Here is a 56,258-nt window from a genome sequence, read left to right as displayed (position 1 = left end):
CCGCACCATCCGCGCCGCGCTCGACGCCCTGAACGACATCGGCCGGCCCCGCGCCGTCCAGCTCGCCGTCCTGGTCGACCGGGGCCACCGCGAGCTGCCGATCCGCGCGGACTACGTGGGCAAGAACCTCCCCACCTCGCTGCGCGAGGCCGTGCAGGTGCGCCTCTCCGACAGCGACGGCGTGGACGCCGTCCTGGTCGGCGACCGCGACTTCGCCCAGCGCTCCTCGCAGGCCATGGCAGCCAAGCCCACCGAACCGCACCTCCCGGAGTAACCCGCGTGAAGCGCCACCTCGTCTCCGCCGCCGATCTCAGCCGCGACGACGCGCTGCTGATCCTGGACACCGCCGAGGAGCTGGCCCAGCTCTCCGGCCGGGCCGTCAAGAAGCTGCCCACGCTGCGCGGCCGCACCGTCGTCAACCTCTTCTTCGAGGACTCCACCCGGACGAAGACCTCCTTCGAGGTCGCCGAGAAGCGCCTCTCGGCCGACGTCATCAACTTCTCCGCCAAGGGCTCCTCGGTCTCCAAGGGCGAGAGCCTCAAGGACACCGCGCTGACCCTGCAGGCCATGGGCGCCGACGCGGTGGTCATCCGCCACCACGCCTCGGGCGCGCCCGCCCGGCTGGCCCAGTCCGACTGGCTGCACGGCAGTGTGATCAACGCCGGTGACGGCACCCACGAGCACCCCACCCAGGCGCTGCTCGACGCCTTCACGATGCGTCGCCACCTCAACCCCGGCTCGGGCCACGACCTGGCCGGCCGCCGGGTGACGATCGTCGGTGACGTCCTGCACAGCCGGGTCGCCCGCTCCAACGTCCACCTGCTGAACACCCTCGGTGCCCAGGTCACCTTCGTCGCGCCGCCGACGCTGCTGCCGATCGGCATCGAGAACTGGCCCTGCGAGATCAGCTACGACCTGGACAGCGTGCTCCCCAAGACGGACGCGCTGATGATGCTGCGGGTGCAGCGCGAGCGGATGAACGCGGCGTTCTTCCCGACCGAGCGCGAGTACAGCCGCCGCTACGGCATGAACGGCCTGCGGCTGTCCCGGCTGCCGGAACACGCGATCGTGATGCACCCCGGCCCGATGGTCCGCGGCATGGAGATCACCGCCGAGGTCGCCGACTCGCCGCGCTGCACCGCGGTCGAGCAGGTCGCCAACGGCGTCTCCGTCCGGATGGCCGTGCTCTACCTGCTGCTCGGCGGAGCCACCCCCGCCGACGCCCCCGCCGACGCCCCCCGCACCGAGACCGTGGAGACCGCTCAGTGACCACCTACCTGATCCGCAACGCCAAGATCCTCGGCGGCGCCCCGCAGGACCTCCTCCTCGCCGACGGTGTGATCAAGGAGATCGGCACCGGCCTGACGGCCGAGGCGGACATCGAGATCGACGCCACCGGGCTGATCGCGCTCCCCGGCCTGGTCGACCTGCACACCCACCTGCGCGAGCCCGGCCGCGAGGACGCCGAGACCGTGCTCACCGGCACCCAGGCCGCCGCGATGGGCGGCTTCACCGCCGTGCACGCGATGGCCAACACCACCCCGGTGGCCGACACCGCCGGCGTGGTCGAGCAGGTCTGGCGCCTCGGCCAGGAAGCCGGCTACTGCGACGTCCGCCCAGTCGGCGCCGTCACCGTCGGCCTGGAGGGCAAGAAGCTCGCCGAGCTCGGCGCGATGCACGAGTCCGCCGCGGACGTCCGGGTCTTCTCCGACGACGGCAAGTGCGTCGACGACGCGGTGCTGATGCGCCGCGCCCTGGAGTACGTCAAGGCCTTCGACGGCGTCGTGGCCCAGCACGCCCAGGAGCCGCGGCTCACCGAGGGCGCACAGATGAACGAGGGCCAGGTCTCCGGCGAGCTCGGGCTCGGCGGCTGGCCGGCCGTCGCCGAGGAGTCGATCATCGCCCGCGACGTGCTGCTCGCCGCGCACGTCGGCTCCCGGCTGCACGTCTGCCACGTCTCCACGGCCGGCTCGGTCGAGATCATCCGCTGGGCCAAGGCCAAGGGCTGGGACGTCACCGCCGAGGTGACCCCGCACCACCTGCTGCTCACCGACGAGCTGGTCCGCTCCTACGACCCGGTGTACAAGGTGAACCCGCCGCTGCGCACCGCCGAGGACGTCCAGGCGCTGCGCAAGGCGCTCGCCGACGGCACCATCGACGCCGTCGCCACCGACCACGCGCCGCACCCGGACGAGGACAAGGACTGCGAGTGGGCCGTCGCCGCGATGGGCATGGTCGGCCTGGAGACCGCGCTGTCGGTCGTCCAGCAGACCATGGTCGAGACCGGCCTGCTGAACTGGGAGGGCGTCGCCGACCGGATGTCGCGCCGCCCGGCCCGGATCGGCCGTCTCACCGGACACGGCCGGCCGATCTCGGTGGGTGAGCCCGCCAACCTGGTGCTGTTCGATCCCGCGTACCGTGGTGCCGTGAACCCGGACAGCTTCGCCACCCGCAGCCGCAACACCCCCTACAAGGGCCTGGACCTGCCCGGACGGGTGCACGCCACCTTCCTGCGCGGCCGCGCCACCGTGCTGGCCGGCGAGCTCGCCGAGCAGGACGGCGCGCAGTGATGGACTACGCCACGCTCGCCAAGGAGCAGGCGAAGGTCACCAACTGGCCCGGGTACATCGGCTGGTCCGTCGGCCTGCTGATCCTGATCGGCCTCGTCTACTGGCTGATGCGCCAGGGCTGGAACTGGCGGCGCACCCTGCAGTCCGGCATCCCGCCGCTGCCCGCCGTGCCGGACGGCGCCGGGCGCACCATCCTGGAGACCAGCGGCCGGTACCACGGCACGACCACCGCCGGGAACTGGCTCGACCGGGTCGTCGCGCACGGCCTGGGCACCCGCAGCCGGGCCGACCTCACCCTCGGCGAGGACGGCCTGCTGGTCCGGCGTCCCGGTGACGTCGACCTGTGGATCCCGGCCGCGCACCTGACCGGCGCCCGCACGGACTCCGGGATCGCCGGCAAGGTCGTCCCGTCCGGGCTGCTCGTCGTCACCTGGACGCACGAGGGCTCCGAGCTGGACTCCGGCTTCCGGGCCGACCACCCCGACGAGCACGCCGCCTGGGTCGAGGCGATCGCTCACCTTGCCACACGTACGCAGACGAAGAAGACGGAAGAGGCCGCGCAATGACCGCACCTGCCCCCACCACGCAGCGCCAACGGCGGGAACGCGTCCCCGCCGTGCTCGTCCTGGAGGACGGCCGGACGTTCCGCGGCCAGGCCTACGGCGCGATCGGCGAGACCTTCGGCGAGGCGGTCTTCAACACCGGCATGTCCGGCTACCAGGAGACCCTGACCGACCCGTCGTACCACCGCCAGGTGGTCGTGATGACCGCCCCGCAGATCGGCAACACCGGCTGGAACGACGAGGACGACGAGTCCGCGCGGATCTGGGTCGCCGGCTACGTCGTGCGCGACCCCGCCCGCGTCGCCTCCAACTGGCGCTCGCGCCGGTCGCTCGACGAGGAGCTGGTCGACCAGGGCATCGTCGGCATCAGCGGCATCGACACCCGCGCGCTGACCCGCCACCTGCGCGAGCGCGGCGCGATGCGCTGCGGCATCTTCTCCGGCGAGGCGCTGGCCGACCCGGCCGCCCTGCTCGCCCGGGTGCAGCAGTCGCCCGAGATGAAGGGCGCCGACCTGTGCGCCGAGGTGGCCACCACCGAGGCGTACGTCGTCCCCGCGATCGGCGAGAAGAAGTTCACCGTCGCCGCGCTGGACCTCGGCATCAAGGGGATGACCCCGCAGCGGATGGCCGAGCGCGGCATCGAGGTGCACGTGCTGCCGGCCAACTCCACCCTGGAGGACCTCTACGCGGTCCAGCCGGACGGCGTGTTCTTCTCCAACGGCCCGGGTGACCCGGCCACCGCCGACCACCAGGTCGCCGTGGCGCAGGGCGTGCTGGAGCGCAAGACCCCGTTCTTCGGGATCTGCTTCGGCAACCAGATCCTCGGCCGCGCCCTGGGCTTCGGCACCTACAAGCTCAAGTACGGCCACCGCGGCATCAACCAGCCGGTGCAGGACCGCACCACCGGCAAGGTCGAGGTGACCGCCCACAACCACGGCTTCGCCGTGAACGCCCCGCTGGACAAGGCGAGCGACACCCCGTACGGGCGGGTCGAGGTCTCCCACGTCTGCCTGAACGACGACGTGGTCGAGGGCCTGCAGGCGCTCGACGTCCCCGCCTTCAGCGTGCAGTACCACCCCGAAGCTGCTGCCGGCCCGCACGACGCGGCCTACCTCTTCGACCGTTTCGTGAAGCTCATGGAGGGCCAGCGTGCCTAAGCGCACTGACATCAAGTCCGTCCTGGTGATCGGCTCCGGCCCGATCGTGATCGGTCAGGCCGCCGAGTTCGACTACTCGGGTACGCAGGCCTGCCGGGTCCTCAAGGCCGAGGGCCTGCGGGTCGTGCTGGTCAACTCCAACCCGGCCACGATCATGACCGACCCGGAGATCGCCGACGCCACCTACGTCGAGCCGATCACCCCGGAGTTCGTCGAGAAGATCATCGCCAAGGAGCGCCCCGACGCGCTGCTGCCCACCCTGGGCGGGCAGACCGCGCTCAACACCGCGATCTCGCTGCACGCGGCCGGCACGCTGGAGAAGTACGGCGTCGAGCTGATCGGCGCGGACGTCGAGGCGATCAACAAGGGCGAGGACCGCGACCTCTTCAAGGGCGTCGTCGAGGCCGTCAACGCCAAGATCGGCTACGGCGAGTCCGCCCGCTCGGTCATCTGCCACACCATGGACGAGGTGCTGGCCGGCGTCGACACGCTCGGCGGCTACCCGGTCGTGGTCCGTCCCTCCTTCACCATGGGCGGCGCCGGCTCCGGCTTCGCCCACAACGAGGAGGACCTGCGCCGCATCGCCGGCCAGGGTCTGACCCTCTCGCCGACCACCGAGGTGCTCCTGGAGGAGTCCATCCTCGGCTGGAAGGAGTACGAGCTGGAGCTGATGCGCGACAAGCACGACAACGTCGTGGTCGTCTGCTCCATCGAGAACTTCGACCCGATGGGCGTGCACACCGGTGACTCGATCACCGTCGCCCCGGCGATGACCCTCACCGACCGCGAGTACCAGATCCTGCGCGACATCGGCATCGCCGTCATCCGCGAGGTCGGCGTCGACACCGGCGGCTGCAACATCCAGTTCGCGGTGAACCCCGAGGACGGCCGGGTCATCGTCATCGAGATGAACCCGCGCGTGTCCCGCTCCTCGGCGCTCGCCTCCAAGGCCACCGGCTTCCCGATCGCCAAGATCGCCGCCAAGCTGGCCGTCGGCTACACCCTGGACGAGATCCCCAACGACATCACCGAGGAGACCCCGGCCTCCTTCGAGCCGACCCTCGACTACGTCGTGGTCAAGGTGCCGCGGTTCGCGTTCGAGAAGTTCCCGAGCGCCGACGCCACGCTGACCACCACCATGAAGTCGGTCGGCGAGGCCATGGCGCTGGGCCGCAACTTCCCCGAGGCGCTGCAGAAGGCGCTGCGCTCGCTGGAGAAGAAGGGCTCCCAGTTCTCCTGGATCGGCCCGGTCGGCGACAAGACCGAGCTGCTGGCCAAGGCGGTCGTGCCGACCGACGGCCGGATCAACACCGTGATGCAGGCGATCCGGGCCGGCGCCACCCCGGAGGAGGTGTTCGAGGCCACCAAGATCGACCCGTGGTTCGTCGACCAGCTCTTCCTGCTGGACGAGATCGCCGGCGAGCTGGCCGCGGCCGCCGAGCTGACCCCCGACCTGCTGCGCCACGCCAAGCGGCACGGCTTCTCCGACACGCAGATCGGCGAGATCCGCGGCCTGAAGCCGGACGTCGTCCGCGAGGTGCGCCACGCCCTCGGCATCCGCCCGGTGTTCAAGACCGTCGACACCTGCGCCGCCGAGTTCGCCGCCAAGACCCCGTACTTCTACTCGTCCTACGACGAGGAGAACGAGGTCGCCCCGCGCTCCAAGCCCGCCGTGATCATCCTGGGCTCCGGCCCGAACCGCATCGGCCAGGGCATCGAGTTCGACTACTCCTGCGTGCACGCCTCCTTCGCGCTCGCCGAGGCCGGGTACGAGACCGTCATGGTCAACTGCAACCCGGAGACCGTCTCCACCGACTACGACACCTCCGACCGGCTCTACTTCGAGCCGCTCACCCTGGAGGACGTGCTGGAGATCGTCCACGCCGAGCAGCAGGCCGGACCGCTGGCCGGCGTGATCGTCCAGCTCGGCGGCCAGACCCCGCTCGGCCTGGCCCAGGCGCTCAAGGACAACGGCGTGCCGATCGTCGGCACCCAGCCCGAGGCGATCGACCTCGCCGAGGAGCGCGGCGCCTTCGGCCGCGTCCTGCGCGACGCCGGCCTGCCCGCGCCCAAGCACGGCACCGCCTTCTCCTTCGAGGAGGCCAAGGCGATCGCGGACGAGATCGGCTACCCGGTCCTCGCCCGCCCGTCCTACGTGCTCGGCGGCCGCGGCATGGAGATCGTCTACGACGAGGCCTCGCTCGCCTCCTACCTGGAGCGGCACGCCGGTCTGATCTCCGAGCACCCGGTGCTCATCGACCGCTTCCTCGACGACGCGGTGGAGATCGACGTCGACGCGCTCTACGACGGCACCGAGCTCTACCTCGGCGGCGTCATGGAGCACATCGAGGAGGCCGGCATCCACTCCGGCGACTCCGCCTGCGCGCTGCCCCCGATCACCCTCGGCGGCCACGACATCAAGCGCCTGCGCGCCTCCACCGAGGCCATCGCACGCGGCGTCGGGGTGCGCGGTCTGATCAACATCCAGTTCGCCCTCTCCGGCGACATCCTGTACGTCCTGGAGGCCAACCCGCGCGCCTCCCGGACCGTCCCGTTCACCTCCAAGGCGACCGCCGTGCCGCTGGCCAAGGCCGCCGCCCGGGTCTCGCTCGGCGCCACCATCGCCGAGCTGCGCGCCGAGGGCATGCTCCCGGCCGAGGGCGACGGCGGCACGCTGCCCGCCGACGCGCCGATCGCGGTCAAGGAGGCCGTGATGCCGTGGAGCCGCTTCCGCGACGTGCACGGCCGCGGCGTGGACACCGTGCTCGGCCCGGAGATGCGCTCGACCGGTGAGGTCATGGGCATCGACAAGGTCTTCGGCACGGCCTACGCCAAGTCCCAGACCGGCGCCTACGGCGCGCTGCCGACCAAGGGCAAGGTCTTCGTCTCGGTCGCCAACCGCGACAAGCGCAACCTGGTCTTCCCGGCCCGGGCGCTGGTCGGCCTCGGCTTCGAGCTGCTCGCCACCGCCGGCACCGCCGAGGTGCTGCAGCGCGGCGGCATCCCCGCCACCGTGGTGCGCAAGCACAGCGAGGGCGAGGGCCCGAACGGCGAGAAGACCATCGTCCAGCTGATCCACGACGGCGAGGTCGACCTCATCATCAACACGCCGTACGGCACCGGCGGCCGCCTCGACGGCTACGAGATCCGCACCGCGGCCGTGGCCCGCGCGGTGCCCTGCCTGACCACCGTCCAGGCGATGGGCGCGGCCGTCCAGGGCATCGACCGGCTGCTGCGCGACGAGGTCGGGGTCATGTCGCTCCAGGAGCACGCCGAGCTGATCAACGCCGGCCGCAAGTAGCACCACCGCAGTGGGGGGCACCGAAAGCGAGTCGGGTGCCCCCCACTGCCATGCCCACCCGCCGCCCTCCGCCGGGCTGTTCCCGCCCGTCGCCCTCCGCCGGGCCCGTGCCTCGAATCCCGCTATCCGCTCCGGGAGTTGAACCACCCTTGTACAAGCTTCTGTTCGACCTGGTCTTCAAGAAGATGGACCCCGAGAAGGCCCACCACCTGGCCTTCTTCTGGATCCGGCTGGCCTCCTCGGTGCCGGGCCTGCGCACCCTGGTGCGCCTGGTGCTCGCCCCGCGCGACCGCGCCCTGCACACCCGCGCCCTCGGCCTCGACCTGCCCGGCCCGTTCGGCCTCGCGGCCGGTTTCGACAAGAACGGCGTCGGCATCGACGGCCTGGCCATGCTCGGCTTCGACTACGTCGAGATCGGCACCATCACCGGCGAGCCCCAGCCCGGCAACCCGGCGCCGCGGCTGTTCCGCCTGGTCGAGGACCGCGCGCTGATCAACCGGATGGGCTTCAACAACCAGGGCTCGGCCCGGGTCGCCGCCCGCCTGGCCGCCCGCCCGCACACCAGCTCCACCCCGGTCATCGGCGTCAACATCGGCAAGACGAAGGTCGTCGAGGAGGCCGACGCGGTCGCCGACTACGTCAAGTCCACCGAGCGCCTGGCCAAGTACGCCGACTACCTGGTGGTCAACGTCAGCTCGCCGAACACCCCCGGGCTGCGCAACCTGCAGGCCGTCGACCACCTGCGCCCGCTGCTCGCCGCCGTCCGCGAGGCCGCCGACCGCACCACCGCGCACCACGTGCCGCTGCTGGTCAAGATCGCCCCCGACCTGGCCGACGAGGACGTCGACGCGGTCGCCGACCTCGCCCTGGAGCTGGGCCTGGACGGCATCATCGCCACCAACACCACGATCGGCCGCGAGGGCCTGCGCACCGACGCCGGGCGGATCGAGGAGATCGGCATGGGCGGCCTGTCCGGCGCCCCGCTCAAGGCCCGCGCCCTGGAGGTGCTGCAGCGGCTGCGCGCCCGTACCGAGGGCCGGCTGACCCTGGTCTCGGTCGGCGGCATCGAGACCGCCGAGGACGCCTGGCAGCGGATTCTCCACGGCGCCGACCTGGTCCAGGGCTACAGCGCCTTCATCTACGAGGGCCCGTTCTGGTGCCGGAAGATCCACAAGGGCCTGTCCGCCCGGATCCGGGCCGCGGGCTTCCGCGACCTGGCCTCGGCGGTCGGCAGCGCCGTGCGCAGCTCGTGAGCGACCCGGCTCCCGTCAAGACCCGTACGGCCCCCGCACCCCCCGCACCCCTCGGAAAGGACGACATGACCCTCGCCCCGTTCGGCACCCGGCTGCGCCACGCGCTCGACACCCGCGGCCAGCTCTGCGTCGGCATCGACCCGCACGCCTCCCTGCTCGCCGCCTGGGGGCTCGGCGACGACCTCGCCGGGCTGGAGACCTTCAGCCGCACCGTGGTCGAGGCGCTGGCCGACCGGGTGGCCGTGCTCAAGCCGCAGGCCGCCTTCTTCGAGCGCTTCGGCAGCAAGGGCGTCGCCGTGCTGGAGAAGACCGTCGAGGAGGCCCGGGCGGCCGGCGCGCTGGTGCTGATGGACGCCAAGCGCGGCGACATCGGCTCCACCATGGCCGCCTACGCGGAGGCCTTCCTGTCGCCCGCGAGCCCGCTGTTCTCGGACGCCGTGACGGTCAGCCCGTACCTGGGCTTCGGCTCGCTGCGCCCGGCCCTGGACCTGGCCCGGGAGCAGGGTTGCGGCGTGTTCGCGCTGGCGCTCACCTCCAACCCCGAGGGCGCCGAGGTGCAGCGCGCGGTGGGCGCGGACGGCGAGCCGGTCGCCGCCTCGGTGCTGCGGCAGCTGGCGGCCGAGAACGAGGGCGCGGCGCCGCTGGGCTCCTTCGGCGCGGTGGTCGGTGCGACGCTGGCCGACGCGGGCGTCGAGCTGGCCATCAACGGGCCGCTGCTGGCCCCGGGGATCGGTGCCCAGGGCGCGACCATGGCGGACCTGCCGCGGGTGTTCGGCGCTGCGGTGATCAACGTGGTGCCGAGCGTCAGCCGGGACGTGCTGAAGCACGGTCCCTCGGTGGCGGCGCTGCGGGAGGCGTCGGACCGCTTCGTCGGCGAGTTCGCGGACGCGGTCAAGTAGGCCGGGCGGACGCGGTCGGGCGGGCCGGGGCGGACCCGGTCGCACCGGCCGGGCGGACCCGGTCACGCGGGCCGGACGGGCCCGTCACGGAGCGGGAGGCTACCCATCGGTAGCCGGTCGGTGACCCTGTGGAGTGTCCGCAGGACGGCGGCGGCGTCGCGGAGTGTACGTGAGCGCCGTCACATCGAGCCCGTCAAAGTTTCGCAATCGCGGTCATTTTGCCCGGGAAAGTCCTGGTCGGCCTTGGCTGACCAGGACTTTTCGTGTTCTTTTCCTGACGTGGCGCCGCAATGCGGGTAGTGTCCGGCGATAGGTCATCGGCGAGCCGCGAATTCCGTGGCTCCCGCAGGTCAGGGCCTTGTGGTTCCTCTTGCGGACGGTGTCCTGGGTACGAAACCAGTCATAGCTCAATCCCATCCATCCACACCCTGAGGTGAACGGCGTGGCTCTTCCGCCCCTTACCCCTGAACAGCGCACCGCCGCGCTCGCCAAGGCCGCCGAGGCTCGCCGGGAGCGCGCCGAGGTCAAGAACCGGCTCAAGCACTCCGGCGCCTCCCTGCACGAGGTGATCAAGGCCGGCAAGGCCGACAACGACGTGATCGGCAAGATGAAGGTCTCGGCCCTGCTGGAGTCCCTTCCGGGCGTCGGCAAGGTCCGTGCCAAGCAGATCATGGAGCGCCTCGGCATCAGCGAGAGCCGGCGCGTCCGTGGCCTCGGCACGAACCAGATCGCCTCCCTGGAGCGGGAGTTCGGCGGGGGTGCCGCCTGACCCTGCCCCGGTGGTCCCGTCATCCTCCGCGATCCGGGATAATCGGTGCATGAGTGAGCGTCCGCGGCTGACCGTGCTCTCCGGCCCTTCGGGGGTCGGCAAGAGCACGGTCGTCGCTCATATGAGGAAGATGCACCCCGAGGTCTGGCTCTCGGTGTCGGCGACGACCCGCCACCCGAGGCCCGGCGAGAAGAACGGGGTCCAGTACCACTTCGTCGACAACGACGAGATGGACAAGCTGATCGCCAACGGCGAGCTGCTGGAGTGGGCCGAGTTCGCCGGGAACCGCTACGGGACCCCGCGTGCGGCCGTGCTGGAGAAGCTGGAGCGCGGCGAGCCCGTGCTGCTGGAGATCGACCTGCAGGGTGCCCGGCAGGTGCGCGAGTCGATGCCCGAGGCGCAGCTGGTCTTCCTGGCCCCGCCGAGCTGGGACGAGCTGGTCCGTCGGCTGACCGGGCGCGGCACCGAGTCGCAGGACGTGATCGAGAAGCGTCTCGACGCCGCCCGGATCGAGCTCGCCGCCGAGCCCGAGTTCGACACGACCCTTGTCAACACCTCGGTCGAGCAGGTAGCGGCCGAACTGCTAGCCTTGCTCGGTGTAGCCTGACCTGTCTGTCTTTTCCACCCTTTCGGAAGGTTTTCGCGTGTCCTCTTCCATGACCGCGCCCGAGGGCATCATCAACCCGCCGATCGACGAGCTGCTTGAGGCCACCGACTCCAAGTACAGCCTCGTGATCTACGCCGCCAAGCGCGCGCGCCAGATCAACGCGTACTACTCCCAGCTCGGTGAGGGTCTGCTGGAGTACGTCGGCCCGCTGGTCGACACCCACGTGCACGAGAAGCCGCTGTCGATCGCGCTGCGCGAGATCAACGCGGGCATGCTGACCGCCGAGGCGGTCGAGGCTGCCTGAGGCGGTCGCTGATTTTCCGGGAGGGCCCGGCGGACTCGATTCCGCCGGGCCCTCCCGTCGTCTGCGGGCGCGGGGTGGGGCGCTGCGCGGGCGGCGGCTGAGGGGCCGTAGGGTGGGCGGGTTCCCGATGCGTAGAGAGGCCGGTTCATGACGACTGCGGACGCCCCGCGCGTGGTCCTCGGTGTGAGCGGCGGGATCGCCGCGTACAAGGCGTGCGAGCTGCTGCGCCGGTTCACCGAGTCCGGCCACCAGGTCACCGTGGTGCCCACCGAGGCCGCCCTGCACTTCGTCGGCGAGGCGACCTGGGCCGCGCTGTCCGGCCGGCCGGCCGCCACCGAGACCTGGGAACGCGTGCACGAGGTGCCGCACGTGCGGATCGGGCAGCAGGCCGACCTGGTCGTGGTCGCCCCGGCCACCGCCGACCTGATCGCCAAGGCCGCCCACGGCCTCGCCGACGACCTGCTGACCAACACCCTGCTCACCGCCCGCTGTCCGGTCGTCGTGGCGCCCGCCATGCACACCGAGATGTGGGAGCACCCGGCCACCCGGGACAACGTCGCCACGCTGCGCCGCCGGGGCGTGATCGTGCTGGAGCCGGCCGTCGGGCGGCTGACCGGCAAGGACACCGGCAAGGGGCGGCTGCCCGAGCCCTCGGCGATCTTCGACGCCTGCCGGGCCGTGCTGCGCCGCGGCGGGGCGGTGCCGACCGACCTCGCGGGCCGGCACGTGGTGGTCTCGGCGGGCGGCACCCGGGAGCCGCTGGACCCGGTGCGCTTCCTGGGCAACCGCTCCTCCGGCAAGCAGGGCTACGCGCTGGCCGTCACGGCCGCGGCGCGCGGGGCCCGGGTGACCCTGCTCTCGGCCAACGCCGAGCTGCCGGACCCGGCGGGGGTGGACGTGGTGCACGTCTCGACCGCGCTGGAGCTGCGCGAGGCGGCGGTGAAGGCGGTCGCGGACGCGGACGCCGTGGTGATGGCCGCGGCGGTGGCCGACTTCCGGCCCGCCGAGTACGCGACCGGCAAGATCAAGAAGGTCGAGGGGGTCGAGCCGGCGCCGGTCGCGCTGGTCCGCAATCCCGACATCCTGGCCGAGCTCTCGGCCCACCGGACCCGTTCGGGTCAACTGGTCGTGGGTTTCGCGGCGGAGACCGACGACGTGCTCGCCAACGGCCGCGCGAAGCTCGCCCGCAAGGGCTGCGACCTGCTCGTGGTCAACGAGGTGGGCAACGGCAAGGCCTTCGGCACGGACGTCAACGAGGCCGTGGTTCTGGGCTCGGACGGCAGTGAGACGCCCGTCCCGGTGGGTCCGAAGGAGGCGCTCGCGGACGTCGTCTGGGACCTGGTCGCAAAGCGGCTGGAAACGGGCGGCAACTGATCGGAAAGGGCTGCGGGACGCTCAAGAATTCCTGGAGTGGGTGACGTTCGGCGGAAGCAGCCCGTTAGACTCCAGGAATCAAGTCTTTCCGGAGTTACCGGGCCCACCGGGAACTTCAGTCAGCAGCCGCTGCAACCCCAGGGAGCGCTGTGTCTCGCCGCCTGTTCACCTCGGAGTCCGTCACCGAGGGCCACCCCGACAAGATCGCTGACCAGATCAGCGACACCATCCTTGACGCTCTCCTGCGCGAGGACCCGACCTCCCGGGTCGCCGTGGAGACGCTGATCACCACCGGCCAGGTGCACGTGGCCGGCGAGGTGACCACCAAGGCGTACGCCCCGATCGCCCAGCTCGTCCGGGACAAGATCCTGGAGATCGGCTACGACAGCTCCAAGAAGGGCTTCGACGGCGCCTCCTGCGGCGTGTCGGTGTCCATCGGTGCCCAGTCGCCCGACATCGCGCAGGGCGTCGACACGGCGTACGAGGCTCGGGTCGAGGGGTCCGCCCAGGGGGACGACACTGACGACCTGGACAAGCAGGGCGCCGGCGACCAGGGCCTGATGTTCGGCTACGCGTCCGACGAGACGCCCGAGCTCATGCCGCTGCCGATCACCCTGGCCCACCGCCTCTCGCGCCGGCTGACCGAGGTCCGCAAGAACGGGACCATCCCGTACCTGCGCCCCGACGGCAAGACCCAGGTCACCATCGAGTACGACGGCGACAAGGCCGTCCGCCTCGACACCGTGGTCGTCTCCACCCAGCACGCCAGTGACATCGACCTGGAGTCGCTGCTCACCCCGGACATCCGCGAGTTCGTGGTCGAGCCGGAGCTGAAGGCGCTGGCCGAGCAGGGCATCAAGCTGACCACCGAGGGCTACCGCCTGCTGGTCAACCCGACCGGCCGCTTCGAGATCGGCGGCCCGATGGGCGACGCCGGCCTCACCGGTCGCAAGATCATCATCGACACCTACGGCGGCATGGCCCGCCACGGCGGCGGCGCCTTCTCCGGCAAGGACCCGTCCAAGGTGGACCGCTCGGCCGCGTACGCGATGCGCTGGGTGGCGAAGAACATCGTCGCCGCCGGCCTCGCCCGCCGCGCCGAGGTGCAGGTCGCGTACGCGATCGGCAAGGCCGAGCCGGTCGGCCTGTTCGTGGAGACCTTCGGCACCGAGACCGTGCCGGTCCTCAGCATCCAGAAGGCCGTCTCCGAGGTCTTCGACCTGCGTCCGGCCGCGATCATCCGCGACCTGGACCTGCTGCGCCCGATCTACTCCCAGACCGCCGCGTACGGCCACTTCGGCCGTGAGCTGCCGGACTTCACCTGGGAGCGCACCGACCGGGTGGAGCAGCTGAAGGCTGCCGTGCAGGACTGACGTCCCCCGCACGTCGAAGCGGCGCCCGCCCCTCCCAGGGGGTGGGCGCCGCTCCGCTTTGTGCGTCCTGTCGGTGTGACCTGGTAGTACTTGGGAGCGATGAGCAACACAGGGGAGAACGGGGCCGGCGAGCCGGAGCAGCTGGCGTTCATCCGGGAGACGGTCAAGCGGGCCAAACCGCGCAGCTGGCGCGGAGCCAAGCGGGCCGAGCACCTTCCGGTGGCCCGGGTCGTGGTGGACAAGGGCGTGCTCACCATCGACAAGTTCTTCGACTACGAGGTGCCGGCCGTCATGGCCGAGGAGGCCCAGCCGGGCGTCCGGGTCCGGGTGCGGTTCGGCGCGCGGGTGGTGAAGGGGCAGCGCGAGGGCGGCGAACTGCACGACGGCTTCATCGTCGCCCGCCTGGAGAAGAGCGACTTCCCCGGGCCGCTCGCCCCGCTGGCACAGGTGCTCTCACCCGAGCCCGTGCTCACCCCGCAGCTGCTGCGGCTGTGCCGGACCGTCGCCGACCGGTACGCCGGGACGCTCGCCGACGTGCTGCAGCTGGCCGTCCCGCCCCGGCACGCCAAGGCCGAGGCCGAGCCCTCGCCGCCGCCGCTGCCGCGCCCGCCCGCGCCGGCCCCCGGCGGCTGGCAGCGCTACCCGGCCGGGCCCGACTTCCTCACCGCGCTGGCCGACGGCGCCGCGCCGCGCGCCGTGTGGGCGGCGCTGCCCGGCCCCGGCTGGCCGTACGAGATCGCGCGGGCGGTGGCGGCGACCCTGTCGGGCGGGCGCGGCGCGCTGGTCGTGCTGCCCGACTCGCGTTCGGTCGCCCGGGTCGACCAGGCGCTGACCGAGCTGCTCGGCCCCGGGCGGCACGCCGCCCTGGAAGCCGACCTCGGCCCGCGCGAGCGCTACCGGCGCTGGCTCTCGGTGAGCCGAGGCTCCGTGCACGCCGCCATCGGGACCCGCGCCACCATGTTCGCGCCGGTGCGCGACCTCGGGCTGGTCGTCGTCTGGTCGGACGGCGACGGCAGCCACAGCGACCCGCGCGCCCCGCACCCGCACGTGCGGGAGGTCGCGCTGCTGCGCGCCGCCGAGGAGGGCGCGGCCGTGGTGCTCGGCGGGCACGCGGTGACGGTGGAGGGCGCGCAGCTGGTCAGCACCGGCTGGGCGCGGCCGCTCGTCGCGGACCGCGAGACCGTGCGGCAGGTCGCACCGAGGGTGCGGACCGTCACCGACCTGGACCAGCACCGTGACGTGGCCGCGCAGGCCGCCCGGCTGCCCTCGGTGGCCTGGGAGGCCGCCCGGGAGTCGCTGGCGGCGGGGCACCCGGTGCTCATCCAGGTGCCCCGGCGCGGCTACGTGCCCCGGCTGGCCTGCGGACGCTGCCGCACCCCGGCGCGGTGCCGGCGCTGCGAGGGGCCGCTGGAGGCGCCCTCGGCGGACGCCGCGCTGCACTGCGGGTGGTGCGGGGAGGCGGAGAACGACTGGCACTGCCCCGAGTGCGGGTCGTTCCGGCTCCGGGCCCAGGTGATCGGCGCCCGGCGGACGGCGGAGGAACTGGGCAAGGCGTTCCCGCGGATCCCGGTGCGGACCTCCGGCCGGGACTCGGTGCTGGCCACCGTGCCGGACGAGCCCTCGCTGGTGATCTCCACGCCGGGCGCGGAGCCGGTGGTGGAGGGCGGCTCCGGGTACGGGGCGGCCCTGCTGCTGGACGGGTGGGCCCTGCTCGGCCGACCGGACCTGCGGGCGGGGGAGGAGGCGCTGCGGCTCTGGCTGGCGGCGGCCGCGCTGGTGCGGCCCTCCACGGAGGGCGGCACGGTGGTCGTGGTCGCCGAGCCGTCCGCCCGTCCCGTCCAGGCCATGGTCCGCTGGGACCCGCTCGGGCACGCCGCGCTGGAACGGGACGAACGGGCGCAGCTGCACTTCCCGCCGGTGTCGCGGATGGCCTCGGTCAGCGGGAGCCCGGCGGCGGTCGCCGACCTGCTGGGGCTGATCCGGCTGCCGGAGGGCGCCGACGTGCTCGGGCCCGTGCCGCTGCCCGCGCTGCGCGGGGAGGAGCAGGAGCGCGCGCTGCTGCGGGTGGCGCCCGGGCAGGGGTCGGCGCTGGCGGCGGCGCTCAAGGCGGCGCAGATCGCGCGGATCGCGCTGCGGACGGCTGAGCCGGTACGGGTGCGGGTGGATCCGACGGACATCGGCTGAGGCGGGCAGGGCGGTCCGGGCGGTCCGCTCGGTTGGCGGGGCCGGCGCTTTCGGGGCCGGCGCTTTCGGGGCCGGAGCCGGGGCTTTTGGGGCCGTTGCCGGGGCCGGGGCTTTCGGGGCCGGGGGCATGCTTCCCCGCGTGGCAGGGCGGCGGTGGGGCGGGGTGAGTGGGCCACCCCGCCCCGGGTGGCCGGTCGTTCGGGTGCGGGTGCCGTCAGCCGCGCAGGGGGATGCCGGTGCGGTCGACGGGGGTGCTGCGGTCGATCGTGGTGCGCTCGATGGTGCCGCGGTCGGGCTGGGGGCGGTCGACGGGGGTGCGCTCCAGGGCGGCGCGCTCCAGGCTGCTGCGGTCCAGGCCGCCCTGGCGGGCCGCCGGGACGGTCGCGGCCAGGCCGGCGGCGGGGGCGGCGGGCAGGTCCTCCGAGCGGTCCGGGCGGCCGGGGCCCGGGACGGCGCCGCTGGCGGCGAGCAGTTCGCTGGTCGGGCGGCGCATGCCGTAGCGGCGGTGCACGGCCTGCTTGGTGACCCCGAGGGCGGAGCCCACCGAGTCCCAGGAGAAGCCCAGCGCGCGGTCGAACTCGACCGCCGCCGCCACCAGGGTCTCCACGCTCTCCCGCAGCTCCTGCGCCAGGCGCACGGTCGGCGCCGGCGCCCGCCCGTACACCACGAAGCCGGCCGAGGTGCTGGGGCGGCGCGGTCGGTAGACGTTTCCCAGCTGGGCGGTGAGCGTCCGCAGCGCATCGACCTGGCGCCTCACCCGCTCGATGTCCCGCACCAGCAGGTGCAGGCTCGCCCGCGCCCGGGCGTCGTGGTTGATCTGCTCAGCCATGGCCTACGTGCCACCTTCCGTACGGTTGGGCTCGGCCGGGGCGCGGTGTCCCGTGCGCCCGGCCCCGGTCAATCTCTCTTGACCAACGCCGAAGCGGGGGCCGGGGTAACGCGGCTCGGCAGAGTCGGGTTATGCCAGAACGGTTCCGGCGGCGTCGAGGGCATGGGGGACGGGGCCGGCGCGTTGCATAGACTTGGCGGGAACAGCCGTTGCCCGCAGTCCCGCGCCGACTCCCGACACCCCGACGGACAGGAGCCCGTAGCCCGTGTCGATCCAGCCGATCCGTCTCTTCGGAGACCCCGTCCTGCGGGCCACCGCCAAGCCGGTGACCGTGTTCGACAAGGAACTGCGCAACCTGGTCCGCGATCTCACCGACACCATGCTGGACGCCCCCGGTGCCGGTCTCGCCGCTCCCCAACTCGGCGTCTCCCTGCGGGTGTTCACCTACCACGTGGACGGCGTCACCGGGCACCTGATCAACCCGGACCTGTCGCTGAGCGAGGACGAGCAGGAGGGCCCCGAGGGCTGCCTCTCGCTGCCCGGCCTGCGCTACGACACCAAGCGCGCGTACGGCGTGGTGGCCAAGGGCTTCAACATGTACGGCGATCCGGTGACCGTGGAGGGCACCCAGCTGCTCGCCCGGTGCATCCAGCACGAGACCGACCACCTGGACGGCATCGTCTTCATCGACCGGCTCGACCGCGAGCAGCGCAAGGCCGCCCTGAAGGCGATCCGCGAGGCGGACTGGGGCAGCGGGCCGGCGCCGGTCGTCAAGGTCTCGCCGCACAGCACCTTCGGCGCGGCGCGCTGACCCCGTCGGCTTCCTGAACTTCCTTTTACAGAAAGGCCCTTGATGCGTCTCGTCTTCGCCGGCACCCCCGAGGTCGCCGTTCCCGCCCTGGACGCCCTGCTCGCCTCCGACCGGCACGAGGTCGTCGCGGTGGTCACCCGCCCCGACGCCCCGGCCGGCCGCGGCCGCAAGCTGGTCGCCAGCCCCGTCGCCCAGCGCGCGGAGGAGGCCGGGATCGAGGTCCTCAAGCCGGCGAAGCCCAGCGACCCGGAGTTCGTCGCCCGCCTCACCGAACTCGCCCCCGACTGCTGCCCGGTGGTCGCCTACGGCGCGCTGCTGCGCCCCGGCACGCTGGAGATCCCCGTACACGGCTGGGTCAACCTGCACTTCTCGCTGCTGCCCGCCTGGCGCGGCGCGGCCCCCGTCCAGCACGCGGTGCTGGCGGGCGACGAGGTCACCGGCGCGTCCACCTTCCTGATCGAGCAGGGCCTGGACTCCGGCCCGGTCTACGGCGTGATCACCGAGGAGATCCGCCCGACCGACACCAGCGGCGAGCTGCTCACCCGGCTCTCGCTCTCCGGCGCCCGGCTGCTCGCGGCCACCATGGACGGCATCGAGGACGGCTCCCTGCACGCCGTGCAGCAGCCGGTCGACGGCGTCACGCTCGCGCCGAAGATCAGCGTCGAGGACGCGCGGATCGACTGGAACCACCCCGCGCTGCGGGTCGACCGGGTCGTGCGCGGCTGCGCGCCCGCGCCCGGCGCCTGGACCGAGTTCCGCGGCGAGCGGCTGAAGGTCACCGGGCCGGTCAAGCTGCTGCCGGAGTCGGCCGAACTGGCGCCCGGCGAGGTCGCGATGGTCGGCAAGAACAGCGTGCGGGTCGGCACCGGCAGCCACGACATCGAGCTGGGCGAGGTCCGTCCGCAGGGCAAGAAGGAGATGCGGGCGGCGGACTGGGCCCGCGGGGCGCGGCTGGAGGCCGGCGAGAGGTTCGGGACCGGCAAGGAGTGATCCGGCCGGGGAACGCGTCCCGGGCCTCCGCGGCTGCGGAGACCCGGGACGGGGGTGATCAGGACGGGGCTGATCAGGACGGGGCTGATCAGGACGGCAGGGCGGCCCAGCAGCGGCCGTAGTCGGCGTCCTGGATGCCGGCGTCCCAGGCCGTCTTCAGCATGGCCCGGCCGGTGGCCGGGCCCACGATGCCGTCGACGTCGAGGGGGAACCGGCCGATGTCGACCATCCGCTTCTGGAACTTGCGGATGGCCCAGTCGGTTTCCGGCCCGTACTTGCCGTCCTCGAAGATCGGCTGCCGGTAGCCGCCGAACAGGTTGGAGAAGTGCTGGGCGCACTTCACGGCCGCCGGGATGTTCTGGTAGCCGTATCCGACGTACGGCATACCCGAAGCCGCCTCCGCGGTGCCGGAGGAGGCGAAGAGGGAGAGGCCGGCCATGCCGAGGCCGACGGCGGCGAGGCGGGTTCTGCGGAGCTTCATGCGGTGGGGTCCCCCTGGTGGATGGATGGCGGGGGCGTCCGTGCTTCGACGCGGCGTCCCCCGGTGCGTCCGTGCGAGCTGCGCACCCGTCAGATCGTAGCGGTGGGGATCACGGGGGCCCGGCGGCGGGGCGGCGGGCGCTGGGGGGTGGGCGGAAGGGCGGCAGAGGGGTCGGCGGCGGGGCGGTACGGGGTGGGCGGAAGGGCGGCCGGCGCGGGTTTCGCGTTACTGTTCCTGTGGACAACCCGCAGCTGATAGCCCCCGCAGCACCTTGAGGCACACAGGTATGAGCACGCCCAGCAACACCCCCGGCGCCAAGCGCGCGCCCCGCCCGCACCGCCGTCCTAAGAAGGACCCGGCCCGGATCGTCGCGTTCCGCGCGCTGCGCGCCGTCGACGAGCGCGACGCCTACGCGAACCTGATCCTGCCCTCGCTGCTCCGCGAGGCCGAGCAGAAGGGCATGGACCGGCGCGACGCCGCCCTCGCCACCGAGCTCGTCTACGGCACCCTGCGCCTGCAGGGCACCTACGACGCGATCATCGCCGCCTGCATCGACCGGCCGCTGAGCAAGGTGGACCCGCCGGTGCTGGACGTGCTCTCGCTCGGCGCCCACCAGCTGCTCACCACCCGCATCCCCAGCCACGCGGCCGTCTCGGCGACCGTCGAGCTCGCCCGGGTGGTGCTCGGCGACGGCAAGGCGAAGTTCGTCAACGCCGTGCTGCGCCGGATCAGCGCCCACGACCTGGACGCCTGGATCGAGCAGGTCGCCCCGCCGTACGAGCGGGACGCCGAGGACCACCTGGCGGTCGTCCACTCGCACCCGCGCTGGGTGGTCGCCGCGCTCTGGGACTCGCTCGGCCGCTGGCAGCCGGACGCCTCCGGGCGCAGCGCCATGGAGGAGCTGCTCCGGGCCGACAACGAGCGGCCCGAGGTCACCCTGGTCGCCCGCCCCGGCCGGGCCACCGTCGACGAGCTGGCCGACGCGCTGCCCGAGGCCGCACCGGGGCGCTGGTCGCCGTTCGCGCTGCGGCTCGCCGAGGGCGGCGACCCGGGCTCGGTCGCGGCGGTGAAGGACAACCGGGCGGGCGTGCAGGACGAGGGCAGCCAGCTGGTCGCGCTGGCCCTGGCCGCGGCGCCGCTGGAGGGCCCGGACCGGATCTGGCTGGACGGCTGCGCCGGACCGGGCGGCAAGGCGGCACTGCTCGGCGCGCTGGCCGCCGAGCGCGGGGCGGCGCTGGTCGCCAGCGAGAAGCAGCCGCACCGGGCCCGACTGGTGGCGCGGGCGCTGCAGGGCAACCCCGGTCCGTACACGGTGATCGCGGCGGACGGCACGCGCCCGGCCTGGCAGCCGGACAGCTTCGACCGGGTGCTGGTCGACGTTCCCTGCTCCGGCCTGGGCGCGCTGCGGCGGCGCCCGGAGGCGCGCTGGCGGCGCCGGCCGGCCGACGTGGCGGCCTTCGGGCCGCTCCAGCGGGACCTGCTGCGCTCGGCGATCGAGGCCACCCGGATCGGCGGCGTGGTCGGCTACGCGACCTGCTCGCCGCACCTGGCGGAGACCCGGGCGGTCGTGGACGACGTGCTGCGCTCCGAGGGCGGGCGGGTCGAGTGGATCGACGCGCGCCCGCTGCTGCCCGGCGTCCCCGCGCTCGGGGACGGGCCGGACGTGCAGCTGTGGCCGCACCTGCACGGGACGGACGCGATGTACCTGGCGCTGCTGCGGCGGACGGCCTGATCGGACGGCCTGGTCGGTTCGGTCTGGTTGGACGGTCGGGTCGGCTCAGCCTGATCGGGCGGCCTGGTCGGTTCGGCTAGGCCTGATCGGGCGGCTTCCTCGGGTGGCCCGGTCGGTTCGAGGTGGTCGCTTGCACCTCCCGTAGGGGGAGGAGGCAGGGTGGTGGCCATGAACGGCGACACGACCTACACCATCGGTGAGCTGGCCCGGCGGACGGGGCTGACGGTCAAGACCGTCCGCTTCTACTCGGACCAGGGGATCGTGTCGCCGGCCGACCGCAACCCGGCCGGCCACCGGCGGTACGGCGTCGACGCCGTCGCGCGCCTGGAACTGGTCCGCACCCTGCGGGAGCTCGGGCTCGGACTGCCCGAGATCCGGTCGGTGCTGGAGCGTGAACGTGCCCTGCCCGCCGTCGTGGCGGCGCACGCCGAGGCGCTCGACGTCCGGATCCGGGTGCTGCGACTGCAGCGGGCCGTGCTGGGCGCGGTGGCCAGGCGCGGGTCCACACCCGAGGAGTTGACGATGGTGCACCGGCTGGCCCGACTGTCGGAGGACGAACGGGAGCGCCTGGTGGGGGAGTTCCTGACCGGAGTGCTCGGTGCGTCGGTGGCCGGTGGATCGGTGGCCGGTGCGTCGGTGGCCGGTGGGTCGGCGGCTGTCGGATCGGCGGCCGGTGGCCGGTTCGCGGCCGTGGCGCGGTCGTTGACGCCGGAGCTGCCGGCCGATCCGTCGGCCGAACAGGTCGAGGCCTGGGTGGAGTTGGCGCAGCTGGCGGCGGACGACGGGTTCCGGGAGGTGTTGCGCGGACTGCTGGCGGACGAGGCGGCGGAGGCCGGAGAGGGCCGACCGCGTCCCGGACTGGCGGTGGCCGTACGGGAGTTGGCCGGTCCGGCGGTCGCGGCCGGGGTGGTTCCGGAGTCGCCGGAGGCGGCGGTGATCGCGGCGGAGCTGCTGTCGCGGTACGCGGCGATGCTGCCGGGCGGTGCCGAGGCGGTGCGGGGTCGGTCGGGGGATCGGTCGGGGGATCGGCTGCGGGGTCGGCTGGGGGAGAGGCTGGCGGCGATGGCTGATCTGCGGCGGGAGCGCTATCTGCACCTGCTGGCGGTGGTCAACGGGTGGTCGGAGCCGGAGAGTCGGGCGATCGAGCTGGACTGGGCGCGGCGCGCGGTGGCCTGAACCGGTAGGGGCGGCGTGGGCGTGGTGGCCACGTCGAGGACGGTTGGGGCTGGGGCTACGGCTACGGCTACGGCTTCGGCTGGGGGTGTGCCGGGCCGGGAAAGCCGGTGAGGAAGGCGTGGGCCTGGGCACGCAGGTCGTCGACCGGCGGGTCGTCGCAGACCACCTCCATGCCGAGCGCGGTCGTCTGCCCCCAGTGGAAGTAGGACTGGAAGGCGAGGTACGGGCGGTGGTCGTCGCTGGGGTCGAGGCCGACGGCGAAGGTCGCGAAGTGGTTCCGCTCGCTCTCCGTCCGGGCGAACTCGGTCCGGGAGAGCTCCCATTCGAACTCGTAGGGCTCGGGTTCGGCGGGCAGGTCCAGCAGGGCCTGGGCGAGCCGCCGGACCTCGTCCGAGTGCGCGAACGGGAGCGACTCGGATCCGAAGGGGCCCGCGGCGAACAGCTCCCACTCGCGGCCGTTGTGGCTGACGGTCAGTGCCCAGTGGCCGGCCTGGTCGTGCCACTGGCAGTGGAGGGTCTGATCCGGATTCATGGTGGTCAACCTCCCTGTGGTTCCCGACTGTTCGTAGTCCCTCATCGTGGCACACCGGCCGGTGGAGGGAAGTCGGGTGTGAGCCGTTCTCGGGCCCGTTGCCAGGCTTCCTGAAGGGGCCGGTAGCCGATGACGGTGATGCCGTGCTCGGCGAGGAGCCGAGGGGCCTCGGGGGACACCAGGAACTCGTGATCGGTGCGGCGCACGTGCCAACCGTCGTCGTGCGGGGCACGCGGGTCGGGCCCGGCCAGGCCGGGGTGCAGCGCCCATTCGGTCAGGCCCGGCGGGAGCGCGGCCAGCAGCCGGGCGTAGTGGGCGGGCTTGTCGTCCAGGGGGACGGCGAAGCTGTCGAGGAAGTCGTGGTCGACGACCGGCAGGCCGAGCCGGCGCATCCGGGCCAGGGCGGGTGGCAGCCAGACCCGTACCGCCAGGCCGTACTCGGCGCCGAGGGCGAGGGTGAGGTCGAGGATGTCCTCGCGGCCGCCGTCGGCGAGGCAATGGAAGTCGAGGTGGGTCGGTGCGGGACCGGCCGCCCCCACCGCGTCGATCTGGGCGCGGAACTCGCGCTCGACGTGGTCGAGCCGGGCGCGTTCGAGCAGTCGGGAGCGTCCGGCGGGCGTGGGGGCGAAGAACCCGCCGGTGTCGTCGAGGAGGGACGGTACCCGGTCGCGGGCGGCCAGCGGGCCCCAGCGGAGGTGCGGTGACTCGCAGACCAGGGTGAGGTGGACGCCGAAGGGGACGTCCGGGTGCCGGCGCAGGAGCCGCAGTGCGTGCGGGGCGGCGTGGCAGACGGTCATCAGGCTGCAGGAGGCCGCGATGCCGTTCCGGACGGCGTCGATCACGGCGAGGTTGACGGACTCGTCCCGGCCGAGGTCGTCGCAGTTGAGCAGCAGGAGGCGGGCGTCGGGCGGGTGGTGGAGGAGGGCGTTGGCGCTGGGGGTGGGGGAGGCGGCGGGGTCGGTGGCGGGGTCGGTGGCGGGCATGGGGGGAGTCTGCACCGGCTCCCGGGGTGGGCGCGCGGGGATTTCCACCGGGGGCGAACGGGGGTGGCGCGGTGGGTCGGTGCGGTGGGTCGGTGCGATGGGTCGGTGGGTCAGCCGGTGGTGGGGGCCGGGTGCCAGGGGCGGTCGGGGCGGGTCCGGACCGGGGCGGAGGTGAGGCGCAGCCCGTACACCTCGCGGTCGGCGGCCTCGTACGGGACCTGGCCGAGGTACTCGTGGCCGGTGAGGTGGCACCAGGCGGGCAGGTCGAGCGGGGCGGCGGGGTCCGTGGTCTGGATGTGGACCACCGCGCCGGCCGGGAGGTGCGCGATGCGGGCACGCAGGCGGAGCAGCAGCTGGACGCAGAGCAGGCCGGTGCCGTCGATGGTGAGGTCGGGGGCGGTGCGGTCGGGCGCGGGGGGCGTGCCGTCAGGGCCGAGCGGCGTGCGGTCGGGGCCGAGCGGGGCGGACGGGGTGGCCGGGGAGGTCATCGGGGGGTCTCCTGGGTGATGCGCCAGAGGCGGCGGGGCAGTTCGCCCTCCTCGAAGGGGTGGACGTCGGTGAGGTGCCAGCCCTCGGCGAGCGCGTCCACCAGCTCGCGGGGGAAGAAGTGGACGGCGAAGCCGCCGTGCTCCCAGATGTCGTCCCCGTGGCCGGTACCGGCGCCGTAGTGGGCGTCGCCGGTGTGTCGGACGGTGTAGACGAAGGTGCCGCCCGGGCGCAGGACGCGGCGGACCTCGGCGACGAGTGCCGTGATCTCGTCGGTCGAGAGCGCCATGCAGAGCAGCATGTGGGCGAAGACCGCGTCGACGGAGGCGTCGGGGAGGGGCAGCGGGTCACGCACGTCGTGGGTGACGATCGAGAGCCGGTCGGCCAGGCCCTGGCCGGCGGCTGCTGCGCTCAGCTGCTCCAGGCCGGTCGGGCTGAAGTCGGTGGCCAGCACCCGGAAGCCCGCGCGGGCGAAGTGCAGGGCGTCGCGGCCGTGGCCGGCGCCGAGTTCGAGCACGTCGTGGGCCCTGGCGGCGGCGAAGGCCTCGGCGGCGTACGCGGCGGGGGCGGACGGCAGCTCGCCGTACATCCCGGGGTTGGCGGTGTAGGTCCGCTGCCAGTGCGCGCGCTGGGTGTCGGCGAGGGCGGGCTCCCGGCCTGGCGTGTCGCCGGGGGTGTGGGTCATGGTGCTGCCCTTCGCGGGGTGGTCGTGCGGTCGCGCGGGGGTGGTGCGGTCGTATCCGTGCGGGTGCGGGTGCGGGTGCGGGTGCGGGTGCGGGTGGTCAGGTGGTCAGGTGGACCGGGCTCAGCCTAGGACCGGGGTGCGGCGGTGGCCCCCGCGGGTCTCCGGTGGCGCTGCTCAGCCGAGGGGCGTGCCGGGGGCGGTGCCTCCGAGTCGGGTGAGCAGGGCGGACAGCCGGCCGAGGTCCTCGGGGCTCCACTGCCCGGCCGCGAAGTGGTCGGCGGCGACCTGGCGTGCGGTGTGCAGCATCTCGGCGAGCCGCTCGCGACCGGTCGGGGTGAGGGCGGCGTAGGCGACCCGGGCGTCGCGGGCCGCGGCCTCGCGGGTGACCAGGCCGATCCGCTCCAGCGGTGCCAGGCCGCGGGTCACGCCGGAGGCGGTGAGGCCGAGGGCCTCGGCGAGGTCGACCCGGCGCATCCTGCCGCCGGGGGCCTGGGCGAGGTGGAGCAGCATGGTGAAGTCGGACAGGCTCACGCCGTGCAGGCCGCTCAGGCTCGCGTCGAACCGCTTGACCACGGCCGCTTGGGCGCGGACCAGCCGCAGGGCGGTGTCCAGCGGATCGGGGCTCGGGGGCGTGTCGGTCGGTTCCGTCGTCTCGGGCTCTGTCATTGCCACCTCCTTGACTGCTCAAGTATATCCCTACGGAGAGCCGTCAAGGAGATGGCCGGGGGGAGGGGGTCGGTCAGCCGGCGGCGTTGGCGGCGCGGCGCTGACGCTTGCCGAGCGGTGCCTGCGAGAGGTCCTCGGCCTGGGAACGGAGGTTCTTGAAGCCGTAGCCGCGGGCGGTCAGCCAGCTCTCCGCCGCCTGCTCGGCCCGTTCGGTGGCCGCCAGGATGTCCTCCTCGGCCTCGCCCTCGTCGAGGAAGCGGAAGGTGAAGGCGGACCGCGCGGAGAGGTCGTAGCTGAGGTGGCCCTCGCGGGTGAAGGCCGCGTGCAGCACGTCGTGCTCGGGCGCGGCGGCCAGGAGTTCGGCGCGCTGCCCGTCGGTGAGGCCGTCGAAGACGCCGCGCACCATGATGCGGAAGGTTCGGGTAGTCATCCCCCGACCATAGGCAGGAGGGGCTGCCGACCGCCAACGCGATTTCGTCGCGTCGGCGGTCGTCGCGTCGGCGGTCGTCGCGTCGGCGGTCGGCGGTTCGTGGCCGTGGGGTTCGTGGGTCCGGGTGGGGAGGCGGTCAGCTGCTGACGCCCAGTTGGGTCAGCAGCATCGTGTTGTCCTCGATGTGCCAGTCCTCGACGATCCGGTCGGTGCCGACGTGCTGGATGTCGATCGCGTTGAACTCGACGGACCGGCCCTCACCGCGGACGCCGTTGAAGGTGCCGGTGAAGTGGCCGCGGAAGACCAGCCTGGCGGTGATCTTGTCCCCGGTGACCAGGACGTCGGACAGCTCGCAGGTCAGGTCAGGCACGGCGGCGCGGAAGGTGCGCGAGGCGAGCGCCGGGCCGGTCGGGCCCTGCGGGCGGCCGGGCGGCAGCGTGTTGTCCCTGAACTGCGGACTGATCGCCGCGTCCAGGTACCGCTGCTGCCCGGTGTTCCAGAACGTGTACAACTGCTGGGCCAGGCGCACCTCTTGGGCCGCGCGCCGGGAGCCGATCGAACGGTCCACGGTGAGCGCCTTCGGCTGGACCAGGTCGGGCGAGCGGTCGACCAGGCGCTGCGGCCAGGAGCGCGAGGACTCGTGGCGGTCGGCGGTGGCGTCAGCGGTGGGGCGGCCGGCCCCGTGGACGGGCGTGGCCGCGGCGGTACCGCCCGCCAGGGCGGCCAGGGCGAAGGCGACGGCGGCGGCGCGGGCGGCGGTGCCGGTCCGCGGTCGCGGGCGTCGGCGGGCCGCGTCCGAGCGTCGGAGGTCAGACAAGGCGACCGCCCCCGTCGACGTGCAGCACCGTGCCGGTGACGTACGGGTTGTCGATCGCGTACAGCACCGCCTTGATCAGGTCGTCGGGACTGCCCACGCGTCGCGCCGGATTGCGCCCGGCCACGCCGCGCAGGAACGCCTCCTTGTCGGCACCGAGGCCGTCCCAGGAACCGGTGTCGACGATGCCGGGGGAGACCGCGTTGACCCGCACCGGTGCGATCTCCACCGCCAGCGCCTGCACCAGGAAGGCGAGCGCGCCGTTGGTGGTGGCCATCACCGTGCGCTCGGGGGCCGGACGCCAGGCGGCGACACCGGAGAAGAACGTGAACGAGCCGCCCTCGGCGACCTGCCCCACCAGGTGCTTCGCCAGCAGCAGCGGCCCGATCACCTTGGCTGCGAACGCCCGCTGCACATCGGTTGCGTCGAGCTCCCGCAGCGGCCCGTTGGCCGGCATCGCGGCGGTGGACACCAGGTGGTCGAACGAGCCCAGGCGGGAAGCGAGTTCGGCGATCGACCGCTCGTCCGCGAGGTCGAGTGAGAACACCTCCGACGGCCCGGACAGCTCTCCGGCCGTCCACTCCAGCTTGCGCGGATCCGGACCCGCCAACACGAGGTCGGCACCGGCCGCCGACGCGGCCTTGGCGAGCGCCCGCCCAGTGCGCGAACCCGCACCCACCACCACGAGACGTCGACCCTTCAGGGAACCGTCATCGGACACGGGAGAACTCCTTCGTCATCGGGGAAGCGGCCGACCGTCCGCTTGCGGCGGCCGCACCACGACCCTCCCCCGACCTGGTGTGATGAGTCCAAGGCTTGTTTTCGATGCAGTCGATAACATCTGTTCATGGCAACGCTCCGGCAGCTCGAATACCTGGTCGCGGTGGTCGACACCGGATCCTTCACCCGTGCGGCCGAACAGCTGCACGTCACCCAGCCCGCGCTCTCCCACCAGATGCGGGCCCTGGAGAACGCCGTCGGCGGCCCGCTGCTCGAACGCCTGCCCCGCTCGGTACGGCTCACCCCGATGGGGCGGGCGGTGCTGCCGCACGCCCGCGCCGCGCTCGCCGAAGCCGAACGCCTCCGCACGGTGGCCCGGCGCACCGCCGGACTGGAGCAGGGCGAGCTGGAGGTCGCGGCCGTCTACTCGGTCAGCCTCGGCATCCTGCCGCCCGTCCTGCGCGCCTGGCGCCGACTCCACCCCGGCGTGCAGATCCGGCTGCGTGAGTACCCGCACGCCGACCGGCTCCAGGCCGCCATGGCCGCCGGCTGCGCCGACGTCGCCGTCGGCCCCGCCCCGGCCGACTGGGAAGGCCCGATCCGCGAACTCGGCGTCGAGGAGTTCGTGGTCGTCCTGCCCGCCGACGACCCGCTGGCCGACCGCCCCGGCGGCACGATCGCGCCGGCCGAACTCGCCGACCGCGCCTGGGTCCACTACGCCCCCGACAACGGCCTCGCCGACCTGCTCGACCGCGTCGCCGCCCAGGCCGGCTTCCACCCCCGAGCGGCCGTCCGCGCCGAACAGACCTCCGCCGCACCGCTGTTGGCCGCCGCCGGCCTCGGGCCCGCCCTGGTGCCCGCCAACATCGTCCCGCCGCACTTCGACGGCGCCGTGCTCCGCCCGGACCCACCGATCCGCCGCACCCTCACCGCCTACACCCGCACCCGCCCCGACCCGCTCACCGTGGCCTTCGCCGACCTCCTCGCCGCCCAGGCCCGGGTCAATCCGCCTGGCCTGTCGGTGGCCGGGTTGGGGGGTGTGGTGGAGGCGTGATGTGAGGTGGGCTGAGGGGGTGTTGGGGTGGGTGGGGGGAGGTGGCTTCACGGCCCCGGCCGGGATCGGTCTGCTCGCCGTGGCTACAGACCTCCTGGCCGCCCAGGCCCGCGTCAATCGGCCGGGCCTAGCGGTGGTTGAGGCGGGGTGGGGGTGTTGGGGTGGGTGCCCAGGTGGGCCCGTCTGGCCTGGGCGGTGGTTGGGGTGGGATGTGGAGGGTGGCCGTCGGGGTGGGTGTCTCGCGGGTCGGCTCGGCTGGGCGGTGCGGGTGGGTGGCGGTGTCGTCTGGGCGAGGTGGTCTCACTGCCGGCACTCACACCCGCCCGGCCCGGCGGTGGTCGGGGTGGGGTGAGGGCGGCGGCCCGTCCCGTGGTGGGCAGCGGTGTTGCATCGGGGAGAGGTGCGGGTCGTTCGCGGGCTCGGGCTGTCGGGTGGGCGATGAAGTCGGTTCGACTTGAGCAGATGTGACGATGTGCCAGGTAGGCCTCGGGCGGATGCATGGCAGAGCCTCCTTCTGCGGCGGCCCGGGTGGCTGCCGTTCGGTGACTCCAAGAGTGGTTGCTCCGGTCCCGATCGCGCATGTGCCGATCGGCAGGAATCCTGGGGGAAGTGGCCGGGCCGATCCTGCCGAACGGCACTCCCGCCGGGACTGCTGCTGCGGAACCATGGCCGCATGACCGACATCGAGCCCACCGCGCCGCCCGCCGAGCGGCGCCGCACTCTCCTCGCCGCGATCCACCGCGCCGGCGGCACCTGGACCCGGCAGCGGGCCTGGGAGCTCTACCGGCCCCGGCCGGAGCCCAAGTTCGTCCGCCGGGACCTGCAGGCGCTCTGTGCGGCCGGCCTCCTCGTCCGCGTCCGGATCGGTGAGTACCGGGTGCCGCGGTGAACGGGGCGACGGGGTTCGCTACGTCCGGGCCGGGAGCCGGGTGCAGACGGCTCCGGTGGCGAGGGCCGCGGGTTCGGCATCGAGGGTGGCGAGGGTGAAGGCGGTGGTGAGTGCGCTGATGTCGCGGGTCTCGCGGAGGAGGTAGTGGTTGCCGCCGGGGATCTCGTAGCGGGCGAGGTCAGGGACGACCCGGCGGGCGCGCAGCGCGTACTCCAGCGACTGGGTGGCGTTGGCCGCGCTGTTGTCGCCGGTGCCGTGGACGATCAGCACCCGTCGGCCGGCCAGCTGGTCGACGGCGTCGCCGCTGGGCAGCCAGGGGGCGATCCCGGCGACGCCGACGACGGAGGGGTGTCCGGCGCACCAGAAGGCGGCGCGGCCGCCGAGGGAGTTGCCGATCAGGACCACCGGCGCGCCGTCGTACCGTCGGGCGAGCTCGTCGAGTGCCCACCGGGTGTCGACGGCGGTGTCGGCGTCGTCGCCGTTCCAGCCGCCGTAGCGGTAGCGCAGAACGTGGACGGCGAGGCCGTGCGGGCGGCCGCGCTCGGTGAGCTCGGTGGCGAGCTCCCGCAGGCCGAGTTCGGCGACCTTCACTGGTCCGCGGCGGCTTCGGATGAACCCGCCGGGCAGCAGCAGGGCGACGCCGTTGACCGGCCCTTCCTCCTGCCACGGGGTGAGTTCTGGGGTGCGCTCACGGTGCGCTAGGAACACGCGGAATCCTCCCTGGGGTGTACAGGCGGATTCTACGGTTCCGGGGGTGGGGCCCGGTGCGTGAGCAGGGACTCCAGGATCCAGCCGGTGACCCCGCTGCGCGCCACCATGACCCTGGCCCAGCGGGCCCCGAGCGGTGAGGTCCAGCTGTCCGTCACCTCGACGACGTCACCGGAGCAGGCCAGCCCGACGACGGTGTCTCCGCCGGAGTGGTCGAGCCGGACGTTGGCGGCGTCGGCCGAGACCTCCCACCAGCCCGCCCCGACCGCGGGCGGCCGTTCGTCGCCCGGTGTGACCGCGGCCGGCACGAGCAGGATCGCGAGGGAGAGGACCGCTGCCGTCGCCCGGGCGGTCACGGCCACGGGGGCCTCGGCGGCGCGGTGCACGCGGACGGCGGTGACGGCGTGACGGGCGGGGGAGTCATGTACAGCAGAACGAGCGGACCCTGCGTGTGCGCACTGTCGGGCGTCGAGGCTCACCCGTTCGAGTGGGCGGAGTCGGGGAGCAGTCGCCCTCCGACCGCGGGGAGAATCTTGCTCCGTTGTCGACCGGGGGAGCGCTTCGACCAGGTCGTCCCGGCCTGGGCGACGTGCTGCGGGCCCGCGGGCAGGTCCGTGTGCTGCTCCGAGCAGGGGCGGAGGGTCAAGCCGCAGGAAGTCGGTCGGGCCGACTTCCTGCTCCGCTGGTGGCGAGGAGGGAGTTCGTAACGATCACCCCATTCGGCGCCTCGCATGTGCAGGTGATGGCCGGGGTTTTCCCTGCTCTTTGTTTTGGATGACCGGGGGCTCTGCGACGATCCGATGATCGTCGTCCTGATGCGGTGGGCGGCGCGTCGCAGGGGAGAGAACGGCATGGCCGTTGGGCCCGAGGACAGCGTTGTCCGGGCGGGGTGGGGTGCCAGGTTCGCCTGGGACAAGGAGATCTGGATGGTGGTCGCCGGCGGGGTGCTGGGCGGCCTGTTCGCGACCATCGGGCTGGCCGCACTGCTCGGGCCGGCGAACGGGTTCGGCGGCGACAGCCTCGGATACCTGGGCATCATCAGCATCCTCGGGCTGATGCCGTGCGGCGGGGGCCTGGTCTGGGCGCTGATCCACCCCCGGCGCGGCTTCCCGGCGATCGCCGTCGGGATGCTGCTGGGGCTCGGGATCTTCTTCGCCTTCGCCGGTGAAGGCGTGGACGACGCCTGGAAGGCCCCGCTGGACCGGCCGTCCACGACCCGCGCGCTGGGCAGCTGGACGGCCGGGGACCTGGTGGTGCGGGTCCGCCCCGACCAGGTGGTCGCCTACCGCAGTGCCACCGGGGCCGTCGTGTGGCACTGGACGCTGCCGGGGGAGGACTCGGTGTGCGCGATGAGCCGTGGCGTCGGGGCCGGCACCGCCGGGCAGGGCTCCGTCGGGCTGATCGGCCACTCGCCGCACGACAAGCCGTGCACCGCGGTGACCGCGCTCGACCTCTCCGACGGCAGGGAGGGCTGGACCACCGCCGTCGACGCGCCGGCGCGGGACGGGGACGCGGCGACGCCGGACGTGGTCACCGTCGCCGGCGGGCAGGCCGTCCTGCAGGAGAAGGACGGCTGGCGGGCCGTCCGGCTCGCGGACGGTGCGGCGGTGTGGCGCGGGACGACCGACGCCGGCTGCGCCCCGCTGCACGTTGCCGGCGGGGCGGCGGACGTGGTGACGGTCGCGCAGTGCGGCGCGGCGGCGCCCGTGCTGCGGTCGCTGGCCGCCGAGGACGGGCGGGAGCAGGCGCGCATCGCGCTGCCCGTGGTGGGCGGGCTGAAGAACCTCGCGGTGGTGTCGGTCGATCCGCTCGCGGTGTGGGTCGACGCCCAGGGGGAGCGCGGGACGCACGCGGTGCTCAGCTTCGACCGGGCGGGGCGGCCGCGGGCGTCGATCCCGGTGTCCGGGAGCGAGTACGACCTGGACGTGATGCTGGGCGGCCTGCACGCCTTCGACGAGTTCGACGCCCGGCCGCTGTTCGGCGGGGTGGTCGTCGGGGACCTGTTCGTCGTGCCGGGGGAGCGGCCCGGCGACGTCACCATCGGCAGTGGCAGGAACCCGGTCCGCAGTGCGACCGGCCGACTGGTGGCGTACTCGCTCGCGGACGGCGGGCAGCGGTGGACGGCGGGGTTGGACGACCAGGTCTCGGGCCTGGTCGTGGACGGGACGTCGGTGTGGGCGATGACGCGCAACCGGATCACCCGGGTGGACGCCGCGACCGGACGGCGGAACGCCGAGCTGGACGTGAACGGCACGTCGTCGCTGTACCCGGTGGACCTCTCGGTGTCGGGGCCCAAGCAGTTCACCGTGGTCGCGGAGGACGGGACGCGGGACGAGCCGCCGGTGCGCGGGATGAAGTGAGGGGTGATCGGGCGTCGGCGGCGGCCCCTCACCGGGCACGCCGCCGACGGCATGGTCGGCGGTGCCGCCCGCGGCGCGGCCGGCCCGCGGTCAGCGGGAGTCGTTCCGGAAGTCCGGGTAGCCCAGGATGAGGACCTTCTCGGCCGGGTTCCGGACGTAGGGGATCACCTTGCCGGTGTCCTCGAAGCCGAGCCGTCGGTAGAAGGCCAGCGCGCGGCCGTTGCCCTCGTTCACGCCGAGGGTCAGCCACCGGACGTCGACGTGCTCCTGCGCGTGCCGGACGGTCGCGTGCACGAGGTCGGCGGCGGGGCCGCCCGCACCGCGGTGCCCGGGAGCGACGTAGACGGCGTGGACGTGTGCGGTGTCGGGCACGTGCGGGATGGGCTCGACCGCGGCCATCCCGACCCAGTTCCCGTCCTCGTCACGGACGGTGAACGTGGCGCGTTCCCGGGCGGTGGCCTCGGCGGCGGCGTGCTGCTGCCAGTAGCCGTCGGGGCGGGCGGCGGTGTCGGCGTAGGAGAGGCTGAAGGCGTCGGGGGAGTCCCGCAGTGCCTCCAGGGTGATCTCGCGGAGTTCCCGCCATTCCTCGGTGGCCATCCGGCGTACGACGTAGTGCATGAGCCGAGCCTGGCACGGGTGCGGGGCGGGCGGATCACGCGTGAGGATGATCTTCATCGCGGGCCACCCCGGTTCCGGGCCGCGGGCCACCCCGGTTCCGGGCCGCGGGCCACCCCGGCTCGGGGCCGCGGACCGCTCCGGGGTGGGCCTCCCGGGCCGTCCGGCGCGGGCATCCCGGGCCGTGCGGCGCCGGGGAGCGCCGCCGCGACCGGCGGATCTGAGCCTTCCAGGCGGTTGTGTCAGGCTGGTGTGGGAGCACCGCGGAGATCGGGAGGCTCATGATGGCCGAGACCAGCGTGAACGGGGTGGCGCTGCACTACGAAGCCCAAGGTGAGGGCCCCGGCGTCGTCCTGGTGCACGGCTCGTGGAGCGACGGGGACTCCTGGACGCGGGTGATGCCGGGCCTGGCGGAGTCCGCCACCGTCGTCGCCTACGACCGCCGGGGGCACAGCCGCAGCGAGGACCCGCTCACCCAGGGTTCGGTCCACGAGGACGCGGCCGATCTGGCCGGGCTGATCCAGGGGCTCGGCCTCGCCCCGGCCTTCGTCTACGGCGACTCCTACGGCGCACTGGTCACCCTCCGGCTCGCCTCGGCCCGTCCCGACCTGCTCCGCGGGATCGGCGTGCACGAGCCGCCGGGCACCGGCATCCTGCTCGCCGACCCGGACCTCCGCCCGATCGGCACCGCCTTCGCCGACCGGATCGCCGCCGTCCGGGAACTGCTGGAGCAGGCCGAGTCCGCCGCGGCCGCCGAACTGTACGTGGACAGCCTCGCCTTCGGGCCGGGCGCGTGGGAGCAGCTGCCCGCGCCGATCCGGCACACCTACATCCGCAACGCGCCCACCTACCTGGACGAGCTGCGCGACCCGGACGCGCTCGACCTCGACCTCACCGGCTTGGCCCGGTACACCGAACCGGCGCTGCTCACCCAGAGCGACGACAGTGCGCCGATGTTCGGCGAGGTGCTGGACCTGGTCGACCTCGCCCTGCCGAAGGCGGAGCGGCACCTGTACAACGGCGCCGGCCACGCCCCGCACCTGTCGCAGCCAGAGGAGTGGGTGCGGGTGGTCCTCCCGCGCGTGCTGGTGTGAGGCGGACCGCCGTCGGGCCCGGGAGCTGAGCGCTCCTCGGGTCCGGCGGCCGTGCTCCCCGGGCCCTCGACGGTGCTCCTGCAGGCGCCACCGGCCCGGTTGGCGCCACAGCCCCGGCGGGCGCGGCCGATCGGGGTGGGTTCGTCCGCCTTCCGGGTGATGACGATTCGCCCCTGGACGAATCGCGGAGCCGACGCTCGCCAGTGAACTCCCTTGGGGCGCACGCTACTTCGGTGACCGCGTCCACACGGACGCGGCCGACCGGAAGGACGAACATGACGAGCACGCGTGGCCGCGTCGCCGCCCTGCTGGGAGCCGTCGCGGTGGTCGCCGGCACCACCCTGGCCACTCCCGCCCTCGCGGCGGCCGCCGAACCGGCCGGAGTCGGGGGCGGGATCTCCAGACAGGCGCCCTGTCCGGACGCGCCGGAGTTCACCTGCGGGACCCTCACCGTCCCGCTCGACCACAGCGGTGCCACGCCCGGGAGCCTCGACCTCGCCGTGGCGGTCGCCGGCAACACCGACGCCCCCAAGGGCGACCTGCTGTTCCTCACCGGCGGCCCCGGCCAGCCCGGTGTGCCGCTGATGAAGCGGATCGCGAGCAAGCTGGAACCCGTCCTCAAGGACTACCGCCTGGTCATGTACGACCAGCGCGGCACCGGGGGCGGCGCGCTCCAGTGCCCCGGCCTGCAGGAGGACATGGGCTCCTCCGACCTCGCCGCGCCGCGCGAACAGTCGATCGCCGACTGCGCCGCCGCCCTCGGCCCGAACGCCCGCTTCTACGGCAGCGCGGACACCGTCGCCGACATCGACCTGCTGCGCCAGGCCCTCGGCGACCGGCGCCTCACCCTCGACGGCGTCTCCTACGGCACCTTCGTCGCCGAGCGGTACGCGCTCGCCCACCCGGCGCACGTGGCCCGCCTGGTGCTCGACTCGGTGGTGCCGCAACAGGGTTACGACCCGCTCGACCTGGCCGCGCTGCCCGCCAGTGCCCGTGTCCTGACGGCCGCCTGCCGGGCCACCGGCTGCACCACCGACCCGGCCGCCGACCTCGCCGCGGTCGTTCGGCAGTACGGCAACGGGGCGCAGATCCTGGACGCCCTCACCAGCTACGAGTTCACCGACCCGAACTACGGCGGCGTCGCGGAGGCGCTGCACGAGGCCGCCGCCGGGCAGCCCGCGAAGCTCCAGAACTTCATCGACACCGTCCACCAGGGCGACGCCGCCCCCGCCAACCTGCTCAGCCAGGGACTGCACGCCGCCACCGTGTGCGCCGACGGCCGCTTCCCGTGGGGCACCACCGACACCCCGGTCGCTGGGCGCGCGGCGGCGCTGGAGCGGACCCGGCAGCGGCTGACCGCCGAACAGACCTGGCCGTACGACGCGGCGACCGCCACCGGGCTCGGCAGTCTGCTGGTCTGCCTGGACTGGCCGCGCGAGCAGGTGCCGCCGACGCCGTCGGCGCACCGCAAGCTGCCCGACGTGCCGGTCCTGCTGCTCGGCGGCGACCGGGACCTCTCCACGCCGAACGAGTGGCTGTACCAGCAGGCCGCGTCGGCCCACGACCCGCAGATCGTGATCGTGCCCGGGGCCGCGCACTCGGTGCAGACCCGGGCGGCGAACCCGGTCGGGCGGCAGGCGGTCTACGACTTCCTGCTGAAGCAGGGGTGAGGTAGCGGGGAGACCGGGGCCCGGGGAGACCGGGGCCGGGGACCCGGCGACGGTCCGTGCCACACGGGGGTGGGGACGGGGCGCCACCGGGCCTCCACGGACCGGGCGGGCGGACCGGGCGCGGGCGGTCCGGCGTAGGCCGAACCGCCCGCGCCCGGTTCAGCGTTCGGTCGCGCCCCAGCCGTCGTCCGGCAGCGTGCGGTCCGGTTCGGGGCAGTCGACGTGCTCGTAGCCCCACAGCATCGCCTTGTGCAGCACCCACTCCTCCAGCGGCGGCTGGTCGTAGGCCTCCCGGTTGGTCAGGACCAGCTCCACCCGGACCTCCTCGGCCGGCGAGAACAGCAGGTTCCGCTGGTGCGGGAGGTTCTCGTACGTCACCGTCTGCCAGACGCAACCGGCGGCGGTGAGCGCGGCCATCAACTCGGCCTCGGTCACGCGGGTGTCGAGCGTCACCGACTCGCCGCCAGGCCGCGGGAGTTCCAGCTCTCCGTGCCAGACCGGCAGGGACAGCGAATGGAGCTGCCGGCAGCGGCAGAACACCGTCTGCACGTCGCCCCAGCCGAAGCCGTGCGGCCAGCGGTTGTCGCGGCGGATCCGGCCGCCGTCCCAGGGATCGCCGTAGCGGGCGGCGAGTTCGGGCAGCGAGGCGCCGTGGCGCAGGTCGCCGAGGCCGCCGGTGGAGACCAGGCCGGTGAGGACGGTGAGGAAGTCCGTCATCCCAGGCACCCGCGTACCGCGTCGATCAGCCGGTTCGCCCGGGCGTCGCCGTGGCCGATCATCCGGTTGGCGACGTAGGCGAAGCCGACGCCGAACTCGTCGTCACCGAAGGCGAACTGGCCCCCGGCGCCGTCGTTGCCGAAGCTGCGCCCACCGAGCAGCGGACGGAACGCGGGGGAGTCGAGCAGCACGCCGGAGCCCCAGCGGGCGCCCATGTCGAAGCCCAGGAAGCCCGCGCCGGAGGAGACTTCGCGCACCGCGTCGGTGACCGTGTCGGGGGAGAGCAGCCGCTCGCCGCCGTCCAGACCGGTGACCGCCGCCGCGTACAGGCCGGCCAGCCCGGTGGCGGAGGCGACGGCACCCGCTCCGGGCAGCTCGATCGCGTGCAGGGCCGGGTCGTTCCAGCCGTGCGGCACGTCCAGGCCGGGGAAGACCAGTGCGCCGTTCATCGTCACGATCCTGGTGAGCAGGTGTTCCGGGCCGGGCATCGGGCGGCGGCCCTCGGCCTCCACCAGCCGTGCCAGGCGCGGGAGTTCGCTCTCCGGAAGGCCGATCCAGACCGGCAGGCCGAGCGGATCGGCGAGCTCCTTGCGCAGGAACGCGCCGGGGGTCAGACCGGTGATCCGGCGGATCACCTCGCCGACCGCGAAGCCGAACACATGGCCGTGGTACTCGTAGGTCGTGCCCGCCTCCCAGAGCGGTTCCTGGGCCTCGATCGCCCGGATCACCGGCTCCCAGGCGGCGACCTCCTCGAACGGGAGCACCGCGTCCAGCGCCGGCAGGCCGGCCCGGTGGCCGAGGACCATCCGGGTGGTGACGGACTGCTTGCCGTGCCGCGCGAACTCGGGCCAGTAGCGGGCGATCGGCGCGTCCAGGTCGAGTCGGCCCTGCTGGGCGAGCAGGTGCGCACAGATGCTCACCGCGCCCTTGGCGCACGAGAAGACCGGCACCACGGTGTCCTGCGTCCAGGCGCGGCCGGTGCGCTCGTCGGCCGTGCCGCCCCACAGCTCGACCACCTTGCGGCCGCCGGCGTACACCGTGACGGCGGCGCCCAGCTCGGGGAACTCCTCGAAGTTGGCGGCGAAGACGTCCGCGACTGCGCCGTAGTGCTCGTCCGCCCACCCCTGGTACTGCTGCATGGTGCGTGTCTGCCCTTCCCTGGTCAAGATCACCGACCGGTCCACGGTACGGCGTCGGCGCGGCCGCGACGAATGATTTGACCGGGGCTGGGGCGGGTGGGGCGAATGTGACGGTCCGCCATCCCTTCATGCTCTGAGGGGACCTGTTGGTACAGCGGGTGCTGCCCGCCTCCCGCGGTCGGTACTGCGGTGTCGAGGTGCGACGGTGCATCGGTGCAGCGGTGCTCCGGGTCCGCACTATGCTGTCCGGCGGTCCTGGGACCGAAGGGCCGGAGACCGGGGGAGGAACATGAGCGACGACCGTGCCGGGACGGGCTTCGGCGCCCATCCGGCGAAGCCCGGGGCCGCAGGGTTGCCGCAGCAGCGCCGGGGGGTGTGACGGTGCCCGACCACGATGCGCACCCGCTGGGGGAGAAGCCGGGTAGTCAGCGCCAGCAGGTGGAGCGGTTGAAGAAGACGATCGACGAGTCGCACGGCATGTGGGGCGCCGGTGATCTCAAGTACGCCGTCCATGACGCCCTTCAGCTCGCCGCTCCGAAGGGGGACGCGGGCAAGCTCGGCGAACTCGCGGCCGCCTACACCGCGGCGGTCGGGCAGATCGACCAGGTCCAGATGAAGGTGGAACGCGTCGGCTCCCAGCACCTGCCCGACGCCTGGACCGGTCAGGTCGGCGAGAAGGCGGCCGAGGTGGTCAAGGCCTCCGCCGACGACCTGACGCGCTGCCGGGACTCCTTGGACAAGGGGCGGCTGCACCTCGCGACGCTGGCCACCGCGCTGAGCGAGGCGCAGACCCTGCACGGGCAGGGGGCCGCGCCGCTGGGCGAGGCACTGAGCCTGCTGCACGAGATCACCGTCGCCGGCGCGCCGGACCTCGTCCACTGGGACGACGACACCATGCACAGCGCGCACGCGAAGGCGAAGGACGGCATCAAGTCGATCTTCGACGCGGCGGTGAAGGCGGAGACCGCCGGCCGCGCGGCCGCCCGCGAGCTGAACGCGCTGGCGGGCAAGGCACTCGCGGGCAAGTTCACGAACAAGGGCCTGGGCGCGGCGGACAAGCTGGTGCTCGTCGACGCCGCCGTGGACGGCAGGCGGGAGTACGGCGGCATCCTGACCGAGGCCGACGTGACCCGGGCCGCCCAGGTCATGGACGGGATGAGCGAAGCCGACCGGGCCCGCTTCGACCGGCTGCTGGCCGGCAGCAAGTCCCCGGAGGAGCGCGCCTACCTGATGAAGGCGCTGGCCGCCGGGCACGGCTACGACGAGGTCAAGGCCTTCGGCGACCTGATCCACGAGCACGGCGACGACCCCGCCTGGCTGGCCGAGCGGATCTCCCCGGTGCAACTCGACGCGGCCTCCCCGGACTTCGCACCGACGGGCTACCAGGGCGTCAGGTGGGACCAGGGCAACCGCGGGACCTGCGTGCCCGCGTCGACGGTGACCGCCCGGGCGATGGTCGATCCGCTGTTCGCCTTCCAGCTCACCACCGGCGGCCACCCCGGTGACCCGAAGTTCGACAACGGCAAGGCCGCGTACGAGCGTTGGCTGTCGGAGACGGACCGCGTCCACGACAAGCGCGGTTGGTGGCACAAGTGGACCGACGGCATGCTGGACTACGAGTCCAAGGACGTCGCCGACGACGAGATCGGCGCGCACACCGGCGCCGGCTACAAGAACGTCGACCTCGACAGCCGGGACCAGCGCCAGAACGCGCTGGCCGAGATCGAGCGGAAGGTCGACGAGGGCAAGCCCGTGCCGATCTCGGTGGACAGCGGCCACTGGTACCAGTCCGGCAGCCACCAGATGGTGATCATCGCGCACCGCGGTGACCTGCTGGAGCTCTACAATCCGTGGGGCGCCACGGTCTGGGTCAGCGAGAGCGACTTCGTCGACAACCACATGCAGGGCGCGTCCGACGACCGGTTCCCGGCCGTGTCAAGCGTCCGAATGCCCAAGTGAGGCCCGAAGTGACCACCCCGCAGCCCCGGAGCGGCCGCGTGACGCGCCGCCGGATCCTCCTCGCCCTGACCGCGGTGCTGGCCGTCGCGATCACCGTGGGTGCGGTGGTCGTGCACCGGATGACCACCGGCAGGCTCGACCACGGCACGGTGTTCGGCGCGACCTCGGACCGGCTCACCGTCAGGCCCGGCGAACTCTTCTCCATCGAGGTGTTCGGGTACCAGGGGTCGCGCGACGCCTGGGCGGTGTCCGACCCCGGTCCCGACCCGGCGGTCGTGCGGGCGTCCGGGGACGAGTACGTCGACAATGTCGGCATCGAGGACCTGGCCGCCCACGTCTTCGTCGGTTCCCTCGGCTCGGGCGGCCACTACTACTTCACGTTCCGCGCCCAGAACCCGGGCCGGACCACCGTCACGCTGCACGACGGGGCTCCCGGCCACGGGGGCGGGAAGTTCGCCCACGGTTCCGACCGGGCCGAACGGCAGTTCACCGTCGACGTCCGCTGAGCCTCCTCCTCCGGTTGGGGACGGCTAGCGGAGCGCGGGTGTGGGCAGGCTCGGTCGGAACGTCCGCACACGCTGCACCGGACGGCACGAGCCGCACCGGACGAAGGAGCCCAGGATGACCGCAGTGCACGAATCCGTCCTCGACGCGATCGGCGGGACGCCGCTGTTCCGGCTCGCCCGGCTCGGTGCCGGCCTCGCCGCGCCGGTGTACGCCAAGGCCGAGTTCCTCAACATCGGCGGCAGCGTCAAGGACCGCGCCGCGCTGTCCATGATCCTCGCCGCCGAGCGGGACGGGCTGCTGAAGCCGGGCGGGACGGTCATCGAGGCGACCTCCGGCAACACCGGCATCGGCCTGGCCGTCGTCGGACGGCAGCGCGGGTACCGGGTGATCGCCGGGGTGTCGGACAGGTCGGCCGCCGAGAAGTCGGACATCCTGCGGGCGTACGGCGCGGAGGTGGTGCTCGCCCCGACCGCCCTGCCGCGGGAGAACCCGCGGCACCTGTTCAACGTGGTGCAGCGGCTCGCCGAGGAGATCCCCGGTGCCTGGCTCGCCAACCAGTACGACAACCCGGCCAATCCCGATGCCCATGTCCGGACCACCGGCCCCGAGGTCTGGGAGCAGACCGGCGGCCGGGTGACCCACTTCGTGGCGGGCGTCGGCACCGGCGGCACCGTCACCGGCACCGGCGGGTACCTGAAGCAGGTGTCCGGTGGCACGGTGACCGTCGTCGGCGCGGATCCGGAGTCCTCCTCGTACGGGGGCGGGGACGGCAGCCCCTGGTACGTCGAGAGCATCGGGCACTTCCTGCACCCCGATACGGTCGAGGACCGCTTGCCGCAGGCCTACCGCCCGGAGGTGGTCGACTCCTTCGAGCGGATCCCGGACCGCGAGTCGCTGCTGACGGCGCGCCGGCTCGCCCGGGAGGAGGGCATCCTGGCCGGCCCGTCCTCGGGTGCTGCGGTGGCGGCGGCGCTGCGGGTGGCGCGGCGGCTGGGCCCGGACGACCTGGTGGTCGTGCTGCTGCCGGACTCGGGCCGCTCGTACCTGTCGAAGGTGCACAGCGACGCGTGGATGCGGGAGTGGGGCTTCCTGGAGGAGCCGGGGGAGACCGCGGTGCGGGAGGCGCTGGCGGCGGCCGGCCCGCTGGTGGCGGTGCCCGCCGACGCGACGGTCGGCGGGGCGGTGGAGGCGCTGCGCGACGTGCCGGGCGGCGTGGCCCCGGCGGTGCTGGCGCGGGCGGCGCGCCCGTACGGGGTGAGCGCGACCGAGGTGGTGGGCTCGGTGTCGCGGGAGGTGCTGGTGGCGGCGCTCGCGGACGGCGGCGCGAAGCCGGGCGATCCGCTGGGCGGGCTGCTCGGCCCGGCGCTGCCGACCGTGGGCGTCGGGCAGTCGGCGGCCGAGGCGCGGGCGGCACTGGCGGGCGGGCACCCGGCCGTCCTGGTGCTGGTGGACGGGCGGGTGGCCGGGCTGCTGCCGGGCGGGGCGGTTACGACCTGACGGACCGTCAGGAGTTCTATGTGGGGGCCAGGATGGCGGAGATCACCCGGTCCAGGGTGCGGTCGAAGGCCTTGTCCGGATCGGCCGGTGGGCCGGCGGTGGCGAACGCCTGGGCCAGGTGCGGGAAGTCGCCGCTCGCTGCCGCCTGGCCGAGGTAACCGACCAGCTCCGCCTGCCACTTGGCGCCCGCGGCCGCCGTCTGTTCGTACTGGGCGAACTGGGTGATGAACCCGTTGAACAGCGCCATCGCCTCCATCCGGGCCCCGCCGCCCAGGCCGGTGGGGGCGGTGACGGCCAGGAAGTGGTCGGTGTAGCGCAGCGCGTTGGGGCCCAGGCTGGGGCGGGCCAGCAGCAGTGCGGGCAGCCAGGGGTGGCGGCGGCAGATGCCGAGCTGCTGATGGGCGAGGTCGGCGAGGTCGGCCCGGACGTCGCCGCTCGGCGCGGGTGGCAGTCGGTACTCGCCGGTGACCGCGTCGAGCATCAGGTCGAGCAGGTGCTCCTTCTTCGGCACGTAGTTGTAGAGCGACATGGTGCCCGCGCCGAGCGCCGCCGCGACCCGGCGCATGGAGACCGCGTCCAGGCCCTCGGCGTCGGCGATCCCGATGGCCGCGGCGGCGATCGAGTCACGGCTGTGCGCCGGGCGCGGGCCGCGGCCGGTGCGCTCGGGGCGCAGCCAGATCAGCTCGGGCGCCTCGGGGGGAGTGGGCCTGCCCGGCTGCTGTGGCGCGTCGGGGCTCTTGTGGCTCTCGGAGCCGGTGGGGGGCTTGCTGGACGGCACTGGAAGATCACCTCGCGCTCCCATCTTAGATACGTACGGCGTACGTAGTACGATGGCGTCCGCACGCGCTTCTACGTACGCTGTACCTAGAGAAGGGGCAGAGCCATGTCCGACACCAACCGGCCCGCCATCGAGATGGCGGGCGTGGAGAAACACTTCGGTGCCACCCGGGCCCTGCGCGGCCTCGACCTCAGCGTCCCGGCCGGCACCGTGTGCGGCCTCCTCGGCCCCAACGGCGCCGGCAAGAGCACCGCCGTCCGCGTCCTCGCCACCCTGGTCGCCCCCGACCGGGGCACCGCCCGCGTGGCCGGGCACGACGTCGTCCGCGCCGCCGAGGACGTCCGGCGCTCCATCGGCCTCGCCGGGCAGCACGCGGCCGTCGACGAGGGCATCACCGGCCGCGACAACCTCCACCTGCTCGGCCGGCTGCACCGCCTCGGCGCCCGCCGGGCCCGGGCGCGCGCCGACGAGCTGCTCACCCGCTTCGACCTCGACGAGGCTGCCGACCGGCTGGTGCGCACCTACTCCGGCGGCATGCGGCGGCGCCTCGACCTCATCGCCAGCCTCGTCACCAGCCCGCCCGTGCTCTTCCTGGACGAGCCGACCACCGGGCTCGACCCGCGCAGCCGCCAGGAGATCTGGGACACCGTCAAGGAGCTGGCCGACGACGGCACCACGGTGCTGCTCACCACGCAGTACCTGGAGGAGGCCGACCGGCTCGCCGACGACATCGTGGTCGTCGACCACGGCGCCGCGATCGCCACCGGGCCGCCGGACCGGCTCAAGGCGGCGATCGGCAGCCAGGTCTCCGTCACCCTGGCCGATCCGGTTCAACTCGCCCACACCGCCGTGGTGCTGTCCGCGCTGACCGGGGGTGATGCGCAGGTGGACGTGGCCGAGCGGACCGTCACGGTGCTGACGGCCCCGAGCGTGTCCGTCCTGCTGCCCTCGCTGGTACGGGAGTTGGACGGTGCGGGGGTCGTCGCCGAGGATGTCGCGGTGCGGGCGCCGTCGCTGGACGACGTCTTCCTGGCGCTGACGGACCGGGCGGCCGCGCAGTCCGTCGGGGGTGCGCAGGCCGCCGCGGCCGGGCAGTCCGTCGGGGGTGCGCAGTCGGTCGAGGGTGCGCAGGCCGCCGAGGCCGGGAGGGCCGCCTGATGGCCACCGTCGCGTACCCCGCTCCGCGCCCGTCCAACGTCGCCCGGCTGGTCTCCGACACCTGGACGTCCATGCTGCGTATCCTGCTCAACTACCGTCACTCGCCAGGCCTGTTGGCCGCCTCGCTGGGCGTGCCGGTGATCATGGTGGTGGTCTTCGGATACGTCTTCGGCAGCGCCATGCAGGTGCCGGGCGGCGGTGACTACCGGGAGTTCCTGATGCCCGGACTGTTCGCCATGGTCGCCACCAACGGCGTCATGCCCACCATGGTCGGCGCCGCCCGCGACGTCGGGCGCGGCGTCACCGACCGGCTGCGCTCCATGCCCGTCTCGCGCACCGGTCTGCTGCTCGGACAGACCCTCGCCGACCTGCTGGTCAGCGTGGCCGTCCTGGCCCTGATGGCGCTGGTCGGACTCGCCGCCGGCTGGCGCGCCCGGCACGGACTCGCCGACACCGCAGGGGCGTTCGCGTTGCTGCTGCTCTTCCGGTTCGTGATGACCTGGGTCGGCACGCTGCTCGGCCTCATCGTCGGAGAGGAGGAGGCCGCCGGCCAACTCGCGGTCGCGGTGTTCCCGGTGGCGATGGTCACCAACGCCTACGTGCCGACCCTCGGCATGCCCGGCTGGCTGCGCGCCGTCGCCGACTGGAACCCGATCAGCTCCGTCGTGCAGGCCTGCCGGGAGCTCTTCGGCAACCCCTCGGCGCCCGGCACCGCCTGGCCGATGCAGCACCCCGCGCTCGCCGCGCTGCTCTGGAGCGCGGTGCTGCTCGCGCTCTGCATGCCGCTCGCGGTACGGAAGTTCGCCACCCACGGGCGGTGACCAGGGGGCTCCGGCACGCCTGTGGAATGTACTGGACAGCGGGGCCGGTGTGGTCTTGGGTGGGGCGCCATGGAGTACACCCACCTCGGCCGCACCGGCCTGACCGTCTCCCGCCTCTGCCTCGGCACCATGAACTTCGGCCCGCACACCGAAGAGGCCGACGCCCACCGCCTCATGGACACCGCCCACGAACGCGGCATCAACTTCTTCGACACCGCCAACGCCTACGGCCGTGACAGCGAGGGCAACCTCAAGGGCCGCACCGAGGAGATCATCGGCCGCTGGTTCGCCCAGGGCGGCGGCCGCCGCGAGCGCACCGTCCTCGCCACCAAGGCCTACGCCGACATGGGCGACTGGCCCAACGAGGGCAAGCTCTCCGCGCTGGCCATCCGCCGGGCCGTCGAGGCCAGCCTCCGCCGGCTGCAGACCGACCACATCGACCTCTACCAGATGCACCACATCGACCGGGCCACGCCCTGGGAGGAGATCTGGCAGGCGATGGAGGTCCTGGTCGCCCAGGGCAAGATCATCTATGTCGGCTCCAGCAACTTCGCGGGCTGGCACATCGCCCAGGCCCAGGAGGCCGCCCGCTCCCGCCACTTCCTCGGCCTGGTCAGCGAGCAGTCCCTCTACAACCTGCTCGACCGCACGATCGAGCTGGAGGTCATCCCCGCCCTCCAGCACTACGGCCTCGGCCTCATCCCGTGGTCCCCGCTGCGCAGCGGCCTGCTCGGCGGCGTCCTCCGCAAGGAGCGCGAGGGCACCCGCGGCCGCAGCGCCATGGGGTACGCGAGCGAGCTCCTCACCAAACACCGCGACCGCATCCAGGCCTACGAGGACTTCGCCGACGAACTCGGCACCGACCCCGCCGACCTCGCCCTGGCCTGGCTCCTCTCCCGCCCCGCCGTCACCGCCCCCATCATCGGCCCCCGCACCGCGGCCCAGCTCGACACCGCCCTGGCCGCGCTCGACCTCACGCTCGACCGGAAGACCCTGGACCGCCTCGACGAGCTCTTCCCGGGCCACCAGCCCGCCCCGGAGGACTACGCCTGGTGACCCCCGCGCACCCTGCCGGGGCCCGGTGCGCGTCCGGGCCCCGGCAGGGTGCGAGTGAGGCGGTGGACGGGCGGGCCGGCGGGGTCGGCCGTACGGGGGTGGGTGCCGGTCGGCTGTGGTAGCAAGGCAGGCATGAGGGAGACGCGGGAGCGGGGGGCGTACCACCACGGGGCGTTGCCGGAGGCGCTGGTGGCGGCGGCGTTCGAGGTGCTGGACGAGCAGGGGCAGGAGAAGGTGAGTGTGCGGGAGGTGGCGCGGCGGGCGGGGGTGTCGGCGGGCGCGCCGTTCCGGCACTTCGCCGACCGGCAGGCGTTGTTGACCGCGTTGGCGGACCGCGTGCTGGCGGACTTCGTGCGCTGGCAGGAGGTGCAGGTGGCGGCCGCCGGACCGGACGGGGGGTCGGTGATGCGGGCGACCGGCCTGGGATTCGTCCGCTACGCGGTGCGGCACCCGCGGCGGTTCGAACTGGTGCGCTCGCGGGTGTTCACCGCCTCGCGGGAACCGGAGCTGCGCGAGCAACTGGACGGGATCGACCAGGCGTTGACGGATGTGATCGTCGCGGACCAGGAGGCCGGCCGGCTGCGCCCCGGGGATCCGGCGCTGGTCGGCCTGGCCGGGCAGGCGCTGGTGTACGGGCTGGCGCAGATGATCGTGGACGGCTACCTGCCGGCGGAGAAGGCGGAGGAGCTGGCCGCGCAGGTGCTCGACACCTTCGGCCAGGGTGTCGCCAACCGGCCTGCGCAGTAGTCGATTTGTGGCTGTGGCGAGCATTGACCGGGTCGTCGCGCGCTGATGTAATCGCTGATTACATGGGTTCGGTTCGGTTCGGCTGCGGCGCGGGGAGGCCGGGATGTCCACGGGGTCGACGGGCTCGACTGGCTCGACGGAGGAGACAGGACCGACGCGGAAGACCGCGAAAGCCGCGGCGACCGCGGCGACCGCGGCGACCGGGGCGACCGGAAAGGCCGGGGCCGCTGGATCGGCCGGTTCGCTGTTCGCCAAGCCGCTGCGGGGCTACACCACCGCCGGCGCCACCGGCGACACCGTGGTGCTGCTCATCGGCATGCGGATCAACCGGTTCTGGGCCGTGCACCACTGGGGCCCGGTGATGTTCGCGATGTTCCGGATGCTGTACGAGCTGCGCCGCGGTTCCGAGCGCGGCGCCGAACGCGGGCTCCTCGGCCGCATCCTGCTCACCGCCTCGCCGCGCACCTACTACGTCGTCCAGTACTGGGAGTCGAAGGAGAAGCTGTACGGCTACGCGAGCGCGCCGGACGGCTTCCACCACACCGTGTGGGGCATCGCCAACCGCAAGCTGCGCGAGGGCAAGGCGCGCGGTCACGTCGGGCTCTGGCACGAGACGTACATCGTGCCCGAGGGCGGGTACGAGTCGATCTACTTCGACATGCCGCCCTTCGGCCTGGCCGGGGCCACCGGCGCGCTCCCGGTGGAGCAGCGCGGACGGCACGCGGCGCAGCGGCTGGCCTACCGGTCGAGCGAGACCGGCGGGGCGGGGGACACCGCCGGTGCCGGGAAGCGGCTCGGGGACGCGGCGGTCGGGGACGGCGCGACGGGCGCGTAGGTGGCGGTGGTCGGAGAGTCGGGCGAGTCCGGTCCCATGGCGACCGCCAGGTAGATCCACGGCGCGACGACGATCAGCGCGCCCGCCGCCAGCACGGCCAGTACTCCCAGGACGACCTTCATCGCCGCTGCCTCCCACGTCCTCGGCTGTCCTTGTCCACGACGGGACCCGCGTCCACGGCGGGCCCGTGTCCACGGCGGGGCCACGTCGTGGTCGCGCCGCGACGACGCTACGGAAAGCCGCAGGTCGGACGCCTGAGTACGGGTACTCAAGAGTGTCGTGAGTCGGTCGGTCGGTCCGGCGTGAGAGCGTCGGGGGATGGTGGATCAGGGCAGCGCCGCGAGGCCGGCGCGGGTGGTGCACGAGGTGCCGTACCGGGCGCAGTGGGAGTCGCCCGAGCTCGTGCGGGAGATCGTCGACGGGCGGCTGGACGCGTCCGCGGACCCGCGTTGGGGGCAGTCCGGGGCGGCCGGCCCGGAGGAGTACGCGTGGTGGTCGTGGCGGCTGTGCGGGGTGGCCTGCCTGCGGATGGCGCTGGAGCACTGGTGGGGCGTGACGCCGACCGCGATGGCGCTCGCCGGTGAGTGCGTGGCGGCCGGCGCGTACGTGCGGGACGGCGACAGCCTGCACGGCCTGGTCCACGCACCGTTCGCCGACTACGTCCGGCGGCGGTGGGGACTGGCTGCGCAGGAACGGGAGTTGACGCCCGAGGAGGTGTCGGCCGAGGTGGCCGGCGGGCGGCTGGTGATGGTGTCGGTGCACCCGTCGATCCGGGAGCCGGCCGGGCCGGAGCCGGTGCGGCGCGGCGGGCACCTGGTGCTGGCGGTCGGCGCCACGGACACGGCGCTGCTGATTCACAACCCGTCCGGTTTCCCGGGGGAGTCGCAGGCCTTCGCGCGCGTGCCGTGGCGGTCGTTCGGGGCGTTCTACGCCGGGCGGGGGATCGTGCTGGGGCCGCCCGAGGTCCGCGCGCCGTAGCAGCCCCGCGGGCGGCAGCGGCTCGGCAGGCGGCAGCCGCTCGGCAGACCGAAAGCAAATGCCGACTGCCACGGGCTGCCGACCGCCACGGGCCGGCGGCCGGCCTACACGCTGTCCGGCAGCCCCGCCGGGTTGACCGGCAACTGGCTGCGACACAGCGCCGAAATCGGCTTCAACGCCGCTGCCAGCCGGTCGAGTTCGGCGCGCGGGTAGTCCTCCCACACCCGGGTGGCGGCCAGGTCGGTGGCCGCCTCCAGAGCCTGGTGCCGGATCCGGCCGAGCTCGGTCACCGAGCCCTCCGCCGTCAGCCAGCCGCGTTCGACCAGGCGCCCGGCGGCGGCCTCCCACTCGGCGTCCGTCCACCCGCGCAGCGGCTGGATCATCTCGCGCCGCATGTCCATCGCGCAGCGGACCACCAGGGCCTCGCAGCCGTCCAGCCCGGCCGCCACCAGCGCGGCCACGTGGCCGTCCCCGCGGTGCTCGCGCATCACGGTGGCGGCCTGCCAGAGCCGCTCGTACAGGCCGGTCGGCCGGGGGAGCACGGCGTTGGCGGCGGCCAGCACCCGGCCGGCGCAGTCCAGCCGGGACGCGGCCTGCTCCAGGGTCTCGGCGACCAGCTCGACCTGGTCCGGGTCCACGTGCTCCAGCAGCCGGGCCAGCGTCGCCGCCGAACCCTTCAGCCGCGCCACCAGAGCCTCCTCCGGGCTCGCGTGCGTCCACACCTCCGGCAGGGCGCGCTCGACCATCGCCGGGGAGAAGTTGAAGAACGCGGCGACCACCGGCGCCGCGTCCACCGCGCCGAGCGGGGCCGAGCGGCTCGCGAAGTAGCCGTGCAGGCGGCCGTGCAGCCCGGCCTCCTCGAAGGCGGTGCGCCCCTCGGGCAGGAAGTAGGTGACGGCGTGCACCGGCTCGAAGAGCCACCACAGCGCGCGGGCGGGGTGGACGAGATCGGTCATCGGGAGACCTTCCTCGGACGGAGCTCCGGGTGGGAGCGGGAGCTCGACTGGTCGGGACGGCCCGGCAGGTGCCGTGACGGCCGCTGGCGCGGACCGCACGGGCGGGCGCGTGGACCGCTTCCAGGGCTGATGACCATCGCGGCGGCCCCGGTAACCCCGGGCGGGGTGTGATGACGGTCACGCACGGGAGGCGGTGTGCGGCCGGTGGCCGCGCGGCACGAGATGATGGGGCGAGGTGCCCGTTCCCGGGGCGCCCCAGCCCTCATGTGAAGGTAGTCGGTCATGGCCCAGATCAACCCCAGCATCCTGTCCGCGGACTTCGCCCGGCTCGCCGACGAGGCCGAGGCCGTCCGGGGTTCCGACTGGCTGCACGTGGACGTCATGGACAACCACTTCGTGCCCAACCTGACCCTGGGCGTCCCGATCGTCGAGTCGCTCGCCCGCGCCACCGACATCCCGCTGGACTGCCACCTGATGATCGAGGACCCGGACCGCTGGGCCCCCCAGTACGTCGAGGCCGGCGCCGGTTCCGTCACCTTCCACGTCGAGGCCGCCGCCGCGCCCGTCCGGCTCGCCCGCGAGATCCGTGCCAAGGGCGCCCGGGCGTCGATGGCGCTCAAGCCCGGCACGCCGATCGAGCCGTACGAGGACCTGCTGCCCGAGCTCGACATGGTGCTGATCATGACCGTCGAGCCCGGCTTCGGCGGCCAGGCGTTCCTCGACATCATGCTGCCGAAGATCCGCCGCACCCGGGAGCTGATCGCCAAGCACGACCTGGAGCTGTGGCTGCAGGTGGACGGCGGCGTCGCCGCCGGCACCATCGAGCGCTGCGCCGAGGCCGGCGCGGACGTCTTCGTGGCCGGCTCGGCCGTGTACGGGGCGGAGGACCCGGCGGAGGCGGTCCGCAAGCTGCGGGGGTTCGCCGACAAGGCCTCGGCGGACGCCTGGTGGGCCTGCGCGCACTGAGCCGCCGCAGCTCACGAGGGGCGCCGGGGCACCGGGTCGCCGACCGCCGGATGGCCGGGTGCGGGTGGAGGAACGTCGGACCGTGATGGATGATCGGTGACGACGGACCCCTCTCCGCCCGGCCTCCCTCGTACGGTGGTGGAACCGCGATGAGCAACCTCGACCTCAAGCCAACCCCGACCGCCTGCGGCCGCGAGGCCAGTACCGGGCCGGTGAAGGACCTGCTGACGGCCCGTCAAGTCCCGCTCGGCGGAAGCACGGTGGTGCGACGCCTGCTCCCCAACCTCGGCCGCCGGATGGTCGGCGCCTGGTGCTTCGTCGACCACTACGGACCCGACGACATCGCCGACGAGCCCGGTATGCAGGTCCCGCCGCACCCGCACATGGGCCTGCAGACGGTCAGCTGGCTGCACCAGGGCGAGGTGCTGCACCGCGACAGCCTCGGCAGCCTGCAGACCGTCCGCCCGTACGAACTGGGCCTGATGACCTCCGGCCGGGCGATCTCCCACTCCGAGGAGTCCCCGCGCCCGCACGCCCGCTACCTGCACGGTGCCCAGCTCTGGGTCGCCCTCCCGGAGGCCCGCCGGCACACCGCCCCGGCCTTCGAGCACCACCCGGACCTGCCCGTCGTCACCGCCCCGGGCCTGCGCGCCACCGTCATCCTCGGCACCCTCGACACCGCCACCTCGCCGGGCACCACCCACACCCCCCTCGTCGGCGCCGACCTCGCCCTCGCCGGGGGCGCGGACCTCCGCCTCCCCCTCGTCCCCGACTTCGAGTACGCCGTCCTCGCGATGTCCGGCCACGTCGACGTCGACGGCGTCCCCGTCGAACCCGGCTCCATGCTCTACCTCGGCTGCGGCCGCCCCGACCTCCCCCTCCACGCCCGCACCGACGCCGCCGTCCTCCTCCTCGGCGGGGAACCCTTCGACGAGAAGATCGTCATGTGGTGGAACTTCATCGGCCGCTCCACCGAGGACATCGCCCAGGCTCGCACCGACTGGATGGCCGGCACCCGCTTCGGCGATGTCCACGGCTACGCCGGCGACCGCCTCCCCGCCCCGGAGCTGCCCGCCACGCCTCTCAAGCCCCGTGGCCGCGAGCGCTGACCCTCGTGCCCGCTCGGCCGCCGTCGTGCCGCGGCAGTTGCGACCCCGCTGTTGAAGGAGGAGGAGCCGCGGTCGGTGGGGCCGGTTCGCCCGGTGCGGTTCCGGTGGCCGGGCCAGGGCGGCGGGGTGAACGGGGGTGGGGGTCCTTGTCGCAGAGTTGTGACAGATCGGTACCGGATCTCTTACGGGTTCCTCATGACGTGCACGTAGGGTCCTTGTCCATGGCACAGGAGCGGGCGGGGGCGGGCATGCGGAAGTTCGGGCACGGGTTGCGGCTGATCGGGATCAGTGTGGTCGCGGGTGTGGTGGCGGCGGGGATCGCCCTGCCGGCCGTGGCGGCGGCCGGGCTGGGGGCCCAGTCGGCGGCGGACGACTTCCAGAGCCTGCCCGACGACTTCAAGACGCCGGCGCTGTCGCAGGCCTCGACGATCCTCGACGCCCAGGGCGGCACGATCGCCACCGTGTACGACCGTGACCGCACCGTGGTCCCGGCGGACCAGATATCCCCGCTGGTGAAGACCGCGCTGGTGGACATCGAGGACAACCGCTTCTACGAGCACGGCGCGATCGACCTCAAGGGCGTGCTGCGGGCCCTGGACAAGAACGCCTCCTCCGGCACCACGGCGCAGGGCGCGTCCACGCTGACCCAGCAGTACGTGAAGAACGTGTTCGTCGACGAGGCGGGCGACGACCCGCAGAAGGTCCAGGAGGCGCAGCGGCAGACCGTCGGCCGCAAGATCCAGGAGCTGAAGTACGCGATCAAGCTTGAGGAGACCCTGAGCAAGGACCAGATCCTCACCAACTACCTGAACATCACCTTCTTCGGGGAGAAGGCCTACGGCATCGAGTCGGCCGCGCGGCGCTACTTCGGCGTGCACGCCAAGGACCTCACCCTGCCGCAGGCCGCGATGCTGGCCGGTCTGGAGCAGTCGCCCACCAACTACGACCCGGTGGTCAACCCGACCGCGGCCAAGGACCGGCGGGACACGGTGCTCCGGAAGATGGCCGAGTACGGGCACATCACCAAGGAGCAGGCGCAGCAGGCGATCGCGACTCCGCTGGGGCTCAACGTCCAGGCGCCGCAGCAGGGTTGCATCCTGGCCAAGCAGGGCGAGGGCTTCTTCTGCGACTACGTGCGCAAGGTGGTGCTCACCGACCCGGCGTTCGGGAAGTCGGCGGCCGAGCGGCAGGCGGTGTGGAAGCGCGGGGGGCTGCAGATCCACACCACGCTCGATCCCAAGGCGCAGGCGGCGCTGTACACCTCGGTCACCGGGCACGTGAACGCCGGGGACCAGGCGGCGACCGCGATGAGCATCGTCGAGCCGGGCACCGGCAAGATCCTCGCGATGGGGCAGAGCCGTCCGTACGGCGTCGACGACAAGCAGCACCAGACCCAGATCAACTACAACGCCACCAAGGCCATGGGCGGCGGGCTGGGCTTCCCGACCGGTTCGACGTTCAAGCCGATCGTCGCGGCGGCGGCCCTGGAGAACGGCCTGACGCCGGCCCAGAGCTACACCACCGACTACAGCATCCCGTGGCCGGCGATGAAGGACTGCTCGGGCGCGAAGTTCCCGTCGTCCGGGCAGGTGCACAACGACAGCCCGACCCTCACCGGCCAGTTCACCATGAAGACGGCCATGGCGCAGTCGGTCAACACCTACTTCGCGAAGCTGGAGGCCGACACCGGGCTCTGCAACGTCGCGCAGATGACCAACAAGCTCGGCATCACCGAGCAGGCGGGCGGCGAGAAGCTCCAGGTGGTGCCGTCGATGACGCTCGGCAGCAACGACCTGACCCCGCTGGCGATGGCGGGCGTCTACGCGGCCTTCGCCGCCCACGGCACCTACTGCGCGCCGACCGCGCTCACCTCGGTGACCGGCCCCGACGGCAAGCAGCTGGCGGTGCCGCAGGCGAACTGCTCGTCCGTGATGTCCGCCGACACCGCGGACACCGTCACCGCGATGCTCAAGGGCGTCGTGGACGACGGCACCGGGAAGATGGCCGGCCTCACCGGCCGCGACAGCGCGGGCAAGACCGGCACCACCAACGAGAGCCGCCAGGTCTGGTTCGTCGGCTACACCCCGGAGATGGCCGGCGCCACCGTCGTCAGCGACACCGACAACCCGAAGCCGCTGGACGGCCAGAAGATCGGCGGCAAGGTGATCGACCAGGCCTTCGGCGGCACCCTGGCGGGCCCGATCTGGCGCGACGCGATGGACGGCGCCCTGGACGGCACCCGGGCCGGCACCTTCCCCTCGGTCCAGCTGCCGTAACGGTCCGTCATTCCGGCGAAGGCCGTCGACCCACTCGACCCCACGGGGCGGGTGGGTCGACGGCCTTCGCCGTTCTGCCGCCGTACCTCACTGAACAGCGCGGATGGCGCCGGTAGAGGTGCGAGCACCGAAAGGACACACACGCCCACAAGCCGCCCGGACATCGAGTCGATGGCGTCGGTTCTCCGCGGCGGTCACTGACGGTCGTGGCGGGTGCGGATCCGCAAACCTTTCCGCGGCGTGACCTTCCCCACGTGGGGATGGGCAGTTCGTCCGCCTTTAATCGGACTGATCCACTCCGGATGATGTGCCAGCAGGGCGGGATTTCTCATGCTTTTCTGATGGAACGTTGACAGTTCTTTCATCTGTCCGTGAAGATCCGCTCCACACTTCGCCCACATACCGGAAGTCGGAGCTTACGCACAGTGAGAACAGCAGCAAGACGGTCGGGCAGCCTGCTCGCCGCGGCACTCGCCGCGGTCGCGCTGGCCGCGACCGCGGTGGTGCCGGCCGCCGCCGCCCCCGGCGGGACACCCCCGCCCGGCGCGGCGGGGGTGCGGGACGACGCCGAGACCCAGGCGGTCCACGAGGCCGCCCGCACCGGCAGGCCGGTGGAGGTGCTCGCCAAGCGCAGCGAGACCAGCGACACCGTTGCCCAGCCCGACGGCAAGCTGAAGACCACCACCTACGTCCAGCCCCAGCGGGTGCGCAGGAACGGCGCCTGGGTGGACCTCGACCCGACGCTGCAGACGCTGCCCGGCGGCACCGTCGCCCCCAAGGGGTCCACCGCGGACCTGCGGTTCTCCGGCGGCGGCAGCGCGCCGCTGGTCACAATGGCCCGCGCCGGCAAGGAGCTGAAGCTCAGCTGGCCGAAGCCGCTGCCCAAGCCGACGGTCAAGGGTGCGACCGCCGAGTACCCGTCGATCCTGCCGGACGTGGACCTGCGACTCTCCGCCACCAAGACCGGGTTCACCCAGGTCATCGTGGTGCACACGGCCGAGGCCGCGAAGAACCCCGAGCTGGACCGGCTCCGACTCGGACTCCAGGGCGACGGCCTGACCTTCAGCCAGGAGGCGGACGGCACCCTCAAGGCCAAGGACCCGGCCGGTGGCGGCACCGTCTTCGAGGCGCCCGTCCCGGTGATGTGGGACTCCTCCAAGCCGGCCGCGGCCCCGGCGCAGAGCGCGCCCCCCGCGGCCCCGGCGCAGAGCGCCCCCGCCGCCGCCCCGAAGGCCCTCAAGGCCGCCCCGCAGGCTGCGCCACAGGCCGAGGCCCCCGCCGCCGCTCCCGCGCAGAACGCCGCCGCTCCCGCGCAGAGCGCCCCCGAAGCCGGCTACGGCGACCTGCCCGGCGAGGGCGCCAAGATGACCCGCCTCAAGGTCGAGCTGCCCAAGGACGGCCTGCTGCTCTCGCCCGACCAGGGCATGCTGGACGCCCCGGACACGGTCTACCCGGTGATGATCGACCCGGCGTGGAACACCCCGCACGCGGGCGACTGGGCGGGTGTCTCGCGCACCTACCCGAACCAGGCGTACTGGCACTTCACGTACAACAGCAACTACGTCCACGACTGGGGCGTCGGCTACTGCGGCGACACCTCGCGGTGCGCGCCGACCGACGTGAAGCGGGCGTTCTTCCAGATGTCGAACCCGTTCGTCGGCAAGCAGATCCTCAGTGCCACCTTCGGCACCTACGAGAGCTGGTCGTACTCCTGCGACTCCCGGCCCGTCGAGCTCTGGAACACCGGCTACATCTCTCCCAGCCTGAACTGGAACGCCCAGAACGCCTCCGGTTTCTGGGGCCGCTACCTGCAGACCATCAACACCGCGAAGGGCTGGAGCAGCAGTTGCCCCGGCGGCTGGCTGGAGTACGGCGAGGACGGCGCGGTGCGCAACCTCGTCCAGGACGCGGCCAACTGGGGCTGGCCGACCATCAGCTTCGGCCTGAAGGCTCAGAACGAGGGCGACACCCTCGCCTGGAAGCGGTTCACCGACGACGCGTACCTGTCGGTGTACTACAACCTGCGGCCCAACCAGATCCCGATGTCCGACATGACGATGTCGCCGGGCTCGGTGTGCCAGTACCCGGGCATCAAGATCAACAAGATGCCGCAGGTCACCACCCGGGCCAGTGACCCGGACGGCGAGGCGATCGGCGTCCAGTTCGCGGTCGGCTGGGACGACGGCACCGGCCTGCGCCGCCGCTGGTGGTCCACCGGTTCGGAGGACGCCGCCCCGGCGGGCAACACCTTCAAGGGCTCCGGCTCGATGTTCTCCTGGCCGCTGCCGACGAGCCTGCCGCAGAACATCCAGCTCGACTGGGAGGCCCGCGCCTGGGACGGAGCGCAGTGGGGGCCGTGGTCCTCCGACGGCGACCCGACGGGCTGCTACTTCGTCGTCGACACCTCCGCGCCGGACGGCCCGGCGATCACCTCGGACGCCTACCCGGGTTCCAAGGACGCCACCGCGGCGCTGCCGTGGACCGACGGCGTCGGCAAGAACGGCCTGTTCACCCTCAAGTCGGCCGCCACCGACGTGGTCAAGTACCAGTGGGGCATCGACACTTCGCCGTCCGCGGCGAACGAGGTGGCGACCAGTGGCGGCGCCGGGCAGGCCGTCCGCGTCCAGCCGCAGACCGCCGGCGCGCACTTCCTCTCCGCCAGGGCGATCGACGGCGCGGG

General features: G+C 73.3%; 52 protein-coding genes and 1 pseudogene (2 of these 53 cut by a window edge). 36 read left to right on the top strand and 17 right to left on the bottom strand.

What is annotated here, in order from left to right; all coding sequences use genetic code 11:
• The 14 genes from pyrR to ABT048_RS11860 all read left to right on the top strand — a co-directional run.
• A protein-coding gene (pyrR, locus tag ABT048_RS11925) for a bifunctional pyr operon transcriptional regulator/uracil phosphoribosyltransferase PyrR (protein WP_350521223.1) crosses the window boundary here: on the top strand, positions 1 to 274 show its final stretch. It extends 350 nt beyond the left edge of the window; the window shows 274 of its 624 coding nt (coding positions 351-624); its start codon lies off the left edge, out of view; the stop codon is at positions 272 to 274.
• A 5-nt stretch (positions 275 to 279) separates the two neighbouring features.
• Complete coding sequence (locus ABT048_RS11920; protein WP_350521222.1) at positions 280 to 1,269, top strand: aspartate carbamoyltransferase catalytic subunit; 990 nt, start codon at positions 280 to 282, stop codon at positions 1,267 to 1,269.
• Positions 1,266 to 2,570, top strand: a complete 1,305-nt coding sequence (locus tag ABT048_RS11915) for a dihydroorotase (RefSeq protein ID WP_350521221.1) — start codon at positions 1,266 to 1,268, stop codon at positions 2,568 to 2,570. Before ABT048_RS11920 ends, ABT048_RS11915 begins: the two co-directional genes overlap by 4 nt.
• Positions 2,570 to 3,136 (top strand): PH-like domain-containing protein, encoded by a 567-nt coding sequence (locus ABT048_RS11910; RefSeq protein WP_350521220.1) that lies wholly within the window; start codon positions 2,570 to 2,572, stop codon positions 3,134 to 3,136. Before ABT048_RS11915 ends, ABT048_RS11910 begins: the two co-directional genes overlap by 1 nt.
• Positions 3,133 to 4,290, top strand: coding sequence for a glutamine-hydrolyzing carbamoyl-phosphate synthase small subunit (gene carA / locus ABT048_RS11905; RefSeq protein WP_350521219.1), 1,158 nt, complete (start codon positions 3,133 to 3,135; stop codon positions 4,288 to 4,290). The genes ABT048_RS11910 and carA overlap by 4 nt, the downstream gene beginning before the upstream one ends.
• Positions 4,283 to 7,591, top strand: coding sequence for a carbamoyl-phosphate synthase large subunit (gene carB / locus ABT048_RS11900; RefSeq protein WP_350521218.1), 3,309 nt, complete (start codon positions 4,283 to 4,285; stop codon positions 7,589 to 7,591). Before carA ends, carB begins: the two co-directional genes overlap by 8 nt.
• A 149-nt stretch (positions 7,592 to 7,740) precedes the next feature.
• Positions 7,741 to 8,844, top strand: coding sequence for a quinone-dependent dihydroorotate dehydrogenase (locus tag ABT048_RS11895; protein WP_350521217.1), 1,104 nt, complete (start codon positions 7,741 to 7,743; stop codon positions 8,842 to 8,844).
• Positions 8,845 to 8,909: 65 nt separating this feature from the next.
• The gene (gene pyrF / locus ABT048_RS11890) at positions 8,910 to 9,743 is read left to right on the top strand and encodes an orotidine-5'-phosphate decarboxylase (RefSeq protein ID WP_350521216.1); all 834 of its coding nucleotides are present in this window, start codon (positions 8,910 to 8,912) and stop codon (positions 9,741 to 9,743) included.
• 442 nt (positions 9,744 to 10,185) lie between these two features.
• Positions 10,186 to 10,512 carry an integration host factor, actinobacterial type gene (gene mihF, locus ABT048_RS11885; protein WP_030056187.1) on the top strand — a complete coding sequence of 109 codons (327 nt, stop codon included), beginning with the start codon at positions 10,186 to 10,188 and terminating at the stop codon, positions 10,510 to 10,512.
• A gap of 49 nt (positions 10,513 to 10,561) precedes the next feature.
• The gene (gmk, locus tag ABT048_RS11880; RefSeq protein WP_350521215.1) at positions 10,562 to 11,119 is read left to right on the top strand and encodes a guanylate kinase; all 558 of its coding nucleotides are present in this window, start codon (positions 10,562 to 10,564) and stop codon (positions 11,117 to 11,119) included.
• Between the two features lie 37 nt (positions 11,120 to 11,156).
• Positions 11,157 to 11,423, top strand: a complete 267-nt coding sequence (gene rpoZ / locus ABT048_RS11875) for a DNA-directed RNA polymerase subunit omega (protein ID WP_030056185.1) — start codon at positions 11,157 to 11,159, stop codon at positions 11,421 to 11,423.
• 147 nt (positions 11,424 to 11,570) lie between these two features.
• Positions 11,571 to 12,797 carry a bifunctional phosphopantothenoylcysteine decarboxylase/phosphopantothenate--cysteine ligase CoaBC gene (gene coaBC, locus ABT048_RS11870; RefSeq protein WP_350521214.1) on the top strand — a complete coding sequence of 409 codons (1,227 nt, stop codon included), beginning with the start codon at positions 11,571 to 11,573 and terminating at the stop codon, positions 12,795 to 12,797.
• A 149-nt stretch (positions 12,798 to 12,946) separates the two neighbouring features.
• A complete protein-coding gene (gene metK / locus ABT048_RS11865) occupies positions 12,947 to 14,170 on the top strand; it encodes a methionine adenosyltransferase (protein WP_350521213.1) in 1,224 nt (407 codons plus the stop codon).
• Positions 14,171 to 14,269: 99 nt separating this feature from the next.
• The gene (locus tag ABT048_RS11860) at positions 14,270 to 16,354 is read left to right on the top strand and encodes a primosomal protein N' (RefSeq protein WP_350521212.1); all 2,085 of its coding nucleotides are present in this window, start codon (positions 14,270 to 14,272) and stop codon (positions 16,352 to 16,354) included.
• Between the two features lie 311 nt (positions 16,355 to 16,665).
• Here the strand turns inward: ABT048_RS11860 and ABT048_RS11855 are convergent.
• Positions 16,666 to 17,183: pseudogene (locus ABT048_RS11855) on the bottom strand (hypothetical protein); the annotation flags it as partial.
• 265 nt (positions 17,184 to 17,448) lie between these two features.
• Here ABT048_RS11855 and def point away from each other — a divergent pair.
• Both def and fmt read left to right on the top strand, forming a co-directional pair.
• Positions 17,449 to 17,994: a peptide deformylase gene (def, locus tag ABT048_RS11850; RefSeq protein ID WP_350521210.1), complete on the top strand. Its 546-nt coding sequence runs from the start codon at positions 17,449 to 17,451 to the stop codon at positions 17,992 to 17,994.
• A 42-nt stretch (positions 17,995 to 18,036) separates the two neighbouring features.
• Positions 18,037 to 18,984: a methionyl-tRNA formyltransferase gene (gene fmt / locus ABT048_RS11845; protein WP_350521209.1), complete on the top strand. Its 948-nt coding sequence runs from the start codon at positions 18,037 to 18,039 to the stop codon at positions 18,982 to 18,984.
• 88 nt (positions 18,985 to 19,072) lie between these two features.
• On the opposite strand, the gene ABT048_RS11840 is transcribed toward fmt, so the two are convergent.
• Positions 19,073 to 19,465, bottom strand: a complete 393-nt coding sequence (locus tag ABT048_RS11840; protein ID WP_350521208.1) for a peptidoglycan-binding domain-containing protein — start codon at positions 19,463 to 19,465, stop codon at positions 19,073 to 19,075.
• Between the two features lie 286 nt (positions 19,466 to 19,751).
• Between ABT048_RS11840 and ABT048_RS11835 the strand changes: the two genes are divergently transcribed.
• Positions 19,752 to 21,197, top strand: a complete 1,446-nt coding sequence (locus ABT048_RS11835; RefSeq protein ID WP_350521207.1) for an RsmB/NOP family class I SAM-dependent RNA methyltransferase — start codon at positions 19,752 to 19,754, stop codon at positions 21,195 to 21,197.
• Between the two features lie 168 nt (positions 21,198 to 21,365).
• A complete protein-coding gene (locus ABT048_RS11830) occupies positions 21,366 to 22,373 on the top strand; it encodes a MerR family transcriptional regulator (RefSeq protein ID WP_350521206.1) in 1,008 nt (335 codons plus the stop codon).
• A 67-nt stretch (positions 22,374 to 22,440) separates the two neighbouring features.
• Here the strand turns inward: ABT048_RS11830 and ABT048_RS11825 are convergent, their stop codons facing one another.
• The 8 genes from ABT048_RS11825 to ABT048_RS11790 all read right to left on the bottom strand — a co-directional run bounded on the left by ABT048_RS11825 (position 22,441) and on the right by ABT048_RS11790 (position 27,690).
• A complete protein-coding gene (locus ABT048_RS11825) occupies positions 22,441 to 22,905 on the bottom strand; it encodes a hypothetical protein (RefSeq protein WP_350521205.1) in 465 nt (154 codons plus the stop codon).
• 41 nt (positions 22,906 to 22,946) lie between these two features.
• Entirely contained in the window at positions 22,947 to 23,888 is a 942-nt protein-coding gene (locus ABT048_RS11820; RefSeq protein WP_350521204.1) for a polysaccharide deacetylase family protein, read from the bottom strand.
• A gap of 110 nt (positions 23,889 to 23,998) precedes the next feature.
• Complete coding sequence (locus tag ABT048_RS11815; protein WP_350521203.1) at positions 23,999 to 24,376, bottom strand: sulfurtransferase TusA family protein; 378 nt, start codon at positions 24,374 to 24,376, stop codon at positions 23,999 to 24,001.
• A complete protein-coding gene (locus tag ABT048_RS11810; protein ID WP_350521202.1) occupies positions 24,373 to 25,059 on the bottom strand; it encodes a class I SAM-dependent methyltransferase in 687 nt (228 codons plus the stop codon). The genes ABT048_RS11815 and ABT048_RS11810 overlap by 4 nt, the downstream gene beginning before the upstream one ends.
• 174 nt (positions 25,060 to 25,233) lie before the next feature.
• Positions 25,234 to 25,725 (bottom strand): MarR family winged helix-turn-helix transcriptional regulator, encoded by a 492-nt coding sequence (locus ABT048_RS11805; protein WP_350521201.1) that lies wholly within the window; start codon positions 25,723 to 25,725, stop codon positions 25,234 to 25,236.
• Positions 25,726 to 25,798: 73 nt separating this feature from the next.
• Positions 25,799 to 26,155 (bottom strand): DUF6204 family protein, encoded by a 357-nt coding sequence (locus ABT048_RS11800; RefSeq protein WP_350521200.1) that lies wholly within the window; start codon positions 26,153 to 26,155, stop codon positions 25,799 to 25,801.
• 136 nt (positions 26,156 to 26,291) lie between these two features.
• Positions 26,292 to 26,972 carry an ester cyclase gene (locus tag ABT048_RS11795; protein ID WP_350521199.1) on the bottom strand — a complete coding sequence of 227 codons (681 nt, stop codon included), beginning with the start codon at positions 26,970 to 26,972 and terminating at the stop codon, positions 26,292 to 26,294.
• A complete protein-coding gene (locus ABT048_RS11790; RefSeq protein ID WP_350521198.1) occupies positions 26,965 to 27,690 on the bottom strand; it encodes an SDR family oxidoreductase in 726 nt (241 codons plus the stop codon). Before ABT048_RS11790 ends, ABT048_RS11795 begins: the two co-directional genes overlap by 8 nt.
• Before the next feature lie 126 nt (positions 27,691 to 27,816).
• On the opposite strand from ABT048_RS11790, the gene ABT048_RS11785 reads away from it, so the two are divergent.
• Both ABT048_RS11785 and ABT048_RS11780 read left to right on the top strand, forming a co-directional pair.
• Positions 27,817 to 28,743 carry a LysR family transcriptional regulator gene (locus ABT048_RS11785; protein WP_350521197.1) on the top strand — a complete coding sequence of 309 codons (927 nt, stop codon included), beginning with the start codon at positions 27,817 to 27,819 and terminating at the stop codon, positions 28,741 to 28,743.
• A gap of 673 nt (positions 28,744 to 29,416) precedes the next feature.
• Positions 29,417 to 29,632, top strand: coding sequence for a hypothetical protein (locus ABT048_RS11780; RefSeq protein ID WP_350521196.1), 216 nt, complete (start codon positions 29,417 to 29,419; stop codon positions 29,630 to 29,632).
• Positions 29,633 to 29,650: 18 nt separating this feature from the next.
• Here ABT048_RS11780 and ABT048_RS11775 read toward each other — a convergent pair whose 3' ends face one another.
• Both ABT048_RS11775 and ABT048_RS11770 read right to left on the bottom strand, forming a co-directional pair.
• On the bottom strand, positions 29,651 to 30,340 hold the full coding sequence (locus tag ABT048_RS11775; protein ID WP_350521195.1) for an alpha/beta hydrolase: 690 nt from the start codon (positions 30,338 to 30,340) through the stop codon (positions 29,651 to 29,653).
• A gap of 32 nt (positions 30,341 to 30,372) precedes the next feature.
• The gene (locus ABT048_RS11770) at positions 30,373 to 30,726 is read right to left on the bottom strand and encodes an SH3 domain-containing protein (RefSeq protein ID WP_350521194.1); all 354 of its coding nucleotides are present in this window, start codon (positions 30,724 to 30,726) and stop codon (positions 30,373 to 30,375) included.
• A 465-nt stretch (positions 30,727 to 31,191) separates the two neighbouring features.
• On the opposite strand from ABT048_RS11770, the gene ABT048_RS11765 reads away from it, so the two are divergent.
• Positions 31,192 to 32,700, top strand: coding sequence for an outer membrane protein assembly factor BamB family protein (locus tag ABT048_RS11765; RefSeq protein WP_350521193.1), 1,509 nt, complete (start codon positions 31,192 to 31,194; stop codon positions 32,698 to 32,700).
• Between the two features lie 90 nt (positions 32,701 to 32,790).
• Here the strand turns inward: ABT048_RS11765 and ABT048_RS11760 are convergent, their stop codons facing one another.
• Positions 32,791 to 33,318, bottom strand: coding sequence for a GNAT family N-acetyltransferase (locus ABT048_RS11760; protein ID WP_350521192.1), 528 nt, complete (start codon positions 33,316 to 33,318; stop codon positions 32,791 to 32,793).
• 281 nt (positions 33,319 to 33,599) lie between these two features.
• Here ABT048_RS11760 and ABT048_RS11755 point away from each other — a divergent pair, with 281 nt between their 5' ends.
• Positions 33,600 to 34,409 (top strand): alpha/beta fold hydrolase, encoded by an 810-nt coding sequence (locus ABT048_RS11755; protein ID WP_350521191.1) that lies wholly within the window; start codon positions 33,600 to 33,602, stop codon positions 34,407 to 34,409.
• A gap of 275 nt (positions 34,410 to 34,684) precedes the next feature.
• Positions 34,685 to 36,079: an alpha/beta hydrolase gene (locus ABT048_RS11750; protein ID WP_350521190.1), complete on the top strand. Its 1,395-nt coding sequence runs from the start codon at positions 34,685 to 34,687 to the stop codon at positions 36,077 to 36,079.
• A gap of 159 nt (positions 36,080 to 36,238) precedes the next feature.
• On the opposite strand, the gene ABT048_RS11745 is transcribed toward ABT048_RS11750, so the two are convergent.
• Together ABT048_RS11745 and ABT048_RS11740 are read right to left on the bottom strand one after the other, a co-directional pair.
• Complete coding sequence (locus ABT048_RS11745; RefSeq protein ID WP_350521189.1) at positions 36,239 to 36,796, bottom strand: hypothetical protein; 558 nt, start codon at positions 36,794 to 36,796, stop codon at positions 36,239 to 36,241.
• On the bottom strand, positions 36,793 to 37,935 hold the full coding sequence (locus ABT048_RS11740) for a serine hydrolase domain-containing protein (RefSeq protein ID WP_350521188.1): 1,143 nt from the start codon (positions 37,933 to 37,935) through the stop codon (positions 36,793 to 36,795). The genes ABT048_RS11745 and ABT048_RS11740 overlap by 4 nt, the downstream gene beginning before the upstream one ends.
• A 381-nt stretch (positions 37,936 to 38,316) precedes the next feature.
• Here ABT048_RS11740 and ABT048_RS11735 point away from each other — a divergent pair, with 381 nt between their 5' ends.
• The 3 genes from ABT048_RS11735 (at position 38,317) to ABT048_RS11725 (ending at position 41,898) form a co-directional block, all read left to right on the top strand.
• Complete coding sequence (locus tag ABT048_RS11735; protein WP_350521187.1) at positions 38,317 to 39,894, top strand: peptidoglycan-binding protein; 1,578 nt, start codon at positions 38,317 to 38,319, stop codon at positions 39,892 to 39,894.
• A gap of 38 nt (positions 39,895 to 39,932) precedes the next feature.
• Entirely contained in the window at positions 39,933 to 40,400 is a 468-nt protein-coding gene (locus ABT048_RS11730) for a protease inhibitor I42 family protein (RefSeq protein ID WP_350521186.1), read from the top strand.
• Between the two features lie 115 nt (positions 40,401 to 40,515).
• On the top strand, positions 40,516 to 41,898 hold the full coding sequence (locus ABT048_RS11725) for a pyridoxal-phosphate dependent enzyme (protein ID WP_350521185.1): 1,383 nt from the start codon (positions 40,516 to 40,518) through the stop codon (positions 41,896 to 41,898).
• 16 nt (positions 41,899 to 41,914) lie between these two features.
• Here the strand turns inward: ABT048_RS11725 and ABT048_RS11720 are convergent, their stop codons facing one another.
• The gene (locus ABT048_RS11720; RefSeq protein ID WP_350521184.1) at positions 41,915 to 42,676 is read right to left on the bottom strand and encodes a TetR/AcrR family transcriptional regulator; all 762 of its coding nucleotides are present in this window, start codon (positions 42,674 to 42,676) and stop codon (positions 41,915 to 41,917) included.
• A gap of 105 nt (positions 42,677 to 42,781) precedes the next feature.
• On the opposite strand from ABT048_RS11720, the gene ABT048_RS11715 reads away from it, so the two are divergent.
• The 6 genes from ABT048_RS11715 to ABT048_RS11690 all read left to right on the top strand — a co-directional run bounded on the left by ABT048_RS11715 (position 42,782) and on the right by ABT048_RS11690 (position 48,271).
• Positions 42,782 to 43,834 carry an ATP-binding cassette domain-containing protein gene (locus ABT048_RS11715; RefSeq protein ID WP_350521183.1) on the top strand — a complete coding sequence of 351 codons (1,053 nt, stop codon included), beginning with the start codon at positions 42,782 to 42,784 and terminating at the stop codon, positions 43,832 to 43,834.
• Positions 43,834 to 44,655, top strand: coding sequence for an ABC transporter permease (locus ABT048_RS11710; RefSeq protein WP_350521182.1), 822 nt, complete (start codon positions 43,834 to 43,836; stop codon positions 44,653 to 44,655). Before ABT048_RS11715 ends, ABT048_RS11710 begins: the two co-directional genes overlap by 1 nt.
• A gap of 69 nt (positions 44,656 to 44,724) precedes the next feature.
• A complete protein-coding gene (locus tag ABT048_RS11705; RefSeq protein ID WP_350521181.1) occupies positions 44,725 to 45,711 on the top strand; it encodes an aldo/keto reductase in 987 nt (328 codons plus the stop codon).
• A gap of 132 nt (positions 45,712 to 45,843) precedes the next feature.
• Positions 45,844 to 46,458, top strand: a complete 615-nt coding sequence (locus ABT048_RS11700) for a TetR/AcrR family transcriptional regulator (protein ID WP_350521180.1) — start codon at positions 45,844 to 45,846, stop codon at positions 46,456 to 46,458.
• A gap of 244 nt (positions 46,459 to 46,702) precedes the next feature.
• On the top strand, positions 46,703 to 47,293 hold the full coding sequence (locus ABT048_RS11695; protein WP_350521303.1) for a DUF4188 domain-containing protein: 591 nt from the start codon (positions 46,703 to 46,705) through the stop codon (positions 47,291 to 47,293).
• A 318-nt stretch (positions 47,294 to 47,611) separates the two neighbouring features.
• Positions 47,612 to 48,271: a C39 family peptidase gene (locus ABT048_RS11690; RefSeq protein ID WP_350521179.1), complete on the top strand. Its 660-nt coding sequence runs from the start codon at positions 47,612 to 47,614 to the stop codon at positions 48,269 to 48,271.
• Between the two features lie 104 nt (positions 48,272 to 48,375).
• On the opposite strand, the gene ABT048_RS11685 is transcribed toward ABT048_RS11690, so the two are convergent.
• Complete coding sequence (locus tag ABT048_RS11685) at positions 48,376 to 49,227, bottom strand: SCO6745 family protein (protein WP_350521178.1); 852 nt, start codon at positions 49,225 to 49,227, stop codon at positions 48,376 to 48,378.
• 282 nt (positions 49,228 to 49,509) lie between these two features.
• Here ABT048_RS11685 and rpe point away from each other — a divergent pair, with 282 nt between their 5' ends.
• The 4 genes from rpe to ABT048_RS11665 all read left to right on the top strand — a co-directional run.
• Positions 49,510 to 50,193 (top strand): ribulose-phosphate 3-epimerase, encoded by a 684-nt coding sequence (gene rpe / locus ABT048_RS11680; RefSeq protein ID WP_350521177.1) that lies wholly within the window; start codon positions 49,510 to 49,512, stop codon positions 50,191 to 50,193.
• A 149-nt stretch (positions 50,194 to 50,342) separates the two neighbouring features.
• The gene (locus tag ABT048_RS11675) at positions 50,343 to 51,302 is read left to right on the top strand and encodes a pirin family protein (protein WP_350521176.1); all 960 of its coding nucleotides are present in this window, start codon (positions 50,343 to 50,345) and stop codon (positions 51,300 to 51,302) included.
• 221 nt (positions 51,303 to 51,523) lie between these two features.
• Positions 51,524 to 53,578, top strand: coding sequence for a transglycosylase domain-containing protein (locus tag ABT048_RS11670; RefSeq protein ID WP_350521175.1), 2,055 nt, complete (start codon positions 51,524 to 51,526; stop codon positions 53,576 to 53,578).
• A 425-nt stretch (positions 53,579 to 54,003) separates the two neighbouring features.
• Positions 54,004 to 56,258, top strand: the 5' portion of a protein-coding gene (locus tag ABT048_RS11665; protein ID WP_350521174.1) for a LamG-like jellyroll fold domain-containing protein. It continues 2,149 nt past the right edge of the window; only the first 2,255 of its 4,404 coding nucleotides appear in the window; the start codon lies at positions 54,004 to 54,006; its stop codon lies beyond the right edge, outside the window.

This window comes from Kitasatospora sp. NPDC096140 (assembly GCF_040303045.1).
In the GTDB taxonomy this organism is placed as follows: domain Bacteria; phylum Actinomycetota; class Actinomycetes; order Streptomycetales; family Streptomycetaceae; genus Kitasatospora.
The sequence above is the reverse complement of the archived record's forward strand: the minus strand, read 5'-3'. Positions and strand labels throughout refer to the sequence as shown.

Excerpts from the sequence above, each read along its gene's own strand:
- ABT048_RS11910 (WP_350521220.1), top strand. The coding sequence starts at position 2,570 with ATGGACTACGCCACGCTCGCCAAGGAGCAGGCGAAGGTCACCAACTGG.
- carA (WP_350521219.1), top strand. The coding sequence starts at position 3,133 with ATGACCGCACCTGCCCCCACCACGCAGCGCCAACGGCGGGAACGCGTC.
- pyrF (WP_350521216.1), top strand. The coding sequence starts at position 8,910 with ATGACCCTCGCCCCGTTCGGCACCCGGCTGCGCCACGCGCTCGACACC.
- gmk (WP_350521215.1), top strand. The coding sequence starts at position 10,562 with ATGAGTGAGCGTCCGCGGCTGACCGTGCTCTCCGGCCCTTCGGGGGTC.
- coaBC (WP_350521214.1), top strand. The coding sequence starts at position 11,571 with ATGACGACTGCGGACGCCCCGCGCGTGGTCCTCGGTGTGAGCGGCGGG.
- ABT048_RS11860 (WP_350521212.1), top strand. The coding sequence starts at position 14,270 with ATGAGCAACACAGGGGAGAACGGGGCCGGCGAGCCGGAGCAGCTGGCG.
- fmt (WP_350521209.1), top strand. The coding sequence starts at position 18,037 with ATGCGTCTCGTCTTCGCCGGCACCCCCGAGGTCGCCGTTCCCGCCCTG.
- ABT048_RS11840 (WP_350521208.1), bottom strand. The coding sequence starts at position 19,465 with ATGAAGCTCCGCAGAACCCGCCTCGCCGCCGTCGGCCTCGGCATGGCC.
- ABT048_RS11835 (WP_350521207.1), top strand. The coding sequence starts at position 19,752 with ATGAGCACGCCCAGCAACACCCCCGGCGCCAAGCGCGCGCCCCGCCCG.
- ABT048_RS11830 (WP_350521206.1), top strand. The coding sequence starts at position 21,366 with ATGAACGGCGACACGACCTACACCATCGGTGAGCTGGCCCGGCGGACG.
- ABT048_RS11825 (WP_350521205.1), bottom strand. The coding sequence starts at position 22,905 with ATGAATCCGGATCAGACCCTCCACTGCCAGTGGCACGACCAGGCCGGC.
- ABT048_RS11820 (WP_350521204.1), bottom strand. The coding sequence starts at position 23,888 with ATGCCCGCCACCGACCCCGCCACCGACCCCGCCGCCTCCCCCACCCCC.
- ABT048_RS11815 (WP_350521203.1), bottom strand. The coding sequence starts at position 24,376 with ATGACCTCCCCGGCCACCCCGTCCGCCCCGCTCGGCCCCGACCGCACG.
- ABT048_RS11810 (WP_350521202.1), bottom strand. The coding sequence starts at position 25,059 with ATGACCCACACCCCCGGCGACACGCCAGGCCGGGAGCCCGCCCTCGCC.
- ABT048_RS11805 (WP_350521201.1), bottom strand. The coding sequence starts at position 25,725 with ATGACAGAGCCCGAGACGACGGAACCGACCGACACGCCCCCGAGCCCC.
- ABT048_RS11800 (WP_350521200.1), bottom strand. The coding sequence starts at position 26,155 with ATGACTACCCGAACCTTCCGCATCATGGTGCGCGGCGTCTTCGACGGC.
- ABT048_RS11785 (WP_350521197.1), top strand. The coding sequence starts at position 27,817 with ATGGCAACGCTCCGGCAGCTCGAATACCTGGTCGCGGTGGTCGACACC.
- ABT048_RS11780 (WP_350521196.1), top strand. The coding sequence starts at position 29,417 with ATGACCGACATCGAGCCCACCGCGCCGCCCGCCGAGCGGCGCCGCACT.
- ABT048_RS11765 (WP_350521193.1), top strand. The coding sequence starts at position 31,192 with ATGGCCGTTGGGCCCGAGGACAGCGTTGTCCGGGCGGGGTGGGGTGCC.
- ABT048_RS11760 (WP_350521192.1), bottom strand. The coding sequence starts at position 33,318 with ATGCACTACGTCGTACGCCGGATGGCCACCGAGGAATGGCGGGAACTC.
- ABT048_RS11755 (WP_350521191.1), top strand. The coding sequence starts at position 33,600 with ATGGCCGAGACCAGCGTGAACGGGGTGGCGCTGCACTACGAAGCCCAA.
- ABT048_RS11750 (WP_350521190.1), top strand. The coding sequence starts at position 34,685 with ATGACGAGCACGCGTGGCCGCGTCGCCGCCCTGCTGGGAGCCGTCGCG.
- ABT048_RS11745 (WP_350521189.1), bottom strand. The coding sequence starts at position 36,796 with ATGACGGACTTCCTCACCGTCCTCACCGGCCTGGTCTCCACCGGCGGC.
- ABT048_RS11740 (WP_350521188.1), bottom strand. The coding sequence starts at position 37,935 with ATGCAGCAGTACCAGGGGTGGGCGGACGAGCACTACGGCGCAGTCGCG.
- ABT048_RS11725 (WP_350521185.1), top strand. The coding sequence starts at position 40,516 with ATGACCGCAGTGCACGAATCCGTCCTCGACGCGATCGGCGGGACGCCG.
- ABT048_RS11715 (WP_350521183.1), top strand. The coding sequence starts at position 42,782 with ATGTCCGACACCAACCGGCCCGCCATCGAGATGGCGGGCGTGGAGAAA.
- ABT048_RS11710 (WP_350521182.1), top strand. The coding sequence starts at position 43,834 with ATGGCCACCGTCGCGTACCCCGCTCCGCGCCCGTCCAACGTCGCCCGG.
- ABT048_RS11705 (WP_350521181.1), top strand. The coding sequence starts at position 44,725 with ATGGAGTACACCCACCTCGGCCGCACCGGCCTGACCGTCTCCCGCCTC.
- ABT048_RS11700 (WP_350521180.1), top strand. The coding sequence starts at position 45,844 with ATGAGGGAGACGCGGGAGCGGGGGGCGTACCACCACGGGGCGTTGCCG.
- ABT048_RS11690 (WP_350521179.1), top strand. The coding sequence starts at position 47,612 with ATGGTGGATCAGGGCAGCGCCGCGAGGCCGGCGCGGGTGGTGCACGAG.
- ABT048_RS11685 (WP_350521178.1), bottom strand. The coding sequence starts at position 49,227 with ATGACCGATCTCGTCCACCCCGCCCGCGCGCTGTGGTGGCTCTTCGAG.
- rpe (WP_350521177.1), top strand. The coding sequence starts at position 49,510 with ATGGCCCAGATCAACCCCAGCATCCTGTCCGCGGACTTCGCCCGGCTC.
- ABT048_RS11675 (WP_350521176.1), top strand. The coding sequence starts at position 50,343 with ATGAGCAACCTCGACCTCAAGCCAACCCCGACCGCCTGCGGCCGCGAG.
- ABT048_RS11670 (WP_350521175.1), top strand. The coding sequence starts at position 51,524 with ATGGCACAGGAGCGGGCGGGGGCGGGCATGCGGAAGTTCGGGCACGGG.